This is a genomic window from Niabella aquatica (assembly GCF_054779315.1).
In genome coordinates this window covers 1-57,671 of record NZ_BAAGYM010000022.1, presented here as the reverse complement: position 1 = coordinate 57,671, position 57,671 = coordinate 1, and the positions used below count along the sequence as shown (strand labels likewise).

The window sequence follows — 57,671 nt, the reverse complement described above, 5'->3', positions numbered from 1 at the left end:
CATTAAAATATATTCACCAGAATTATTCAATCTAAACACACTGGATCCTTCTACACTGGTTTTGGTATCGGCATAAGCATCTAAGTATTTGAGATCTTCTTTCCAGGGGCCGCGCAGGGATTTAGCTGTCGCCTGCCGGATACCATTCTTAAATTCTTTTCCTGCTTCATCTTTCGTATTGCCTTTATAAAAGAAATGGTACAGACCGTCTTTATAAATAATATCCCCGTCAATGCCGCCATATTTAGGACTGAACATTAAAACCGGTTCTTTTTCAAAGCCTGTAAAATCTTTATTGGCATAGGCCGAATAAAAATCGAGTTTATCATTACCATGAAATCGAACGGTAAAATACACTAAATGTTTCTTTGCTTTACTATCATAAAAGGTTTGCGGGGCCCATACCCATTTTACATCACTGAATTTTTTGGGATATAGTTTAGCCAGGTCAATAACGCTATGCTTCCAATCCAGTAAATTATCCGATCTCATCAGGATGATACCGGGATTATTGTCCCAGCCATTTTTCATGGTGAACATATCTGTTGCTACCATATAAAAATTTTTGCTATCAGCACCTCGCAGTATATGCGGGTCGCGGATACCTCCTGTCTGGGATATTCTATCAGAAGGAATAAGGGGCTGGTTCCTGTTCAGCGCAAACCAGTTGATGCCGTTCTCACTTACTGCAAACCGTAACTGTTCCTGTTTGTCTTTTTGTCCCGAACCCTCGAAATAGGCAAAAAGATAACCGGCAAAGCTCTTTTCCGAAGTAGCTATTTGGGCATTGCTTCTAAAAAAAACAATGATCAATAGTATTGTCAACAGATGTTTACTTATTACCACTATTATTATACATTAAAATCTCACAGCTATTGCCTTTCCGTTATATGAAACTGTCATATCAAATACTGTTGTATGGGCATCAGCCATTGGCCTGCCTGCTTTTGCAATAACAATATTAAACTTCCGCTTTATAAGCATACCACTGTATGCGCCTTTACGATTTGCAATGGTCAATGTTTTTGCATTATCGTTCCAATGAAAATTAATTTCAGTATAAGCACCTTTTTCATAGTTGTAATTATCTCCTTCATCTTCATATAACGTAAAATCAGCGTCTGCTCCAGGATAGATCCTTATCTCCAGATTATCCCACTTCTTTTCCATGGCATACTGCACTTTTGGCCCCCAGGGAATAATAGCACCGGCTTTTATATACAGGGGTATTATTTCGTGGGGAGTTTGTTTATTTACCGTTGTGCCTCCATTTAATAAATCATTTGTCCAGAAGTCGTACCAGTTTGCCCCGGCAGGCAAATATACATTTTGTGAAATAGCATTTTTTTCAGTTACCGGCGCTACTAAAAATGATCTTCCAAACAGGTATTCGTCACTAATATTATAAACAGTTGTATCCTGTTTATAATCCATAAACAGCGCACGCATAAAAGAGCCCGAACGAGCGGTTACATCCCATGCTGAAGCGTAGATGTAAGGCAACAAACTGTAACGGAGATTAATATATTTTTCCTGTACATCGAAAGCCCATTCGCCGCGATTGCCAAACTGGTAAATCTCTCGTTTAACATCTGTTCCGTGCGATCGCATCATAGGTGTAAAAGCGGCAAACTGCATCCACCGTGTATAAAGATCCTGAAACTCCGGATTTTTGGCACCGCCGCCACTATTAAAACGGCCTGCAAAAAAGCCTCCAATATCAGCGTTCCAATAGGGAATGCCTGTAAGAGAAAAATTCAATGCAGCCGGGACCTGTTTTTGCAAAACCTCCCAGGTTGAACTCACATCGCCACTCCATATATTAGCACCATAGCGCTGCTGACCTGCAAAAGCAGAGCGGGTTAAAATGCTTACACGCTTTGCACTTGTTGTATTGCGCTGGTGTGTATAAACACCACCTACATGCATTAGCGGGAAAGCATTCACAACGCTCCTGTAAGTACCAAGATAAGTGGGCTGGTCAAAATCTTTATCTTTTATGTTAATATGGTCAGGTTCTGAAGAGTCGAGCCACCAGGCATCGTTTTCTATTGCAGCAAATAACCCTTTGTTCATGTACTCCCAATAAATATTACGCGCTGTCGGATTATACACATCATAAGGGCGTGAACCGCTGCGTGGCGGCCATGTTTCAAAATCTATCAGCATTTTCTTTTCCTTAAATTCCTTATATAATGGAGTATGCGGGCCAACGCCAGGCCATGCCACAATAAATAACCGGGCATTCATTTTATGTATGGAGTCTGCCATTGCCTGGGGACGGGGAAAGGAAGCGGAGTCGAATGACATCGCATTCCAATTGCTGTCTTTTCCCCAATACTGCCAGTCTTGTATAATGCCATCTAAAGGCACTTTCAACTCACGGTATTTTTTTACAACTTCAGTTAACTCAAACTGGGTTTTATACCGCTCACGGCTTTGATTAAATCCAAACACCCATAGTGGCATCAAAGGAGCTTGCCCCGTAAGGGACCTCATCTGAGCCACCATAGCATCACCATCTCTCCCATACATAAAATAATAATCTGCACAATTACCCACTTCTGAATCAAAAGAAGTTTCCTGGCGATTGTCGGTAAAAGTAGTAGCCGAATAATTATCCCAGAATACTGTATACCCTTTTACTGAAATAAAATAAGGAATTGCCACTTTCATATTGTCCTGGCGCAAGAATATTTTCTGGTTCCTCTGGTTTAAGCGGCCATTTTGCTGCTGCCCCAAACCATATACCACTTCATTTTTATCTAACAAAAAAGCCTGACGCACAGTAAATGTTTTATTGCCCGCATCATCAAAGGGCGTAAACTGTGCGCCGTAATCTTTTTCGGTAAACAGCGCATTACCGTTTATATCGAAGAAGGAAACCCGGCCGGTATACGTATTAAAATCCACGCGAATATCCGCGCTTTGAAGAGACAAAATATTCTCCTTTGACGTGCTCACAACCGATATATTTTCAGGCATTTTTATAACTGACAGGCTTTGTTTATCTACTTTTTGCCCTTCAGGAGTTTTAAACACCCTAACAATTCCCGGGCTGTAAAATTGTATTTCTACGTCTATCCCCTGTGCATTAGCTTTTATACTATGCGCTGTTTGGGGAACTATCTGAGCTTTTGTTCCTGTAATTACAAACAATGTAAGAACAAATAAAAAAAAATTCCGGTATGCATTCATTGCTCTTTTTTTTAACGTTATGATATAATGATAGACAAGTCCTGCATTTATTAATTGTCTAAATTACATTTAATAAAATACATCAGCAAGCTTTTTATATTCTTTTTTACCATTAGCAGTTATCGAACCTGAAGGATCGCTTTTAAAAGAGAAATCCCCCCTCTCTGTAAAGGAGAGGAGATGTTTCTCTTCGTTGGGTATAAGACTTAAAGTTTATGATTATGAATGGCTATTTTTAATTATAGCCAGAGTTCTGTTTCAGGTTCGAATTTTTATCAATTTCAGTTTTAGGTACAGGGTAAAGTGCGCGGTAATCTCCGTTTGGAGCATGAGATAACCATGACTTCCTGGTAAAAACGCCAAAGCGGATCATATCAGTTCTTCTCCTTGCTTCCTGGTTAAATTCCCAGGCCAGTTCATCAAGAAAGCGCCCATATTGAATATCTGCACCTCCCTCCTGTGTTGAAGTAAGATGGTTTCTCAACCCGTAATCGTAAACGCTTCCCTGCTGCAACTGCGCGCCGGTTACAACCGCTTTACCCGGGTTCAGTCTGAATGCTCTCTGACGAACCTGGGTTACCAATGCCGCCGCACCATTCGCATCACCTGTACGCAATAAGCACTCCGCTTTCATCATCAGAATATCAGCATATCTGAACAGCGGCCAGTCGTTACTCAATCGGTTTGTGGCGCCCATTGCAATTTCAAATTTGCCAAGGCGGTAACCATCTACTTCCTCTGACAGATCTACGCCAGGCACATAATTTCGATACGCCAGCGGTTTCCCTACATAGGCGCCCATGGTACCAAAAATACTGTCGCCGGATGCAGTAAACTGCTGCCCATAGATAAAGTTTTCTGTCAGCCTGCTGTCTTCAGGATCAAAAGAGCTTATAAATTGAGGGATGGCGCAAACACCGCCCCACGGCGAAGACTGCAGATTGTAGGTTTGTTGGTTCTCTGGTTGCAATGTTTGCATGTGTATGTCAAACGAATTCCATTCGTTCACATACTTGGAATCAAAAGGTAACGCAAAGATGATTTCCTTAGAATTTTCGTTCTCCGTAACGAAAACACTTTTTTGGCTGGGCTCTAAAATAAATTTACCTGAACTTATTGCAAAGTTCATGATGGTATCACATACAACTTTACACTTTTCCCATTCAGGAATACCGCTATAAACCTGTGCATTCAAATACATTTTTGCAAGAAGCACAAGCCCTGCCCATTTATTAAATTTACCATACGTTTGTTTACTTACTTCATCCGTTACTTTGGGAATATTTACAAGAAGATCATTCACAATAAAATCATAGACTTCCTTTCTTGTACTCTGTTTTGGCAGGTAACCTGCCGGAACATCAAACCGGTCAACGATAGGAATATTGCCATATATATCGCACAGCATCCAGTAATAAGAAGCGCGCAACAATTTTAGCTCGGCAACTAATGAAGTAGTATCTTTTGCCGCTACAGGAATAGCACCTGATTGTACCTGGTAAATAATGCGGTTGCAATTGGTGATGCCCTGGTAGGCCCTTGTCCACACATTTACAACCACATCATCTTCTGTAGTCCATTTGTGCTCATGAATTCTCCGGTAAACGCCGCCGTCAACCCACCCATTCGGGCGCGCAGGCGTTAGCATTTGGTCGCCCGAAACCTCCTGTGCCCTGTAAACAGTATTCCACTGTAAAAGTAAACCACGCCAATCTACATAAGCAGCACCTGCCAACGCGCTGATATCTGAGCCCGTAGGTGTGAATCCTCCTGAAACGATCTGACTGTACGAAGTATCTTTTAGTTTTGTGCAGGCTGAAAAAAGCACAGGAAAAGAAACAGCAACGGCCATCCAAAATTTTATATAACACTTTATTTTTTTCATTTCTGTAATTATTACGGTTAGAAATTCACATTTAAGCCAATACTGAATGTTCTTGTAGTTGGATATTTGTATGGTGAATCAATACCCGGGTCAAGACCAGATGTAGGTACCTGTAATACTCCCGATTGTGCCGTTGAGGTTCCGTTACGTAAACTCACTTCGGGATCGATACCTTTATAACCCGTAATGATAAACGTGTTGAGCGCGGCAATATATATTCTTGCTGACTTAATGTATTTGATATGTTCGGTTTTTAAACTATATCCAACGGTTATATTGTCAATTTTCCAGAAATCACCCTTTTCTATATAATAGCTGTTAAATTCGACCGGTGATTTTAAAACAGTTTTTCCATACACGGGGTCGTAGGCATTTTTCAACAGGTTATACTGCGCCTGCGTGGGATTTTCAAACATCATTCTCTGCAAATTTGCCACCTGGAATTTGAAAGCGCCTCTTTGCGTAATCCCCAGGTCCCAATTTTTATATTGAAAACTGTTGTTCCAGGAAAGATAATATCTGGGCAGGCCATTCCCAATAACCTTTTTGTCCTCAAATGCATGTCCAAAGTCCGAATACTTTACAGGATGGCCATCCTGCCCTTCATAAACCCATTGTCCATAGTTAGCTACATCGGATGGATCATTGCCTATATCAACTACCTTATAGCCGTAGAAATCTCCTACAGAACCGCCTACTCTCAGCAAATGTGAAAAAGTTTGAATAGGCGGGAAAATAGCGCCTACACGTAGATAGTCTGTTGAAGTTTGATATAAGTCGTTGGACAGGCTCTTCAGCTTGTTGGAATTGGTTGAAAAATTAACCATAGCATTCCATTGAAAATTTTTACCTGTTACCGGTATAAAGTTCAACATTACTTCCAGTCCTTTATTTTCGAGCGTGCCTACATTTGCCAGTGTACGATTATAAAGATTGGGAGGGCTTGGCACTTCGAATAAATAAAGCAGGTTATGTATCTGACGGTTATACAGGTCAATGCTGCCCGACACTTTTCCTTGTAACATGCTAAAGTCGAGCCCAATATTTGTTTCCCGCTTTTCCTCCCATTTTAAATCGGGATTTGCATTTTGAGTAGGAATAAGTGTCTGTACCCAGTTCCCGTCTGAGTAAACAAAACCGCTATAGCCAAGCAATGCAACTCCTCTAAACAAGTCGGATGGCTGTGAGCCGGTAACGCCATATCCTGCCCTTAATTTCAAATCGTTGAAAAGTTGCTGGGTCTGCATAAAAGATTCCTGGCTGATCTTCCAGCCTGCTGAAACTGCCGGAAATGCCCCCCATGGATTATTCGTTCCCCACAGCTGGCTGGCTTTTTCCCGTCTCAGGCTGGCCATTAAAAGGTAACGTTGATCATAGTTGTAGGTAAGCCTTCCGAAAAAACCGACTAAATTTGTCTCTGCTTTATAATTACGGATAAGGCCTACATAATTGCCGCTACTGATTGCCCTGCCCAAGCCTATATTATGCCAGCTAAAAATATCAGTTGGGAAATCCCAGTTCTCCATAAAATGGTCGGTGTAATCATTTTCCTGGTAACTATAGCCACCCAGAATTGTAAAATTATTTTTAGCAATGGACCTCGAATATTCAGCTGTTAATTCTGTCAACCGATCGATGGACTCAGCACCTCCTTCCCTTGCATACCCATTACGTCCATCTCTTAATGTTGAGGCATGTTGCTTCGTTTCGGCATAACCGTATTTCTGCATCCATTTTGAATAAGAAAATAATGATGAAAATTTTAGTCCTTTAACCGGCATAAAAGAAAGTGTTCCGTTGTATCTTGATAATAACTCATTCGTTAATCCATCGCTTTCCATTACATCCGACACGGGACTTTGATAATCAAACTTGGTTAACTCCTGGAACCAGGTAACATCGCTATTTTTGACTGGCGCTGTTGGATTTTGCATTAATGCCTGCCGGTAGTTGTTTGAATTAAAGCCATTCAGTTTTCTTGAAGAACTAAATGCATTCACATTCAACTTCAGCTTGTTGTTGAACATACTATGATTGACATCAAATCTTCCGGAAAAAACCTGGTTGAATGACTTTAGGAATAAGCCCTCTGCGTTATCATAGTTCAAGCTTGCCAAATAGTTTGTTGTGGAATTACCGCCACGAATAGTGAGGTTATGATCCTGCGTTATGGGGGTACGCGTAATTTCTTTTAACCAATCTGTGCTTGCTCCCTGGTCGATTAACTCATTGTTCCGGAGCTTTGATTCAATTTGTGCTCTCATGTCCTGGGCTGTTGACATATTAAGTTTACGTGCAATTTTCTGCATACCTGCATAAGTGCTGTATTCAACAGAAGTGCGGTTACCCGCTCCTGCCCGTTTTGTAGTAATAAAAATAACGCCATTGGTTCCACGGGTTCCGTAAATAGCGGCTGCCGATCCATCTTTCAGCACATCAAAAGATTCAATATCCTGCGGTGTTATCATCCTGAGATCACCGGGTACGCCATCAATCAGCACTAACGGGTTCTGATTAACACCCATTAGGGTTGATTGTCCTCGTAAAATCATCTGGGTAGCACCTGTAGGATCTCCGCTGGGATTAATAACCGTTAAGCCGGCTACCTTGCCCTGGATGAGCTGCCCGGCATCTTTTACAGCTCCTTTTATAAAATTTTCAGCTTTTACCGAAGCAACAGAACTGGTAATATCGCCTTTTCGCTGAGTACCATAACCTATTACTACCACTTCATTTAATAACCTGCCCATTTCTTTTAACTTAACAGATATAGTAAAACTGGCGTTGGCTTTGAGCTGGTAGTTGGCCAATTCTTGCGGTTCATAGCCCACAAAAGATATAGAAAAACTATACCCATCGCCAGACGGCAATTGCGAAAAACCAAAAATACCGGCGCTATCGGTTTGCGTTGCCGCCGTGAAATTGTTACCAACATTTTTAATAATGACATTAACTCCAGCCAGCGGCTCACCACTTTCTGAACGAACCACTCCCCGAACGTCAGTGCGGCTATCCTGGGCATGAAGCAGCAGGGGCTTTAAATAAAGGATAAATAAGAGGCATAAAGAAAGTAGCCTCAACAACAAATTTGATTTCATGTGCAGCTTTTCGTTTAAGATGATATAATAAAAGACCAGCCATTGTGTATTACACAATGATTCAACCTGTACGTTGCAAAATTTTAAATGATACGTATTACTTTTTTAGCAGAAAATAAACGCCGTTTTTCTTCGTTACGATCAAGTCGTTCAGCAGTGCTATATCATTAAGTATATTTTCCAGGGAATCTCTTTTTTCAATTCGAACCGTAAAGTATTTATCCCGGATATCATCGGAAATATAGCGGATGTCAACATCATAATATACTTTTAGTTGTTCAATTACTTTATCAAGCGGCATTCCATCAAATTTATACCAATCAGGCCTTTCCACTATCGCCTTTTCTTTTTGTGGAGGTATAGCATGCGTTATCCTGTTATTCATTTTTCCACTGCTTCGTACACTGGCTGTTACCAGGCTCTTGTTATATATCAGCTGATCACCCGGCAACAGGAAAAAATCTTTTTTTAGCTTCCTGGCAATTGATTCAACAGACCTTACTACCACTTTTCCTTCGTGCAATAAAACCATTATTATATTATTTCCAGGAAACGCTTTAACAGAAAATGATGTTCCCAGTGCTGTTGTAACCAAATCATCTGAAAAAACACTAAAAGGTCTGTTCTTATCTTTTGCCACGTTAAATAAAGCCTGCCCTTCTAAATAAACAATTCTCTTTTTTTCTGCACTAAAAAGCCTATAATACCTTATTTTACTTCCCGGCTCTAATGCAACATCCGATCCATCTTCTAATAAAACATGCATCACTTGATCAGTGGTATTTACTTTTTGAACCAGGCCTGAAACCGGCACAGAAGCTGTTTCCAAAGCCACCATCCCATACCTATTGTCCTGCTGCCTCATCAATAGCCAGGTTCCCAGTATCGTTACTATAAGCGATGCGGCAATGCTCAATCTTTTGAATGTGCGGGCAGTCCTCTTTTTTCCGAACGTGCTCCTGCTTATATCTGAGAATATTTTCTTTGAAAGAGCAGGCTGCATTTCCTCCTGAGCGTTAAAATGGTGCCATTCATGCTCGTCTATATAATCGCTTAGCGCTTCGGGGTTCGACTCGAAATATTCCAAAACCAGCTTACGCTCTTCACCTGTACACTTATGTTTGAAAAACCTTTCAATTAATTCCTGCGTTACCATTTTAATTGCGTATCATTTCAAAAATTACATTTCAGAAAATCATTTTCAAAATGATATTTGATGTTAACAATAATACTACGTTTGAAATTAAGCAAACACGTAGTGTGAATGGATTTTTTTTCTAAAAAAATAAAATAATAAAAAGAGGAAGAAATAAATGAGATAGCTGTTTGAGCGCCATCGAGATATGGCATTCGACCGTTCTCACTGACAAAGAAAGCATTTGAGCAATCTCTTTATTTGACCTGGATTCGAAGCGGCTAAGTGTAAATACCCGCCTTCTTACAGGGGGCATTTGCTCTACTACAGAAGTCAGGACTACCTGTAATTCCTTGGCCTGCAAGCTTTCCAGAACATCATTCTTATATTTTTTCTTACCATTCGATGCTAATAAATGCCTTTCTCTGTTCAGCTCTTTTCGCAAAAGATCGATACAGGTAGTCTTAGCAATCCGAAATATCTGGATTGGCAACGACAAAGATTCGTCAAGAGAATTTCGGTAATCCCATAGTTTTATGAACGTGAGTTGTGTTGTTTCTTCAGCGATATATGCTGAATTAGTTTTTGACAAAACATAGTAATACACCCTTTGATGGTATGCATAAAATACCTCAGAAAACACAATCGTATCAGCCTGTTTTAATGCAGCAATCGTATTAAAGAAATCCATTAATCAATATTTTGCATTTTACTAAATAGACTTCATATCAATTTTTGGTTTATATAAATACCTACCAAGAGCTATATTCTCTATCAGAGGCGCTTATATCTTATAGCAATAGAAAGACAAGTTATAACAAAAATAACTCAAAAAACTAATTTTTGTATATTTTACAATTAATCACTTCTTTTTTTCAATACATCGCCAGGCATTATGCCTGTTTATTGTTCGTCACGGTCTTCATAACTGGCAAAGCAATAACCCTTAAAGTTTCGATCTGCTGGCATTGGATATGCTGGAATCGCTGAGCCGTATGGAATCTAAAGGAATATCTTCCCTGAACCACGGCCCCTTGTTTTTGGAAAAACCGGGAACGGGCTTACTACAATCAACAAGAATACAGCATATTTCATCATTATCTATCCGACTTTTTTAATATAAATTATAACAGCCCTTACTTTACAACCACTCCAGGATGCGCTTAGATTGAGATTTCTTCGCTATGCAGCGAAGCGACGATAAATTTAATTTTACATTTAAAACTTCATATCCAGCTTCCAGTTATCTGCTAAACGCTGCGCTTCTTTTTTAGTAAGATGGATCACAGCGCCATGCTTTTGAACAGAAAAATTAGTCCGTCGCATCATTCCTTCATCAAAGTGTCCCAGGTTTGTGAACGTTTTAAAATCGCTGGTTTCTGCAAACCCGAAATTATGCGGTTTGATACTGAAAATGTCGTACATCAGCACCCATTTATTTTCACCGATACGTTTAAAAACATTAGGCGCTTCACAGGATCCTTTTTCAAAATCCACCTGGTTCGGCAGGTACTGGTACCCGCTGTTGACCTGATTGGAAAAAGCCATTTTGATACCGCCGGGATTTTCCTGGGCCACATACATCATACAATAGCGTCCATCAGGTAAACATGTAATATCAGCATCAAGGATCTGTCTGGCAGTGTCTGGATATTCAAATAATATTCTGGGCCGGGAACTTAGCTCGGTAAACCCTTTATTGAGATAAGCATAATAAAGTTTTGTTTTACCATGGCCCATTCGCATGGTAAAGTAGATCATGATCTTTTTCGCTTTCTGATCATATATCAGCTCGGGTGCCCATGCGCACCCAACATTCAATCCGGGAAATGCTTTATGAATGTCAAGCACTGCATGCGACCAGTTGATCAGGTCTTTCGATTTCATCAGCACAAAGCCACGGTTATTGCCCCAGTCATACAACTCCTGCGGACGCTCCCACACAGTTTGCCTGTAGCCTTTTTCTTTACCGAAAATATGCAGGTCGGTCATAGCCATATAAAAGTACCCGTCATCTCCCCGCATAATATAAGGGTCGCGGATGCCTTTTTGCTCAGCAATGGTATCTCCGGCAATAAGCGGTTGGCCATTATTTACATCTGTAAACGAGTAGCCGTCTTTACTCAATGCAAAGTACAGGCTGTGAGTATCATCTTTAAAATAAACCAGCAGGTAGGCTGCCATATCCTTTTCTGATGGTGTTATCTTTTGCTTCTGCGCAACAGATAGCAGTACGCAACCAATCAATAACAGGAAAACAAATATTCTTCTTATCACCATATTTTTTTACTTGAAAAGTTTCAAAGGCCTATACGATCTGTTATTACAAAACCGCCTTCCGGCTGTATCAGCAGATCTACGATGCCTTTTTTACTGATATTGACCGGCTTAGACACCGGCTCTTTTTCCTTGCCGTCAGTAATCAGCCTTACATTTTTCCCAGCGAATACAGAAATATCCAGCTTTAGCTTTACTGTTTGCTTTTGCGCATTGATGCCTGCGATATACCAGGTATTTCCATTACGGCGGGCCAGTACCACATATTTACCCGGATAACCGTCTATATATCGCGTCTCATCCCAGGTAGTAGGCACCTGCTTCATAAAACCGAGGGTTACCGGCGAAGCATCGGTAAGATTATTGGGCGCTAATGCAAAAAACTGGAGCGGGTTTTGAAACAATATAGCAACAGCCAGCTGGAAAGCATCGGTAGTGCGCCTGACAGAACCTCCGTTATTGTTCTTATTGAGCCGTTTGTTCAGGAAAGTTCCTCCAAATTCCATAGAGGCAACAGTATTTCGGATAAACGGATGCAACGTGGCATTGAAGGCTTCCTGGTCACAGGCTGCCTGCGCAAACACCATATTTTCTGAGGCCAGCACGGCTTCGCTTCCTACAAAATTAGGATACATACGTTCCCAGCCGCGGGGTAAGGTAGCGCCATGAAATATTACCATCAGCCCGTGATCATCCGCATCACTGAGAATGGATTCGTACAGCCTTATGGTTTCCTGCTTATCGCCTCCAAAAAAATCTACTTTAATGCCTTTTACGCCCAGGCTTTGCAGCCATTTCATTTCGCGCTTGCGGAGGATAGGATTATCCATTTTGTTGACAGGGCCCTGCTCAATATCGTTCCAATATCCGCTGGAGCTGTACCAGAGAAAAACGTTCACATTTTTGCTTTGAGCGTATTTTATTAAAGATGCCATTTGGTCATAGCCGATGTTTTTATCCCACCAGTTGTCGATTAGTACATACTCATAACCCATAGCAGCGGCCAGGTTGATGTACTTTACCTGGTCTTCGTAGTTGATACTATTATCCTGCCAAAGGATCCAGCTCCAGGTACCCCGGCCAAATTTATAAGTATGGCTGGTTTCATATAAAGGTTTTACCACATCCCAGGGAACAGTAGTTTCCACAATGGGCTTTAAAGTTTCTCCTATGGTTAATGTGCGCCAGGGAGTACGACCAGGAAGCGCAAATGCCGGTGCAACTGTTCCGTTCCCATCATTTTCCTCTGCCATTGGAAAAGCTATACGGTACAATCCGTTTGACTGATATTCGCTTAGGCGGGAGGCACAATAGCGGCTGTCCACACCGGTCTCACTTACCAAAACCCATCCTTCTGTTCCTACCCGGAACAAGCAGGGAAATGTATAGCCTTTACCATATTGCGAAGGCGTATCCATGGCTGCATCTGCCTTGTAAGGCTCTTCATAGCTGGGCTTGGTACGTTTCCAGCCGATCATGGCATCGCTTTGAGGAGTTAAAAAAGTGGTTGTTTGGAAAGGGAATCTAAAACCTGTAACTTCCTGTGAAACAGCCACACTGGTACGCCCGCTTTGCAAAGGCAGAGCATAACAAAAGGCCACATCCTGATCGCTTACACGGAATATAACATCCATATACTGCTTTTTTGCGTTGGTAAAAGTAGCTACCAGCTCATTGGCTTCATAATGCACCTGCGATCGTTTGGAGCGGTTCAGCGTATAATCTTCCGATAGCTTCGTTGTTATATGCGCGGCAAGCACCAGGTCATGTGTAAAATCTGCCATAGTAGTTTTTAGGCCTAGCGGTGAATTTTCCAGGAAAATCTTTCCGTTATATTGCACTGTATAAGCGGGGCTACCCTTATCGGTAAAAACCGTTACCTGCAGTTTGCCATCGGGGCCGGTTAGTTTTACATCCTGCGCCGTTAATACATTCGTAATACTTAAGCTAAGCAGGCAGAACAAAAGTTTTGTCATAATCTACAATTTATTTTCTCTTTTATAAAGTTCCGTTGGGTCACTTTATCCATGCAATCGTTTAATAAACCCTCCTAAACAGCAAATGCTTTTTTCATCCTTATCGTAAGTGCAAAAGACAATAGAACAGGGGGTATAACGAATGACTCCTTCATACAGCAGCCCACTTTTTTAAACCTCAGTTTCTGAAACGAATATAAGAATAATAAATTATTTGTCAATAATACATTTATTAAAATCTGCAGCCGTAACACTTTATTGGTGGATATATCCATTCTTCCTGGGCGTAAGTCAATAAATGGCTTCCTTAGCAACACCCAGAACAGTGATGCCGTCTCTGTTAATCTGATAACAATGTGAAGAGATATTTATCAATATAGGCTGCCTTTTCCTTGGATTTGTATTGCTGAATATACCGCGGATGTTCCAGGCATACCAGCTCACCGAAAAGTCTTTCCTCTTTATTGAGCTTTTCCAGAAACAACAGGTTTTTTTTCCCCAATACATACGCTTTATCCGTTTGCATACCTATTTGTATATGCTGCCTGAGGCTTTTTATCATAAAAGGTTTTACAGCGTCAAACAAAGCCCTGTCGTCATAATAGTTCGCGTTAAGCCAATTATTATTATCAGTACGCCGCAAAATGGCTAAAGGAAAAGGAGAATTGATATAAATATCATTATAAAAATTTTGAACACCTCCATAAGCTTGAATTACTTCGTATAAAAAAACCGAGGAGGGCTCGTGAGAATAAGCGCTCTTCATTTTTATACCGCAAACGGTGTCGAGCCTCTTGGTATCGGTAAAGGGAACGCCTGTAAGTCCTGCACCATGGCGGCTGGGATTGATACCCATGAGAAATTTTCGTTTCTTGTTATCGCTATAAAATTTATAATAAAATTGTGTCATTACCTCCATCGTTTCAGGATTCTCCCTGAAAGGGTTCATTACCCCGAATCCCGATGGCAATGGGCCTGTATAATGTAGCTGCCGGTTAAATGCAATGATCTTATCTGCTGCTGTTTTCAACTCTTTTTACTTTTGATAGTGGTTAATGCAGCGCCCTTGTGAGCTGCAATATGATCGGTTTTATGGCTTTTTATTTCATATTGCGGATCTTCGGGCGTAGCATGGTGCGTATAACCCTTATAGTCAAAATCACTGGTATGAACTTTAATAATAGTGCCCGAAACCCTTCCTGCTTCTGAGTTCCAGCTTACATTATCACCTACATTAAACTTTTTCATTTTTGTTCTTTTCGAGTTGGCTAATGCAATTCCTGATGTACCCCTTTTAAGTAAACGGTTGTGAATAAACGCTTATAATAAAATTAACAGTTGCTGATGAAAATTACAGACCGTTTTGCCTTTTCATGCAAATAGGTTTATGGCTGTCAACATTCTGTATAATTATCCCTGAATCTTCCGTTTACTGCTATAATGCTTTCCATAAAAATCTGCTGCCCGTCCTGAAGGATCACATATGGGTTTTTACATTCTAAATTCAGCTCCCTGATGATCCCCTCGATCCGCATCAGCCCGTTGTTATCATACAATAATCTTACACGCTCATGATTATTCAGCGTTTCCTGTAGTAATACATCAAAACTTTCACCTGGCTTTAAAGTATCTCTTTGATCCATGATCATGGCTTTTAACTGTGTATAAAAACTATTTACCCAATTGCTCGCGGCCTTCAGAAGTGAGCATTTCAAAGCTCCAGGGTGGATCGAATGTCAGTTCAATATCTGCTTCCTTACCAGGAAATTCCTTTTCCAGCGCGTTCTTCACCCCGTTTGTAATAGCCTCCCCCATCGGGCAATGGGGCGTGGAAAGCGTCATTGTAACTTTGATCTTTTCGTTACTGAAGTCTATATCATAAATAAGGCCAAGATCCATCACATTCACAAAAAGCTCAGGGTCTATTACATCGTATAAAGCATTCCGGGCTTTTATCTTATCATCATAATAAATATCAGTCAGAGAAAACTCCATTTTATTTTTTATAAAGATACGTTGCTTTAAAAAAGTGAGAGGTACGATTTTACGTCACTGGATACAGGTTGTTGGCTCCGGCTAATAGTTCATGGTTCATAGTTCATGGACAAACCCTATCAACTTTTTAAACCTTAAAACTTTTCAACTTTCCTCCGTCATCTGTCCACTTTTATGCAGCAATATTTTTGCCACATTATAACCATACAACGCTGATACAATCACCCATGATCCCAAAGCAATGCGTATCAATAAAAGATTTTGTAATACAATCGCAATTGCCAGCAACACAAGTGCCCCATTAAAAAACCAGAACTGCCATATGATCAGCCCTTCATCATATAAATGCTTGGGGAGCGGTACCTTTACCTTCCCGGACAAATGTTTGTAATGCCCGTTCCAAACAATAAACGGCAGCGTTTTAAACGTTTTGCCCACAATAATACCCGTTATCCAGCCCATAAAAAGAAAAGTGCCATATAATATGGTCCATTGCGTTCCTTTTATATACCAGATAACAGGAATCAATAATACAGATGCCGCAAGACAGAGAAAAGAAATAAAAGTATGTTTCATCAGCAGCTCTATTTTTTTTCTTACCCTGCTTTTAAAAGCATCGTACAAATACAACAGCCAACAAATAATGCCTGTTAAAACAAGCAAAGCATATACTAAAAACCTGGAGCTGCTCCCGATAAAATAGCCATCAGCCAAGAACAATATTAATCCCAGATTTTGAAAGATGAAAGCATATTTCAGGAGGTGCTCTCTTTTTGATTTTCCTAAGAGGAACATAGGCACCAGCCTGGCGCTTACGCCCGTAATGAGCTGCAGGAACCATCCGGCCAAACCCGCATGTGCGTGGAGCTTGAGTATATCAAGATGATTTTTTTCGAAAAAGGGGAAGGCCAGGTTAACAGCCAGCAGCAGTCCTGCCACTACCGTGAACAGCAACCATAATGCGGAAGCTGCAATAAATAATTTTTGAACAGAATATCGAAAACAGACCCTGCTTGTTAAAACAACGTTTAAGAAATAAAAGATGGCTGAAATCACTACCAGGGAGCCACCACTGATCATCAGCCACCCCACCCTGAAATCCCAGAATGAAAATGTGAGCAACGCCACTCCTGCCGTCAAGGTGTACCAGCTCAAAGATGCCAGCAGCGGGCTGTATAACGCTCTTTCGCAAATTACGGGCAGCAATTGATAGGCCGCTCCAAAGATGATCATGCTTCCCCACCCTAACGCAGCAATATGCACAATGGTCAACAAATGCGGGCTGAAATAGTGGCGTGTAAAACTTTCTGCACTAATAAGCATTAAAACACATAATACAGAAAACGCAACGGCCCCTCCCGCATAAAACGGAAGCACTGCACTGTTAGGAGGTGCTTTTCCTATATTAATATCTGCCATGTCGCTATAACCGGTCTTTTAATCTTTTACTGATCTTTAAAAATAAGCATCTTCACATCACCCTCATCAATATTATGAATGTGTACCGAAAAATCTTTGGCAGCCAGCTCTTCCAATAAAAAAACAGGCACTCTTTTGTGATGCACATACAAGCCATGACCCGCCGGAAGTGTTTCCAGCTCTGCCAGGATCGTTTGCATGGGCAAAGGCATTTCGAGGTCTCTTACATCTATTGTTGTTCTGTTTTCACCTAAAAAAAGAGTGCTTACCTTCTCAAAGGAAGCTGCATCGTGCATTACCACTTTTTCTGAAGGCCCGGATGTGGCTGAATTTTTTTTCTGCTTTTTTAAAAAATAGGTATGAAATTCTTTATCGCTGATGGTATCGACAAAACTCGATTCGGCCTTATCCTTTTCCAGCAGATGGATCAAAGGTGTTGGTACAAATGTGTTAATAATACAAAGTATTTTTCCGCCAGGTACTTCGTTAAACTTCCGCATAATTTCTTTAAGCGGATCGGTACCGCGCTCAATAACCGGGCGAACATCAAACCTTATCAGGTCCTCTCCGGGAGCAGCCTTCAACCAATCCGGCTTTTCCTTACCTTCAGCATTTGGCGGAACAGCAGCAGGGGCAGCCTGCTGTTCATTTCCGGAAAAACGGTATCCTAAAGGTTTCAGCACCCGTTCAAAATCTTCCACTTTGCAGCCGCCCATTTTTGCCGCTTCAGCTACCGTAACTCTTGATGCCATTACTTTTCGCAGGATGGGGTTTTTTAACCGCTTCAGCGGAGGAGCGATGGAAGCTATGGCATCAATACTGGATTTATTGTACCGGATGATGTCGGAAATTTTTGTATGAATATTAAAGTCCATTATGTTCATTTATTATACTACAAAATTATTATGCTGATGATAGAACAAATCGTCATTTCGGCTTATTATTATGGTATAAAATCCATCGAATCGCTTACGGCTCTTTCTTATGACCTTTAAAATATTTTTCCCACAATTCCAATAAGCAGTGCTGCTAAAGCTATCAGCAGAAATACTATCAATAAAGTTGGCGTAGGGAACATACTTCAATTTACATTTAATATATTAAGACCTTTTTATCTTAATTTATAATAAAAAAAACTATCCTCTTTTTAAAAGCAAGGGAGCGCTTTCCTCCCAGGTTTTAAACTGCTCTAAAGTGGCAGATCTATAAATATTGTAAAGAGCAGCCCGGGCCTCTTTATACTGGTGGTGTATGGGACAGGGATTTTTCTCTGAACAATAATCCAGCCCTACACCGCAGCCTTTGAACACTTTATCTCCATCTATTGCAATTACAATATCTGCCAAAGAACGTTTGGCATCCTTCGCCTCCATATAAAAGCCACCATAGCGGCCCTTGGATGATTGAAGGAAGCCCTGCCTGCTTAGGCCCTGTAAGATCTTTCCTATAAATAGTTCGGGGGAGCCAATATTTTCCGAGATCTCTTTGATATTTATCATCTGCCTGTTTCCGGAATGCTGAGCGATATAGATCATCGCCCTTAAAGCATATTCGCATGTTTTAGACAACATAAATAATACAGTCTTGCTGTGATCTTTTTATTACTCCCTTTAAACCAGAATAATTTCATGCAGGTTTCCGCGAAAGTAAATCGTTTTTTAAATTCAGACAAATTTATCTTAATTAAGAAAGGAAATCCAACTGTCATCCATCCGTTTTTATATCGTACAATTTGCTGGATTCCGGATGCTGGATTCCGGCTAATAGTTCATGATCAAACCCTGTCAACTTTTAAACCTTTAAACTTTTCATCTGTCATCTGTCCTCTTTCATCCCGTACATCGTACACCATACATTGTACATTAGCTGGATACTGGATGCTGGTTACAAGTTGCTGGTTGCCGGATACGGGTCGTTTTTCAAGCCTTCTACTTCCAGCAGCTAGTATAGAAAATCTATATCACCTGATTGATAAACCTTTTTGTTCCTTCTTATTAATCTTTAGATCACTTCCAACCACTATTAAACTATCTTCAAGGACCTATCAACCTTTAAACATTTCAACCTTCCTCCTGTCAACTGTCATCTGCCAACTATCATCTCTACTTCTATGGGAATATACCCAGCTCTGCATAAGAAGTAGCTACTTTATTAATAGCTACCACATAAGCAGCAGTGCGCATATCAGGGATATTTATATTGCCTTTCCATTCTTCCATAATTTCCCGGGTAGCGCCAATCATGGTTTCTTCAAGACCGCTGTAAACAAGATCTACTTCATCTGCCCCATGTTTGATAAACGACCGGTTTTTTTCGTCTACCCGCTTGCCGGTCAGTTCTTCCATTTCCTCCAATATGCGTGCATTCATATTCTCGTTAAAGCGTTTCTCCATCCTTCCATAACGAACATGGCTCAGGTTTTTCAACCATTCAAAATAAGATACGGTAACCCCTCCTGCATTCAGGTACATATCCGGCACTACCAATACGCCTTTTTGAATAAATATCTCATCAGCTTCGGGAGTTAAAGGCCCGTTTGCCGCTTCTCCTATAATTTTAGCTTTTATGCGCGGGGCATTTTCTCCATCGATCACGTTTTCCAATGCAGCGGGGATCAGGATATCGCAATCCAGTTCCAGCCCGGCTTTACTGCTTTCCAGGTTGATTGCTCCCGGAAAGTTCAGGACAGAACCGGTTCTTTTCCTGTGTGCCACCAGCTCGTGTACATTAATACCGTCGGGCTTTGAGATCGCTCCTTCATACTCTGCAATACCAACAATAACAGCCCCGTTCTCCATAAAATATTTGGCGGTATGAAAACCCACATTTCCCAATCCCTGAACTACAATACGTTTTCCTTCCACACCTGTAGCAAGCCCCCGTTTCAGCATCTCCTCCTCCATAGAGCAAACTTCTTTCAGGCCATAAAAAACGCCTAAACCTGTAGCTTCCCTTCGACCACGAACTCCTCCCTGCGAAACAGGCTTTCCTGTTACGCAACCGGCGGCATCAATATCCTGCGGGTGCATGGCAGCATAGGTATCCAGTATCCACGCCATTTCTCTTTCACCTGTACCATAATCAGGAGCAGGCACATCAACTGCAGGGCCTATAAAACTTTTTTTGATCAGCTCAGAGGTATAGCGTCTTGTAATTTTTTCAAGTTCATAAGGCGTATACTTTTTCGGGTCTATCTTTATGCCACCCTTTCCTCCGCCAAAAGGCACATTCACAATAGCACACTTGTAAGTCATTAAAGCGGCCAGCGCCATTACCTCGTCCATATTCACCGACATTGAAAAGCGAATACCGCCCTTACACGGCGTTTTGTGATGCGAGTGCTGGGCGCGATACGCTTCAATAACCTCAATAGAGCCATCCTCTTTTTTAATGGGAAAGCGCATACGGTAAACGGAGTTACAGGCACTGATCTGTTCCAGCAGCCCTTTATCCCATTTGGTGAATTCGGCTGCCTTGTGGAAGCTTTTTTTAACAGCTCCAAAAAAACTGTAATTATTATCAGACATAGTTCGGATTTTTTGAATATTGGACAAAGTTGAAATAAATCGTTATTAAAAAAGGTTAATAAATATTTATATTATATCAACGGCAAGCAGGTAGCAGAAGGAATGGCGTATAAAAGCAAAGCAATCCTATTTCATCGATCAAAAGCTAAGCCTTTGTTTCGGCGTCTTCCAGCTTTTTTACTTTTCTTTCAATCCTTATTAAATAAAGGATCAATCCCAGCAAGATGATCAGCATTACTGCTACCACCACATAAATTCTCCCGCTGCTGTACATCAGGCTTTCTTTAGCCTGGGCAAAAGCCATGACCGGAAGAAACAGTAAGAAAACGAACAAAAATCTCATTGCGCTTTTATTTAATAAAATGTTTCTCTTTGATATAATTCAATCTTATTTTGACCGTTGCAATCCAAACGCCCAGCAAGGCCCACCCGATGAAGGCAGGATATTGAATCATACGCATAGCAGGACTGGAATCTTTAAAGTTCAGGGCCGGGTTACCCTCTTGTCCGGGGTGCAGACTGGGCAAAAGCCGGGGAACTACCATAATAGTAGGAAACAGCATGGCAAAGGCAAAAATGTTATAAACAGCGCTGATGCGTGCTTTTTGATCTATGTCCTGTATAGAGCTTCTCAGAATAAAATAGGCGAAATAAATAAGGAGCGCAACAGCCGTTCCTATCAGTTTAGGTTCCCTGGCTACGGCGCTGAATGAGTCAAAAGCAGGGTTATTGGGATCAGCCCAGGTATAACTGGCCCATACCGCGCCGGTAGCGTATCCCAACAAACCAAAAACGATCCCTACCGAAGCATAGTTGCTGGCAGCAATATCGTTCTTTAAATGGCTCTTGCTTAAATAACGGATAGAATGTACCAAAGAACAGGTAAATAACACAAACATGGCAGCCCACATACCTACATGATAAAAAACATTCCGGATCGTTTCCCCGAGTACAGGAAGATTAGGTATTTTAACCAGCAAGCCGCCTACAATGGCATATACCAATAAGATCACACAGAGAATTTTCCACCATGCCTTCTTCATACTAAAAACATCAGTTTAAGTTGATAAACACAAAAGTAAGCGGAAAGTTCATAGTTTATGGGATAGGTTCATAAAACTTTTCGCAGCATTGCTGGATACTGGATAGTGGATACTGGATATTGGATATTAGATATTAGATACTGGATACTGGTTTCGATTAATGGTTCATAGCAAAATCCTGTCAACTTTTCAACCTTTAAACTTTTTTCCTCCGTCATCAGACCTCCGACTTCGGTTTTTCTGACTTCCGGACGTTCCGACTTTCATTAATCCTTCCAAAGAAAAGGGAAAAGGATGACAGAGAGCAGTCCTACCAGCAAATCAAGCGCTACCAGTAATAATATATCGCTCCACTGAAAGTTTTGACCAACAGAAAAAGCCGTGTTAGACAGCTTCATGAGCAGCATTAATTGCGGAACAATTAAAGGAAAACCCAGCACGGCCATAATCGCTGCATTTTGCCTGGCTTTGGCGGCAATGGCCGCTAAAAAAGTAAACACCATGCTTAAGCTGAAGCCACCTAAAAGCGCCAGCCCGGTAAAAGGCAGGAGCTGTTCGGCAGGATTGCCTATAAATGCTAAAAACAACAAAAGACTGATAAAGGTCATCAGCAGCATCAACAAACTGTTGAACAGCAGCTTTGCGATCATAAAATGAACCGGAGAGGTAATGGTATAAAAATATAGCATGCGGGCGCGGCTTTCCTGCATAAAACTTTTAGCTACTGCATTAATGCAGATAAATAATTGTATTACCCAGAACAAGCCGTTCCATATTTCCTTTTCCGGCTCCTGTATGGCCAGGAACAGCACAAAAATGGTAGCTCCCATATAAAGTAGGATACCATAGAAACTGTACTGCTGGCGCACTTCCAGCAATAGATCTTTTTTTAATAAGGTAATAACAGGTTTCAAAATAAATCAGAATGGGAATACGGTTAGGTTATATACTTTTCAATTATTTTTCTACTGCGTTCGCTAATACCTTCAAAGTTAACTAAAGTTTTGGTAACGGCTTCTCGTTATAGCATTTCCTGCATCTTGGTTCATACGCGTCCATTGCACCTAACATTACCTGGTCCTCATCAGGAATTTTCCGGTAAGAGTAATTAGCTATATTACCGCATTTTACGCATATAGCGTGTAATTTAGTCACATAGTCTGCTTTAGCCAGTATAGAAGGCATTTGTCCAAATGGCTGACCGGTAAAGTCCATATCAAGCCCTGCTACAATAACCCTTATACCCTGGTAAGCCAGCTCATCGCACACCTCCGGTAGGCCATCATCAAAAAACTGGGCCTCATCGATACCGATCACATCGGCTCCCTGGGCCATCAGCAATATTTTCCGCGAATTATCTACCGGGGTTGAATGTATAATATTGGTATCATGCGATACAATGTTCAGCTCATCATATCGGGTATCAATAGCCGGTTTAAAAATCTCTACTTTTAAATTGGCAAACTTCACCCTCTTAAGACGGCGTATGAGCTCCTCGGTTTTACCGCTGAACATAGAGCCGCAAATTACTTCTATCCAACCCCGCTTTTCCCCGCTTAAATTAGGTTCAATAAACATTATTACACCTGGTTTGTAGGAATAAAATTTTCCAAAATTAAGGCGTATTCACTATCAATAAAGGTATTTTATCATTGTTGCCTAAAACCTGATATCTGGCGCATACCGTTAATAACGGCTTGCCCCTTTTCTTTGAATCATTCACAAACATATTATTCCTCTCAAATTCTTCTTAATAGTTGTCCATGTGGTTATCTTTAGCAGCTATTAAATTTATTTAGCCTGACACCTGTACTGAATATTGTTTTAAACCATTTAACCTGTATGTTCAAAAAAGTTTAGCAATCTTTTTGCAGATTTAATAGTTTCAGCCTGAAAGCTTTAATCTTTGATGTGTATAGTCTGCTGCAAATTATAACATTTGGATAAGGCGTATAGGTATTGTTTTTGCGCAATGAACAGATACAAAACAGATAATATCCTGTTTACTGCTGTATTTATAAAAAAAAATAATGGACAGAATAAAGAGTTTGATTGAAAAGCTGAATATGCAGTCTGAACAAAATGCCGCTCTCGGCCAGTTATTAACCACCGTTCAAATGCTTCAAAACGAAATTGCCGGTACTATCAAAGAGGTTGAAGTGTTAGGAACAAGCAGGATTTCGGTAATAGTGCCTAACGCTCAACCCATTCCAGGAAAGAGCACCTCAAATGAAAATATAGCGCCCGATGAGGAGGAAAAAGAATACTTTGAGCTGGTGGTTGATGTCATGGATGAAGAAGATCAGGAGATCAGTACAACAAGCGATATTCCCAGTTATGAAGAGCTCATGAAACTGAAAAATGAACAGGATCAACAACAGGCCACACTTAATTTTGAACAAGCTGATGATCTTCCCACTCTTTCAAGGCAAAATAAGCCCGTAGTCAAAGCTGTCAAGCAGTCCGCATCACCGCGGGCAGGCAAAAATGCAGTTAAAGACTTAAAAAAAGCGATCAATGCGCAGGACAAGATAGCGTATGTTAAAGAACTTTTCAGAGGAGATGAGGTAATGTTTGAGCGAAGCATCAGCACCATTAATAACTTCAGTACTTTGAATGAAGCCGAATACTGGATACAGCGTGAGCTGAAAACAAAAAACGGCTGGCTCATAGGCCACCCGGTAGTGCAGCAGTTTGAACAATTGATCAAAAGGAGATTTGCTTAAGCCAGCCCAGGATTTTGTGAGTAGCGCCGGTATTTTCTGCTACAAACTTTCCTGCATTGGAACTGTACTCCTGTAAGACATTTTCATTATTTAATAGTTTACAAAAAACATCAATTAATTCATTACTAGTATTATATGTAAAACCACCTTCATTTTTTATTAATCCAACAGCTTCTGCAAATTTTTTATAATTAGGACCGAAAATCACCGGTTTATTGTACACTGCCGCTTCCAAAGTATTATGTATCCCGGATTTATTGAAGCCACCCCCTATATAGCTGATTGTGCTATAGTTATACAACCTGGACAACATGCCGACATTATCAATGATCAATACATTGCCTCCCGGTAACATTTCGTTTTCCAATGATTTTCCAGCTATTTCAGAATAAAAAGCAGCAGCAGGGAAAATACTGCTTAAAAATTTAAGATGACCATCTTTAATTTCATGAGGAGCAATAATTAATAAAATTTCATTTATACTATTAATTAATTTTTGCAGGTTCATTTCATCCTCTGGCCAGGTACTTCCTGCCACTACAACTTTTTTACCTGCTGCAAATTTTTCAATAGCCGGTATAGGTTCAAAAGCTGTAGCAATGGCAGTCACTCTGTCGAACCGCGTATCGCCTGCCAGGGTAACTACATGGGCAGGAAGAATGGATTGAAGACGTTCCAGGCTTTCCTCATTTTGTACAAAAAGGTGGCTGAAAAAGTGCAGCATCTTCCGGTGCAGGCTGCCGTACCATTTAAAGAAAACAGCATCTTTTCTGAAGATAGCGGATATCAGGATAACCGGCATCTTTTTTTTGTAGAGCTGTGAAAGATAATTGTACCAATATTCATATTTTACAAAAAGAACCAACGCAGGATTTACGATCTCCAGGAACCTTTTTACGTTAGCTTTTGTATCCAGCGGCAGGTAAAAAATCCAGTCGGCACCGGAATAATTTTTTCTTATTTCATATCCTGAAGGAGAAAAAAAAGTCAACAATATTTTATGAGCAGGATATTCTTCTTTCAGCTTTTCCAGAACCGGCCGGCCCTGCTCAAATTCTCCGAGAGAAGCGCAATGCATCCAGATAACCGGCTCACCGTTATTGCCCATAGCACTTTCGAGCCGGGTTAAAATATTCTTCCTGCCACGAACCCACAGCTGCGCTTTCTTATTAAATAACGATGCCAGGTGTATGGCGCCGGCATAAACTCTTAAAAATATATTATAGATAATAACATCCACGGTAAAATGGTTTTGGCAAAAGTAAAGCGTATTGCTTTTTATTTTATTACTTTTGTTCACTTCAAAATACAAAGAAATATCCATGCACCCTATACAAATGGTTGATACCCATACCCAATATCTGAATATTAAGGAAGAAATCGATAAAGCAGTGCTGGATGTAATGGACAGCAGCGCTTTTATTAACGGGCCTGCTGTAAAGGAATTTTCCCAAAACCTTTCGGCTTACCTCGGCGCAACGCATGTAATACCCTGTGCTAACGGAACCGATGCCCTTCAGATCGCCCTGATGGCACTAGGACTTCAGCCGGGAGATGAGGTGATCACTCCTTCATTCACTTATATTGCTACCACCGAAGTTGTGGCTTTGCTGAAACTGAAACCGGTTTTTGTGGAAGTAGACAAAGCTACTTTCTGTATAGATGTGCAGGACCTGGAAAAGAAGATCACTCCCAAAACAAAAGCGATCGTGCCGGTGCATCTTTACGGACAGGCCGCTGATATGGAAGCTATCATGTCTGTAGCCCATAAACACCATTTATTAGTAATAGAAGATAATGCCCAGGCCATTGGCGCTTCCTTCACATTTTCTGACGGAACAGTAAAAAAAACCGGTACGATAGGGCATATTGGCTGCACCTCTTTTTATCCAAGCAAAAACCTGGGAGCATTTGGAGATGGTGGTGCTATTTGTACCAATGACCCTGAGCTGGCTGCAAAAATGCAGATGATCGCTAACCACGGCCAAAGCAAAAGATATTACCACGATGTGGTGGGTTGTAACAGCAGGCTCGACAGTATACAGGCTGCGATTCTCAACGTCAAACTCAAACACCTGGATGAGTATAATGCGGCAAGGCAGGATGTAGCGGCCTTTTATAATCAGGCATTCATTAACAATGAAAAGATCATAACCCCAACAATAGCTTCAAATGCTACGCACGTGTATCACCAATACACACTTATTCTAAATGATGTAGACAGGGACGGTCTGTCTGCCTTCCTGGCAGAAAAAAAGATCCCGTCTATGATCTATTACCCTGTTCCGGGCCACAGGCAAAAAATGTTCGGGCAGTTTGATACAGAAGCGCAGGAATTGCCGGTAACCGACTGGTTAACCGAAAGGGTTATTTCTTTGCCTGTTCATACCGAAATGACCCGGGAGCAATTGGAGTACATCACTACTTCCGTTTTAGCCTTTGTAAACCGATAATTGCGGATGTTTACCCGGTTAGTAGAAAAAAAGACCAAGATGGCCGTTATCGGCCTGGGTTATGTAGGGCTGCCGGTAGCTTTGGCTTTTGCTAAAAAGGTACCGGTAATTGGCTTTGACATTAATGAAGAACGTATAGCCATGATGCGCAAAGGCATAGATCCGGGTAAAGAGCTTGAAGCCGCAGCCTTTGAAAACTGCGATATTGTTTTTACCAGTTCCCTGGAGGTTTTGAAAGAGGCCGGCTTTTATATTGTAGCCGTTCCTACACCGGTTGACAGCAAGAATATACCTGATCTGGGCCCCGTTTTAAAAGCCTCGCAAACCATAGGTAAAGTGATCAAAAAGGGAGACTATGTCGTTTTTGAGTCAACCGTTTACCCCGGCTGTACCGAAGAAAATTGTTTACCGGTGATCGAAAGCGTATCAGGCCTGAAAAACAAGCGCGATTTTAAATTGGGTTATTCCCCGGAACGTATCAACCCCGGCGACAAAGTACACACCATTACCAATATTGTAAAGGTGGTATCGGGCTGTGATGCAGAGGCGCTTGAAAATATAGCGCAGGTGTACGAGCTGATTGTGGCGGCAGGAGTGCATAAAGCAGCATCTATCAAAATTGCAGAAGCCGCTAAAATTGTAGAGAATACCCAACGCGACCTGAACATTGCGTTTATGAACGAACTGTCCATGATATTTGATAAAATGGAGATCAACACTTTTGAAGTACTGGAAGCTGCCGGTACCAAGTGGAATTTCCTGCAATTCAGGCCCGGACTGGTAGGAGGACACTGTACCGGCGTAGACCCCTATTATCTTTCCTATAAAGCAGAACGATCAGGGCATAAAGCACAACTGATTCTGGCCGGGAGAAATATCAATGATTCGATGTCTGGGTACGTGGCTGAAAAGGTGGTAACGCATATCGTCAGGTCCGGGACCCACGCAAAACAGGCCAAGGTATTGATAATGGGCGCCACATTTAAAGAAAACGTCAGCGATATCAGGAACAGCAAAGTCGCTGATATTGTAAAAGCCCTGCAGGATTTGTCAGTAAATGTGGAGGTGAATGATCCGTATGCCGGGTCAGATGAGCTTAGGAAAGAATATGGAATCGATCTGGTAAAAAATATTGCATCGGATTATGATGCGGTCATTATAGCTGTAGCTCACAAAGATTATTTATCGCTCGATGATCCTTATTTTTGCTCCATTACAAAAGAAAGAGCGCTTATTGCAGACCTGAAAGGTATTTATCGGAATAAAATTATCAACAGAAAATATTATAGTTTATAGTATGCCATTTACATCCACCGGAATAGAAGGTTTGCTGATTTTTGAGCCAAGGGTGTTTGAAGACAGCCGCGGATATTTCTTCGAAGCTTATAACAAATCGGTTTTTGAGGCTGAAGGATTAACTTACGGTTTCGTTCAGGACAACCAGTCCTTTTCACAATACGGGACCATACGGGGCCTGCATTACCAGCAAGCCCCGTACGCCCAGTGCAAATTAGTAAGGGTTTTGCAGGGAAAGATCCTGGATATAGCAGTGGATATCAGGAAAGCTTCTCCAACTTATGGTAAGGTCTTTAGTATTGAGCTGACCTCTGAAAATAAAAAGCAGCTATTGATACCGGCAGGTTTCGCTCATGGATTTTCTGTTTTAAGCGAAACAGCTATGGTCATGTATAAATGTGATGCGCTCTATAATAAAGAAAGCGAAGGGGGTATCATTTATAATGACCCCGATTTAGCTATTGACTGGCAGTTACCGGATGAAGCAGCTATAGTATCAGATAAAGACCTGCTGCTGCCTACATTAGCGGCTTGCAAAAATAATTTTTAGGATAATGATGGCACCCCAAAAAATAGTAGTTACCGGGAGTAACGGGCAGCTGGGCTCTGAAATAAGGGAATTAGCAAACAGCTACCCGGGATATATGTTCCTGTTCACAGATAAAGAAGAGCTTTCGATTATAGATGAGAAAGCAGTGAATACATTTTTCGACGAGCATCAACCTGCATTTTGCATCAACTGTGCGGCATATACCGCTGTTGATAAAGCAGAAGATACTGCCGAGCGGCCCCTCGTGGAAGCACTAAATGCAGATGCAGCAGGTTACCTGGCCAAAGCCTGTGCCCGGCATCATACAAAATTCATACACGTTTCTACCGACTATGTTTTTGATGGTAATTATACAATTCCCTATAAAGAAACTGATGTTACAGAACCTGTTAGTGTGTACGGAATCACAAAGCTCAGGGGAGAGCAGCTGGTAATGGCCCACACAGATGCTATCATTGTACGTACAGCCTGGGTATACTCTTCCTATGGGAAAAATTTTGTAAAAACGATGCTGCAGCTTATGCAGAGCAAGCCCCGCATAAGTGTGGTAAGCGACCAGTATGGCACACCAACCTATGCCGCTGACCTGGCTGCTGCGATTATGCAGATCATAGCCTCAGGCAAATGGCATCCGGGTATTTACCATTATACCAATGAAGGAAAAATCAGCTGGTACGAATTTGCTTTGGCTATAAAAGAGATTACGGGTGCAGCCAGCGAAGTAAAAGCTATACCAACAAGCGAATATCCCACGCCAGCAAAAAGGCCTGCATGGAGCGTTCTTGACAAATCGAAGATCAGGGAAGTATATTCGATAGTCATTCCCGGCTGGAGAAAAAGCCTCGAAGCCTGTATCAGCAAAATCTCATAGATTCAACAAAGCCAGGGCTTTGTTGTTTTATATTATATCTTTTACGTATAATATTTTCAGATGATATATTCTACAATGAAGCGTTTATTGCTGTCCGTTTTTTTGGTGCCTGCTGCTTTATTTGTGATAGCACAGGATTCTACAGCCATACAATTTTCATTTGATCATAAAAGGATCAACCAAAACGAAGCGACATTAACTATTACGGCACGGGTTATAAAGCCCGGTATCGATTTATTCGCCCTTCAGAAATCGCCGGACGATATCGTATTTTCACAGGTTAGCTTTGACAGCTCGGCAGCACCCTACCTGAAGGGAGCTATTGTTGAAAAAGGTCATGTTCAGATCAAGTCCGATCCTGTACTTTCCCTTAATGTAGCCTATATTAATGATTCCGTTCAATGGATACAGCACCTGGATATTCCTGAAACCGACACTGTTCTAATTAAAGGTAAGGTTGCCTATATGTACCATGCAGGCGAAGAATACCCTTCTGCTGAGGAAGATTTCAGGGTAGTGATTGAGCCTGACAATAACGCGGTAACAGTGACTGAAGGAACGGGTGCAGCTGGTGGAACTGATGGCAAAAGCGAATCTTTATGGTGGATATTCCTCGGCGCATTTGGCGGTGGCTTACTGGCATTGCTTACTCCATGCGTTTATTCCATGATACCTGTTACCGTTAGCTTCTTCACAAAAAGGAGTACCAACAAACAGGAAGGAATTAAGAATGCGCTCGTTTATTCCCTTTCCATCATTATTATATTTACTTTGCTCGGCTTTTTAATTACCCTCATATTTGGCCCTGCGGCTTTAAATAATCTTTCTACAAACTGGATCGCCAACCTCGTGTTCTTTGCCATTTTTGTAATATTCGGCATCTCGTTTCTGGGAGCCTTCGAGATACAGTTGCCCAGCTCATGGTCCACCAAAGCCGATAGCAAAGCCGGTACCGGCAGCTTCTGGGGTATTTTCTTTATGGCGTTAACGCTTGTAATTGTATCTTTTTCCTGCACAGGCCCAATTATAGGGAATCTGCTGGTATTGGCGTCCAGGGGTAGCTATTGGGGACCCTTAATAGGTATGTTTGGCTTTTCGCTGGCGCTTGCCTTACCCTTTGCGCTGTTTGCCTTCTTTCCAAGTAAATTAAATGTTTTAGGAAAAGCTGGTGGCTGGCTGAATACTATTAAAGTTACACTGGGCTTCCTGGAACTGGCTTTAGCCTTAAAGTTCCTGTCCAATGCCGACCTTGTAAAAAACTGGCGCATATTAGACCGGGAAGTGTTCATCGTTCTATGGATCGTGATCTTCTTTTTGTTAGGGCTGTATTTACTAGGAAAGCTGAAATTCAGGCACGATGATGAATTGCCTAAAAATGATTTTGGTATCCCCTACCTGTCTGTTACCCGTTTGTTTTTTGCTATAGCTGCCTTATCAATGGTCGTATATTTAACACCAGGCTTATGGGGCGCCCCTCTTAAAGGGTTAGGGGCCTTTTTACCGCCTATGGGTACACAGGATTTTAATGCAGATGACCTGCCTAAGGGATTTGATATTTCCAGGCTGACTCATAGCAAGGCAGCAAGTGCAGTAGATGACGGGGAAGCGCTGCCGCACCCTGTAAAGTACGCAGATGCCATGAAAAAGAATGAGCCGGATGTAGTAGTGAACAATGGTATGATCACCTATTTTGATTATAATGAGGCATTAGAGGTAGCCCGCAAACTGAAAAAGCCATTAATGCTCGATTTTACAGGGATCAATTGTATCAATTGCAGGAAAATGGAAACGCAGGTATGGAGTGATCCGGAGGTGATGAAGCTCTTAAAAGAGGAGTTTGTAATTGCATCTTTATTTGTAGATGTACATGATGCCAGTGTTGCCTTACCTGTGGGAGAGCAGTTTTACTCAAAAGACTTAGGAAAAGAGGTAGAAACTTTAGGAGATTTGAATACACATTTGCAGGTAAGCCGATACGGCAGCAACTCACAACCCAACTATTTCTTTTTGGATGGGGATGAAGAACGCCTGATACCTACAGGCTATGGTTATAACCCGGCAAAAGGAATTAAAGAATTCAAAGACTGGTTGCAAAAAGCCCTGGATGAATATAAAAAAAGACAGTAATTACTGTTTTATTTCTTTTATCATCGTCAGCAGCATTTTAAATGCGGTAGTCGCATACACGGCATGCGGGATATTAGCGGGCAAAATGATCATTTCCCCGGCATTTACATCATAAGGCGCTCCGGCTATATGGATTTTAGCTATACCATCCAGTACCTGCAGCACAGCATCAAACGGAGCAGAATGCTCGCTAAGCTGCTGCCCTTCGGCAAAAGCAAACAAGGTAATATTACCTGCTTTATTCTTAACAATCTGCTGGCTGACAATACTGTTTTTTACATAACTGATCTCTTCGGCTGGCGCAAATACTGTAGATCTGCCTGTGGGTGTGCTCATTTTATATTCAATTATTTTTTAGTCAACAAATCAGTAAGTAGCAATCAGTTCTCCGTCCCGTACCAGGTCAAGTCCTTTTTTATCCGATGCTTCTACCCTGCCTATTACCTGCGCTTCTATGCCAAAAGATTGGGCTACAGCGATCATAGCCGCTGCATCCGCTTCATGGGTATATATTTCGAGGCGCGTACCCATATTAAATACCTGGTACATTTCTTTATCATCGGCGCCGCTGGCTTCTTTGATAATATCAAAAACCACCGGTGGTGCGAACAGGTTATCTTTAACGATCTTCACATTATCCGGTACATATTTCAGGCACTTGGTCTGGCCGCCGCCGCTACAATGGATCAATCCGTTAATAGCCTCAAAATGCGTTTCCAACAAAGCTTTCATAACAGGAGCAAAAGTTCGGGTAGGACTTAAAACCAGCTTACCTACTGAGGTTTCTGTTCCATCAACAGTAATCCTGTCCGTCATCCTGTATTTACCAATGTACACTACATCATCGCTCAAAGAGGGCTCGTAGGTTTCAGGAAAACTCTCAGCATAATATTTATTGAGCACATCGTGCCTGGCACTCGTTAACCCGTTGCTGGCAAGCCCGCTGTTATAGTCTGTTTCATAACCGGCCTTCCCGAAAGATGCCAGCCCCACGATCACGTTGCCCGGTGCTATTTTTTCGTTAGTAACTACTTTATTTTTAGGCCAGCGGGCTACCATAGTACCATTTACCGCTATGGTGCGCACCACATCGCCTACATCGGCTGTTTCGCCACCCATAAAGGTAATGTTCACCCCGTAATTTTTCATGGTGTCAAAAAACTGCTGGCTCCCATTGATCACTTCGCTCAGCACTTCGGCCGGTATCAGGGTTTTATTCCGGTCAATGGTAGAAGAAAAAGCGAGCTGATCATAAATACCTACGCAAAGCAGATCATCGAGGTTCATTACAATTGCATCCTGGGCAATACCGCGCCACACACTGGCGTCCCCGGTTTCTTTCCAGTACAGGTAAGCCAGGATACTTTTAGTACCCGCCCCATCTGCGTGCATTACATTCACCCAAGCAGCATCACCTACCAGTACATCGGGATAAATTTTGCAAAATGCATTTGCAAATAAGCCCTTATCCAGGTTTTTCACGGCTTCATGCACTTCTTCTTTCTGGGCAGATACGCCCCTTTTGGAGTATAAAGACATTTTGTTTTTTTATGAAATCAACAGTTCAGCAGCCCTCATCTTTCTTGTGTCACACATTGCATGATCCCGTACAAATCCCAGGCTGCAAAAACGACTGCTATTAAACCGCCGCGAAGATAGAACAATTCAACAGACGTATAAGGTTTTTGAAACATTATAGGTCTGCATTACTTTTGCGCCTAATGAAAATTCATTACGATATCAACAATCTGCCTTCCTTCAAAAATGCCGTTATTACCATCGGTACTTTTGATGGTGTTCACGAAGGACATAAAAAAATCATCAGCCAGCTCATCCAAACTGCCCGCGATGCAGGCGGAGAATCGGTCATCATCACTTTTCACCCTCACCCGCGTAAAGTGGTTTCTTCTTCCATTTTAGGCATCCGCCTTATTAATACGTTAAGTGAAAAAACGGAATTACTGGAAAAACTGGGCGTTGATCACCTTGTAGTAACACCTTTTACCGAGGTATTTGCCCACCAGGAGCCGGAAGATTATTTAAAAAATTTTTTAATAGAGAAGTTCCATCCACATACCATTATTATCGGTTATGATCACCGTTTTGGCAAAAACCGCAAAGGTAATTACAAACTACTGGAAGCCTGGCAGGATAAATATCATTATCATTTAAAGGAGATACCCAAACACATTCTAGATCATATAGGCATCAGCTCTACCAAAATCCGGGAAGCGATATTGAACGGGGATGCTGCTACCAGCAATCACCTTTTGGGTTATTGCTTCTTTTTTGAAGGAGAAGTCGTACACGGCGATAAACTGGGCAGGGAGCTGGGCTATCCGACTGCTAATTTAAAAGTACGGAACGAAGAAAAGATCATCCCGGGAGATGGTATATATGCAGTTTACGCATCTTTAAAAAATAAAGATGGCAGTTATGAACCACTGATGAAAGGTATGATGAGTATTGGCTTTCGCCCGACTGTAGACGGTAAAAAAAGAGTGATCGAGGTAAATCTTTTCGACTTTCACAATGAAATTTACGGCAGAACATTGCGGGTATATGTAAAGCAATTTTTACGTGGCGAAAAAAAATTTAATAACCTGGAAGCGCTGGTCAAAAAGATTGATGATGATAAAGTGGAGAGCTTAAGGGTATTATAGTACTACGAATAAAGAAATTAGTTACAAAATAAAAATAGTTTTCATTTTGAAAACTATTTTTATTTTGCAGGTTGACATATTGGAAGTTATTAAAGATAAAATGCAGGAACAGGAGCTTAAAAACAAAGATATAGCACCTATTATCGGCAGCAAAGGGCATGTATCTTCTATTTTGTCGGGGGAGAAGAGAGATAACCTTAAAAATGGCACAACGACTCAGAGATTTTTTCAACATACCAGCCGAATTATTTTTACAAGCCTAATATTAAACGCCCGAACTTAGGTAAATTGATCCGGGCAATTGCGGGAAAATTTATATCGCTGTGTACAGTTCCGGCAATTCAACTATTTTTGACAGATGGAAGTAAATGAAGCATTGGTAAACAGGCTGGCGCATTTGTCCAAGCTTATTTTTACCGAACAGGAAAAAAAGGACATTTCTAAAGACCTTCAAAACATGATTGGTTTTGTAGAAAAGCTTAATGAGCTGGACCTGAAAGATGTAGAACCATTAATGCATATGAGCAGTGAAATAAACGTGCTCCGTGACGATGAAATTAAAGGCTCTGTAAGCCGTGAAGAGGCGCTAAAAAACGCCCCGGAAACCGATGGACAGTTTTTCCTGGTGCCTAAAGTGATCAAAAAATGAATGGTGAATAGTAAGTAGGAAATAGAGGATGGTAAGTGGAGAAGGCATTAAAAAAATTCCGGATCCTGTTTCACATCAATATATTAGCACATTAACAAAATGCCCGGTATTATACATATTAACCAGTTGCGTAAAAGCTACTTTATGGGGCAGCAGGAACTGCCTGTATTGAAAGGTGTTTCATTAGACATCTACCAAAATGAATATGTTTCATTAATGGGTCCCTCGGGTAGCGGCAAAAGCACGCTCATGAATATTTTAGGATGCCTCGACAGCCCTACAGCCGGTACCTATATTTTAAATGGGCATGATGTGAGCGAAATGGAAGATAATGCGCTTGCCGAAGTGCGCAATAAAGAAATTGGCTTTGTGTTTCAGCAGTTCAACCTGTTGCCCCGGCTCTCCGCATTAGAAAATGTAGCTTTACCTTTAATTTACGCAGGCCTACCCAAAAATATCCGCAATGAAAAGGCTATGCACGTATTGGAAAAAGTAAGTCTTACAGACCGCAGTCATCATAAGCCTAATGAGCTAAGCGGTGGCCAGTGCCAACGTGTAGCGATTGCAAGAGCTTTGGTAAATGATCCGTCGATCATTTTAGCAGATGAGCCAACCGGTAACCTTGATACCAAAACCTCTTACGAGATCATGGATATTTTCGGACAGATACATGCAAGTGGCAACACTGTTGTTCTGGTTACTCATGAAGAAGATATTGCCCGCCACTCCCATCGTATTGTAAGACTCAGAGACGGATTAATTGAAACGGATGAAAGAGTGGCGAACCCTACCATTGCACATGCGCGACATTGAGCTGACCGCTCATCGTTTGCATATTGTGCAACTTGTAACCAGTATCCAAAAAACTCAATATCCACATCAAGCATCCTGATAAATGGCTTTCAGAATTTATACAAAAACCGGTGATAAAGGAAAAACCTCCTTAATTGGCGGTACCAAGGTTTCCAAATCCGATCTTCGTATCGAAAGCTACGGCACCGTGGATGAGCTTAACGCTCATATCGGCCTTTGTAAAGATCTCATCAAAGACGAAGTTGCTGTCTCGGCTTTGCAGGAGATACAGGACAGGCTTTTTATTATCGGGGCAGCACTGGCCTGCGATCCTGATAAGCCTGCTAAAGTACCCCTTCCTGACCTGCACGAAACCGACTGCGAGTTGCTGGAAAAAGAAATAGACCGCATGGATGCAGCGCTGGAGCCCATGAAATATTTTATTCTGCCGGGTGGCGATGTAATTATTTCGCAGTTACATATTGCACGATGCGTTTGCCGGCGTGCAGAAAGATGTTGTGTACGGCTGAATGAAGCAGCTACTGTTGCACCCGTAATCATACAATACCTGAACCGTCTCAGCGATTATTTATTTGTACTGGCGCGCTATACAGGGCACTTATTAAAAGTACCGGATATTCCATGGAAACCACGAAATGACTGACAGATAAGAGCGCGAATAACTGCAACAGGTCATTTGTTTGCGTTTTGCCGCACCCTGCACCCATGTACAAGTAAGTGACACACCACTGATGACATACCTGCCTGCGACAGGCAGTATTTTGCTGCTGTATTAGTGATTGGTAATATCTTAAAACAAACGATTGCGCTTTTAACGCAGGGATAGTAAATTGTTTATTATATTAGTGCCTCAAATTTCAACTACAAAAATTTTAATTGCAATGTCATATCCTTTTCAGATCAAATCCATTGAGCAATATCACGAAGATTACAAACGTAGCCTGGAAGACCCTGAAGGTTTCTGGAGCGAGGTAGCCGATAGCTTTGAATGGAGAAAGAAACAGCCCTTCAGTAAAAAAGCACTGGACTGGAATTTTACTGAGCCGAAGATAAAATGGTTTGAAGGAGCTAAGCTGAATATTACAGAAAACTGCCTGGACCGGCACCTGGAAAGCATTGGCGACCGTCCTGCCATTATTTGGGAACCTAACGATCCTAACGAAAAAACAAGAACGCTCTCTTATAAGGTGCTTCATAAAAAAGTATGTGAATTTTCCCAGGTATTACGTAATAACGGGGTTAAAAAAGGAGATCGCGTTTGCATTTATATGGGTATGATACCCGAGCTGGTAATTGCCGTTTTAGCCTGTGCCAGAGTAGGTGCTATACACTCTGTGATTTTCGGAGGGTTCTCTGCACAAAGCATCGCAGACAGGCTGTATGATGCGGAAGCTGAATATATTATTACCTGCGATGGCGCTTACCGCGGAGCCAAAGATATTCCGTTAAAGTCTACTATTGATGATGCCCTCATAGGCAACCGTACTGTAAAAAAAGTTATTGTTTTTACGCGCACCCGTACGCCGGTGAGTATGATAAAAGGACGCGATGTGTGGTGGAGAGACGAAGTAGAAGATGTGATTGAATCCATGCACGAAGATGTTGTTAAGGTTCCTGCAGAGGAAACAGATGCAGAAGATCCGTTGTTTATACTTTACACATCGGGCAGCACCGGCAAGCCTAAAGGAGTAGTACACACCACTGCAGGATATATGTTATGGACTACTTATACATTTGTTAATGTATTTCAATATAACCCTGGTGATATTTTTTTCTGCACCGCAGATATAGGATGGATCACGGGCCACAGCTACATTGTTTACGGTCCTCTTCTGGCCGGTGCTACCTGCCTGATGTTTGAAGGCATCCCCACATGGCCCGATGCCGGCAGGTTCTGGGATATTGTAGATAAGCACAAAGTCAATACTTTATATACGGCGCCTACCGCTATCCGCTCTTTAATGAGCTATGGCCTGGAACCCTTGCAAGGAAAAAATCTTTCTTCCCTGAAAGTACTGGGAACCGTAGGTGAGCCCATTAATGAAGAAGCCTGGCATTGGTATGATGAACATATCGGTAAGAAAAAATGCCCGATTGTAGACACATGGTGGCAAACAGAAACCGGGGGCATATTAATTTCAAACCTGGCGGGGATAACACCGTCAAGGCCAAGCTGGGCAACGCTACCGCTTCCCGGAGTAAAACCGGTACTGGTAGACGAAAAAGGAGAAGAAGTAACAGAGCTTACGGAAATACACTACAGTGGCAACCTGTGCCTTACCATGCCATGGCCGGGAATTTTACGCACTACATGGGGCGATCATGAACGCTGCCGGCAAACTTATTTCAGCGCTTACGAAAACAAATATTTTACAGGCGACGGCGCGTTTAAAGACGAGGAAGGAAACTTCCGTATTACAGGCCGCGTGGATGATGTACTGAACGTCAGCGGACACAGGCTGGGCACAGCAGAAGTAGAAAATGCTGTCAATATGATGGCCGGCGTGGTGGAAAGTGCTGTGGTGGGCTATCCGCACGAGCTGAAAGGACAGGGCATTTATGCCTATGTAGTACTGGACGGGAAGCACCGGCGTGAAGAAGAAGACCACCTCACCAAGCAGGATTTGCTGGCCACGGTTTCGCGTATTATCGGGCCTATTGCCAAACCCGATAAAATACAGTTTGTAAGCGGCCTGCCCAAAACGCGGAGCGGCAAGATCATGCGCCGCATACTACGCAAAGTAGCCGAAGGCGAGCTGGAAAATTTAGGAGATACCTCCACCCTTCTAGATCCGGCTATCGTGCAGGAAATTAAAGAAGGAAGATTGTAATAAGCATATGTGCGGTAAAAAAAAGCGCCTGCTCCTTATAAAAGCAGGCGTTTATTTTAAACCTGCTAAAAATTCTTTTATTCGTTCCATATCCTTAATACCGGGCGCTACCTCAAACCTGCTGTTGACATCCAAAGCAAAAATATCATTGGTTAGCACTAACTGCTTTACCTGTTCTACATCGTCAATACCTATACCTCCACTTAAAAAATAAGGTTTAGTAATCTTTTCTCCTAAAACAGACCAATCAAATTTTTTGCCGGAGCCTCCGTATTCCTGCGTTTTGGTATCGAACAAAAAACAATCAATAGCGCTTTCATAAGGTTTTAAGATCTCAGAAAGATTCTCATTGCCCTTCAGGCCGAAAGCTTTGATGACCGTAACCTTATCTTTTACGCTACTGCAGATATCTGCAGTTTCGTCTCCATGCAGTTGAACGGCATTTAGCCCATACGCATCCACAATTCGAAAAATTTTTTCTATTGATTCATTTACGAACACCCCCACTTTTTGTATCCCGTTGAACATTTTAAGGGCTTCTGCTGACAGCTTATTACCTACAAAGCGCGGTGACTTTTCGTAAAAAATAAAACCTGCATAATCCACACCCATAGCTGCAAGCTGTTCCACCTGCTGCATAACGGTCATACCACATACCTTGATTTTTAACTGCTTCATAACAACGTAAACACAGTGTATAACATTTTTTATTCTATAAAAATATCAACTCCTAAAAGAATAAGACTGGAAAGGCCAGGCTTACGCTCCCATGCTCAGCTTCTGAACAAAGACTTCAAATGCAGCAGGAGTATCCGGCTGCTTCATAAAGTGCTCCCCTATCAGAAATCCCTTAAAACCGTTTTCTTTAAAAAGCAATATATCTTCTATTTTATCAATACCGCTTTCTGCGATTTTTATTTTTTCAGCAGGTAACTTTTCCGCCATACGCAGGCTGCGCTCAATATCTACACTAAAAGTTTTCAGGTCGCGGTTATTGATACCTATAATTTTTGTAGCATCACAGATATGCTCCAGTTCCGATTCTGCATGAAGTTCCAGGATCGTTTGCAGTCCTAGAGACGCTGCAAATTCAGCCAGGCTCTTTACTTCGGCCGGGGTCAGGCAAGCCGCGATCAAAAGGATCACATCCGCGCCAATGGATTTTGCTTCAATAATCTGGTATTCATCTACAATAAAATCTTTACGCAGAATGGGAATATCATTTTTGCGTGCCTGTACCAGGTCTTCATCCGAACCACCAAAAAAATTTATATCTGTCAACACAGACAAGCAAGCCGCGCCAAACTTCGTATAAGCTGCCGTAATTTCATTTACATCGGCATTCTCTTTTATAAATCCTTTTGAAGGCGATTTCCTTTTAAACTCGGCAATAATGCCTGTGCTGCCTTCTTTTAACAATGCTTCCGAAAGCGGACGGACGGGAATAGAAAAAGCGGCCCCTGCTTCCAGGTCTTTTAAAGATGTGTTTGCCTTACGTGCGGCAACTTCTTTTCTTTTATGCTCAATAATGGTATCTAAAATATTCATAGCCGGTTCCTGTCATATTAAGCTTGTCGAAATATGGGCTTCGGCAAGCTCAGCCTGACATACATTTTATTGTAAAAAAATTAATTTCTGCATATAAACCAAAGTTAAACTCTCGTTTACTTTTTTATGCCTGCAAATTTTATATCCTAGCTTTTTATACAACCTGATATTTTTTTCACTTTTGTCACCGGTAAAAAGCTCAAACCGGTCTGCATGACGGAATTTCTGCTCAATGGTATTCATCATTAATTTTCCGAACCCCTTATTCTGAAACTCCGGTTGAACGATGAGCTTGTTAATATATGCTACTCCATTATTTACAACGCCCCGCACAGATGCCACCAACTTTCCATTTATATATCCTGAGAAATAAGTTGTCCCGCCATTAAAATCATCAACTAATTCATCTATGGTTTGCGTTAATGGCTGAATTGTATAATCGTTATATAGTACAGCCTCCGACTGGTAACAAATCTTTTGCAATTCCAATATTTTTCCCAGCTCCTCCATGCCGGCTGTCTGCATTTTTAACTGAAACACCATCAAAACATTCTTTATTGTAAAGAAATCAGTTTTTGCAGGCATGCATTCGCTTTGCCCGATTTCAAACTTTCCTTAGCTGCTTCAAAAGCGTCCTTATAGCTTTTAAATGCCCCCGTAACCTGCAAAGCTACAGCCGCATTCGCCAGCACCACAGCTTCCTGCGCTGCACTTCCTTTTCCTTCAATAATGGTTTTAAAAATCTGTGCGGCTGCTTCAATAGTGCTTCCGCCTGAAATGGATTCCGGCTGTACTTCCATGCCGGCCAGCTGCATGGCGGATAATACTTTTTCTCCTTCCTGCGTAAACAGCTTACTATCTCCCGTCAGCGAAATTTCATCATATCCATCCAATCCATGCACAATGGCAAAGTCTCCTTTCTGCTGCTGTAACAAATAATTGTACAACCGTGCCATTTCCAGATTATAGACGCCAACAATGCTAAACTTAGGAAAAGCAGGATTAACCAGAGGGCCCAGCATATTGAAAAAGGTACGCATACCCAGGTTTTTGCGAATAGGTCCTACATTCTTTAACGCCGGGTGAAACATTGGTGCATGAAGGAAGCAGATATTGGCTTCTTCCAGCTCCTTTCTCAAAGCTCCGTTATCATTTTTAAACCTGTATCCTAACGATTCAATTACATTAGAGGCCCCGCTGATAGCCGAAGCGCCATAATTCCCATGCTTGCTTACTTTATGTCCTGCACCCGCTACAATAAAACATGACAGTGTAGATATATTAAAAGTATTTTTACCATCACCGCCTGTACCCACAATATCTATGGTGTCCAGCCCGCTAAAATCCATAGGCAGGCAAAGCTCCAGCAGCGCATCCTGGAAACCCTGTAGCTCTTGCAGGGTGATACTGCGCATTAAAAAAACCGTCATGAAAGAAGTAACTTCATGCTCATTGTAAACGCCCTTGCCAATATTTACCAGCACTTCTTTTGCCCCGGACCTGTCCAGTGTTTTGTGCTCAAATAAATGGTTCAATATTTTTTTCATTAAACGTTGATTTTGTAATTCAGATGTAGTTCGTCACCACTTTTGCCACGTATGCCCCAATTATGTTTAGGTGTTTCCATAATCATAATTTCCAGATCCATATTTTGAATATCCAGCTCCTTTTCAAACCGCTCAAAAAGTAATCTATAGAACTGCTTTTTTGCCTCAACACTCCGTCCTTCAAACATATTCACTTCAATAATTGTATGCTTTTCGGTTCTGCCGGAAAAATAATAAAAGCTGTCCTCATCTACGTATATAAACCTGTGGGATTTTTTCTCCTCCGGATACTGAAACGCGGCAACATAGCACTCGTGTAAAACTGATGACAATTTTTCACGAATTGGATGCAGCGACTTTTTCAAACCAAAAATTTTTATTTGTCCCATATTTTAAACACCATTTATCTGGCCAATTACTTCATATCAAACCTATTCAGGTTTCTTTTTTATTGTCAGCATTTTATTTCCTCCCTGTTGAAATTCATAAACCACTTCCCGTAGCTGAACATCGAAACCGCCTTCAAAATAATCTATCACCGGCCTCAGCAACACCGACTCTTTGGCGTCCAGATCCAGTACAGGAAATATCCTTGCTTCATTTGCCACCCTTAGCATTTCCTGTATTGACGAAATATGAAACGCCAGCCCCAGTTGGGTGTACAACAATAAAAAATGAGAGCTTAATGCCATTCCAAACACGCCTTCATCAAAATCGGTTTTGGCTGGCAGGGCATGATCAATATACCGTCCTTCTGCTTTTCCTTTCTCAAAGTCATAAATAAAAAAGCTCATGGCTTTTAGACGAATAGCTTCCAGTTCTCCCGGGCTTTTGATTTCCTTCCAGATAAAATTAGCTGCATTTGCCTTTACCTGTTCCATGATCACGCTCTTTGTCTCTTCAACCCGTTGTGCTATTTCTTTAGCGGAAAACCGGTAAACGGGGTCAACAGAAATAACCCGCTTCCCTTTTTGTGTCATTTCAACATTGAAACTGGCCGGGCCATCTCCAAAGCTGATAACCGACTTATCCAGGTCATCATCCGTTAAGTCAAACATCCTTCTGTATTCGTTCATATTACGACCCCAGGGAACCACCTTCTCCAACTCAAAAGCCATAGCAATAAATGAAATTATTGTTTATTCAGCTAACCAGTTTCGAATGATCATCTCTCCCATTGGCGTCAGCACACTTTCAGGATGAAACTGTACCCCGCGCACATCATATGTTTTATGCCTCAAGGCCATAATCATATTTTCTTCATCAACAGCAGTTATTTCCAGATCATCGGGGAATCCCTCTTCTGATATGACCCACGAATGATAACGTCCCACCTCAATGTGCTCCGGTAGGCCCGCAAACAGCTTTGCGTCTTCCCTAATTATTTTGCACGATGTTGCAACGCCGTGATACACTTTCGACAGGTTCGTCAGCTTTCCGCCAAATGCCTCACCTATCGCCTGCTGCCCAAGGCATACACCCAATATGGATTTTGCAGGTGCATATTCTTTTATCAGAGGTAATAGCAAACCGGCTTCTACAGGAATGCCGGGACCAGGGGAAAGAATGATCTTATCGTAGTCCTTCACTTTTTCAAGCGCTATCTGATCATTGCGGTACACATCTACTTTCTGATGTAATATTTTTTCAACCAGATGCACCAGGTTGTAGGTAAAAGAATCGTAGTTATCAAAAACAAGAAGCTTCATGTAGAATGAAAAATATTAAATGTAAAATGATAAATTTTAATTTGAGAATAGCTCATAACCTATCCATAAATATGATCTGCCACTATCAGCTGATTTGCTGCGCCACCTCAACAGCCTTTTTAAGAGCACCGAGCTTGTTATTTACTTCCTGCAGCTCATTTTCGGGCACGCTTGCCGCTACCACACCGGCACCGGCCTGGTAGTATAAAGTATTGCCCCGACTCAGGAAAGTACGTATCATAATGGCCTGATTGCAACTTCCGTTAAAGCCCATAAATCCCACGGCACCACCATAATACCCTCTTGGTGTGGGTTCCAGGCCGTTGATCAGCTGCATAGCCTTGATCTTTGGCGCACCGCTAAGCGTACCTGCGGGGAAGGTTTTAGTTAACAGCTCAAATGAATGGGCGGCATCGTTGAGCTGGCCCGAAACTTCACTTACCAGGTGAATCACATGCGAGTAAAAATGTGTTTCGCGGAAATGCTCCACCTTCACATTATGACAGCCACGGCTTAGATCATTACGCGCCAGGTCAACCAGCATCACATGCTCCGCATTTTCTTTGGAATCGTTCTCCAGTCGTACCGTTTCTGCTGCATCCAGTTTATCATCACCGGTACGCTTTACGGTTCCGGCAATAGGATGTACAATAGCTTTGCCATTATTAATAATTAATTGAGATTCGGGAGAAGATCCCAGGAGCTTGTAATCCCCGTAGTCAAAGAAAAACAGGTAGGGAGAGGGATTGATATTCCTTAATGCCCGGTATACATTAAATTCATCGCCTGTAAAAGGCTGTTGAAACCGGCGGCTTAATACGATCTGGAATACATCGCCCCTGAAACAATGTGCAATACCCTGTTTTACCATAGCACGGTACTCGTCATCTGTCATATTAGAGCCTTCATTACCTCTAATACTGAATGGGTAAACAGGAACATCTTTCCCGCGTATCAGAGATTCCAGCAAATGCTTCTCCCTTTTAAGCCCTTCTATTTCATTTTCGCAAATAAACAGTTCATCCTTAAAATGATTAATCGCGATGACATATTGATATAAGCGGTAACGCATTAAAGGGATCGCATCTTTATCTTTCTTAAATACAGTACCGGGAATCGTTTCGAAAAAGCGTACCGCATCATACGATGTATAACCGTAAAGTCCCTGGGCAAAGGATGCTACTTTATTTTGGGGAGCTTCTACGTCAAAGCGTTGCATAAAGCTGCGCAATACAGATGCTATGCCTGCTTGCGCCAGGGTCTGATATTCGTCATTATTCAAAACCACTTCTTCCGCTGTATGGCCAGGCAGTTTGATTTCTATTTTTTCATCAGAAGATATCTCAATACCTGCGATGGCATTTACCCCGATGAACGACCAGCTGTTTTCAGCCACATGGTTATCTGTGCTTTCCAGCAAAATAGTATCACGAAACCTGTCGCGTAAGCGCAAATAGATACCCACCGGCGTAAATATATCAGCCAGCATTGAGGTAACGGTTGTTTTAATTTTTACGTTTTGCATATGTGTTATCAAACTATAGTCAAAAGATCTTTTTCCTAAAAAGTCAACAAAAAACCCCGGACTTACCGGGGTTCTTGTATATCATTCATCCTTTAGATGCGCGGCACTACAATACCCCAGAAGAGTTTGTATGCCACCACCAAAAAAAAACTGCCTGCTTGCTCATGCCCGCAAATATAAAAGGGAAATAAATGGAATACAAATTTTTTTTGTATCAAAAGTTGAAATTTAAAAATATACGGCTAGCTAATATGAAAAACCGGAGAGGGTTTATAGGTTTTATTGTAAATAAAAAGGCAGGAGCCATCCTTTATGGTCTGGATGATCGGCTTGTTCAATTCTACAGGCACTGCAGGGCAACCATGGCTACGGCCTATATACCCCTGTGCATTAATAAATGATTCGCTTACATAATCAGCACCGTGCATTACAATAGCTCTGTGATAAGCATTATTATTAATTCCCTTTTCAAGTCCCCTTAATTTTAAGGAATAGCCTTTGCTGCCATTATAAGTATCTTCAGTAATATAAAATCCCAGACTGCTCTTATGTGATTCGTTGGTATTGCTGAAGAACCGGGCTATTTCTTTACCAGTATTTTTTCCATGCGCGACTAAAGTATTGAAAAGCACTTTAAAATTCTTTACATCGATCACATATAATCTTTTGCGGTAACTGGGCTGATCAAAATCAATGATCGTCAACACAGAGTCGTTACTCAATACACCTTCCTGGTCGAGCTTTTCAAAACCATGAATTGCATATTCAAAAGCTTCCTGCGATAGACCCTGGTGATCTAATTGAAGGCTGTCATAAACATACTCAATTGACTTAGAATAGGTTTTAGACGATTTATTCCCTTCAGAAATTATTTTACCTTCTTTACGAGATCCAATTCTATCAATCGTCCAGGACATAAAAGCTATGGATAACACACAGATACTGAGCAATCTTAAATAGTTTTTTAACTGCATATCTTCTACAGATTTTTCATTTTTTTTAAACTACAGGAATGTTTTTCTATAAGTGGGTAAGTTCAGGAAAGGCAAATAATAAAAACGCTTTGTAAAGAGAAATATTGCGTGGGCACTTTACAATAGGTAAATTTTAACAATTGATATAACCACCCTCAAAAAATTAAATAATTTATTGATTTTCAATTCATAAAGAATAAAACGCTCTCTGGTTTAAATAAAAAAATTCAACAGGCTCAGCGCCTTTCTTATTATTTGAACCTATGCCATTAGCTAAAAAAAATGCGGAGTAAAAACCCCGCATCCGTAAAACAAATAAAACAAAATATTAATGCATCGCTTCGCTTAAATCAATTACTTCTTTGCTTTTCCGTTTCCGTATAAATAATATAAACGGAATACAAATCAGGAACATGATACCGAGATATAAGAATACATCCATATACGATAATACAGCAGCCTGTCTGGTTATTGAAAAATCCAGGGATTTGTATGCCGAGCCTAACGCAACATCAGGAGTCATTCCTTTAGCTATAAACCCATGTTTTAAGGCAGTTACCCTTTGCTGTACATTGAGATCATTTACATCGAGTTTGGATATAAGGTCATTCCGGTACATCATATTCCGGTTACTGATGAAAGTAGTGATAGCCGCTACACCAAAAGATCCGCCCAGCTGCCGCATCATTCCTGTAAATGCGGCCCCCTGTCCAATTTGCTGGCCTTTTAAAGTAGACAGCGCCATGGTAGTGATGGGTATAAACAGCAGGCTCAACCCCAGGCCCCTAACAATCAGCATCCAGAAAAAATTATCTTTACCGGTATCTGGTGTAATAATTTTATATCCCCACAAACTATATACAAAAAATAATAATAGTCCCACAGCCACCATATACGGCTGGGGTACGCCTTTAGAGATAAGCTTACCTACTATGGGCATCATAAACGCTGTTGCAAGTGTGGCTGGGATCATTAGCATCCCCGATTGAAAAGCGGTCCATCCCAACAGGCTTTGGGTATATAGCGGTATAATGAAGGTAGAACCATACAGGCCAAATCCAAGTATAAAAGACATTACAGTACCGATACGGAGGTTACCGTTCCTTAATACCCGCAATTCAACAATAGGATTTTTATAAGTAAGCTCACGCCATATAAAAAAGAACAGGCCAAATACTGCCAATGCAGTAAAAACTACTATCATTGAGCTTTGGAACCAATCCTCTTCATGTCCGCGTTCCAAAATAAACTGCAGAGATCCTACTGTAAGAGCCAGTAAAAATATACCCAGCCAATCTATTTCGCTTTTGGATTTTTTTTCTGCATACCGGGGACTTTTTATAAACTGCAGCGTGAGCAAAACAGCAATAATGCCCAGAGGAATATTAATGTAAAAAATATAAGGCCAGCTAAAATTATCTACAATATAACCACCCAGCGGCGGGCCTAACGTGGGGCCCACAATTACTCCCAAACCATAAATAGCCTGTGCCATGCCCCGTTTTTCGGCCGGGTAAGACTCGGTAATAATAGTTTGCGAAGTAACCAGCAGGGCACCCCCGCCTACTCCCTGTAAAAACCTGAAAGCAACCAGCTCCCAAATGCCGGTAGCATTTCCACACAGGAAAGAGCACACGGTGAAAAGCGCAATAGAGAAAGCAAAATAATTCCGCCTTCCAAATTGTTGCGATAACCAGCTGGTCATAGGTACTATAATCACATTTCCAATCGCATACGCTGTAATCACCCATCCTACTTCCGAAAGCGTTGCGCCCATGTTTCCCTTCATATCATTCAGCGCCACATTCACAATTGTTGTATCCACAATCTCCAGCAGCGCGCACACGATTGCTGTTAGTGTTACAATAAACCGGCGAAAGCCATATTCAACCAACGAATTTTGATCTTCCATTTTGTATTTTATTAAGCCGGCTTCACTAAAAAACCCGGCGTATTTGCGTCGCACCCTTCGACAGGTATACTCCTATCAGCATAACCACTCATCACTCACTATGCACTAATTCAAATGCACGTCTACTACTACATTCATGCCCGCACGCAATTTTTGGATCAGCGGATCTTTGGGATGCTCAAATTCAATTTTCACAGGAAGGCGCTGTACTACCTTTACAAAATTCCCACTTGCATTATCGGGAGGCAACAGTGCAAAACGGGCACCGGTTGCGGGTGATAGTGAAGCAAGCTTTGCTTCAAATTCCTTACCTGGAAAAGCATCTGCTTTTACAATCACTTTTTGTCCTTCCACCATTTTATTCACCTGGGTTTCTTTAAAATTGGCCACCACCCATTTATCATCATTTAATACAATGCTGAACAATTGCGCACCCGCCTGTATAAACTGCCCTGCCTGTACCGGTACTTTAGATACAATACCGCTTTCAGCAGCCGTTATTACTGTATAGCTTAAATTTAACTTCGCATTCTCAACTTCTACTTCTCTTTGCCTGATACCCGACCTTGCTATATCCGATTGTTCTTTGCTTGCATCTACCTGTCCTTTAACCACGCCTGTCTGTGCCGCAGCCTGGTTACGTTGCGCTATTAAAATCTGTAACTGCTTATCTGCCGACTGTTTAGCAGCCAATACCTGCTCATACTGCTGCTGGGTAACAGAGTGATCTTTTATTAAATTTTCGTATCTTTTTAAATCTTCTGCAGCCCTCCATTGGTTCACTTTAGCTGCTTCAATTTGCGCATTAACGGTTTCAACAGCTGCCGCAGCCGTACCTATATTTTTATGAGTAGCCGAGATATTCGCCTGTGCAGACGCCAGGTTGCTTCGCGCTGTCGAAAGCCCCGCTTCAGCCTGTTCAAGTGCCATAGCAAGATCTCTTTTATCAAGAATAATCAACGTATCCCCTTTTTGCACTACCTGATTATCCTTCACCCTTACTTCACTGATATACCCCGAGATCTTTGAAATCACAGGACTCAGGTTGGCTTCTACCTGTGCATCATCAGTTTCTTCATGCTTCTGACTATGAATGTATCTTGTGATTCCCAAATACAAGCTCCCTATTACCATCACAGCAAGTATGATAAAGAATATCGGACTTCTTTTTTTAGCAGGTACATTCTCTGCTGCCGGTTCATTTGTTTCAGTAATTGTATTATTTGCCATTTTTGTAGAATTAGAATTTATTGATAAAGAACCCCTGTGGTCTCTAGTAGTTTCCGGTAAGCCAGTGCGGCATCGGCCCTGGCATTTAAAACATTTATTTTAGCAGACAATAACGTAACGTTAGCCTCTAACAGGTCGGTAATAGTTACCAGGTTATTGTCAAACTTATTTTTAGTAATCCTGTAATTTTCTGTAGCCTGATCCTGCGCCATCTCGTACACTTCTATTTTTTTCTTCGCAAGAAAAGCGTTTTGGTAATCTTTATTCAGGTTCAGCCTGATATCATCCATTAACATAGCCTGTGAAGCAGACAACTGCATTTCTCTTGCCTTGGACTGTTTGAGAACCGCATTGCTTTTCCACAGATTAGCCAGGTTATATTGCACGCCTATGCCAGCATTAACCGCATTGGTAATGGTTAATACCTTGGGGATATCAGCAGCTACATACCCACCGGTTAAGGCAAATGCGGGCAAATTCTCAGCCTTTGCTGCTTTCGTACTCAATACCGCTGCCTTCTGCTGGAAATCTATTGCCTGCACATCTTTACGGTTCTGCATGGCCAGCTGCTCATAATCTGCATAAGACCGGTCCTCCATCTGTTGCCCTATAAAAGCGGAATCCACTTCCAAAGCCGTGGTTTCGGGTAAGCCCAACAGCAGGTCCATATTTACATTAGCTATATTGAAGGCATTTTCTGCTTCCAGCAGCCGCAGCTCTATATCCGAAGTTTGAAGTTGTGCTTTCAGCCGGTCATTGCGCGCAATGAGGCCGTTATTTTCCTTGTTTAAAAAATCCGCATCTCTTTGCCGGGAGGCCGACAGATTCTCTTTGATCACTGTTACCACCTGTGCAGCTTTGAACAGGTTAGCATAAGCCTGGCTTATATTATAGGCTATGGCGTTCCTGTCCTTGCCCGCATTCAGTTTAGCGGCCTCCAATAAATACCTGGACGATTCAATGCCATATTTGATACGGCCTCCTGCAAACAGGGGCAAAGAAAAATTGGCCATACCATATACGGCCTGGTTTACCTTTGGAGTTTGTGCCGCATGCGATCCGCCTTCTTCTGAAGATTGCCGGGCTGTTTTCAGGTCGATATTGGCATTGGTAAGCCTCAGGTAGCTGCCACTGAGTTTCAGGTCCGGTAATTGCCTGTTTTTGGCTTCCGTAATAGCAGCTTCAGCCTCTGCAATTTTTGCGTCATCGATCTTCAGGTGATTGCTGTGGGCAATACCCAACCCCAATGCTTCATCAAACGTTATTTTTCTTACTTCCTGGGCCGTTACATTGGCACAGGAGCAGAGCGCCGCGGATAAAAACCACAGCGCTTTAGTTTTCAGATTCATACCCTAAAATACTTTTTGTAATAAATTTTAAATGATCCTTTACTTTTTCGAAATAAACATCCTGCAGCCATTCCCTGGTAACTTTAGCTCCATAATGATCAGCATATAAATGCTTGTTTATAAGGGACTGCATTATGGTTCCTGTAATGGTGGTTTGAAACAGAACCGGGTCTACCTTTTTGTTAAACACTCCTGATCTTTTCCCTTCCGTTATGACCTGGTCAAAAAACCTGGCATATGTTTCTTTAGACCTACTTAAAAATCTGATGACACTTTTATTTTTGTTAGTTGCCTGTTCTGCCAGTATCACTTTATAAAACGAACGGTTATTTTTTACCCGGTCTACATAACCTGCAATAGCTTTCTCAATCTTCCCAATCGGACAAAGAGACTCATCTTCCGCTATTTCTTTAACCGAATTCAATCCCACAGACATCTTCATCCTGAATAGCTCTGCCATCAGCTTCTCCTTAGACCCAAAATAGTAGGAGATCATAGCTATATTGATCTTGGCTGCTTTGGATATATCCCGAACAGATGTAGCATCAAATCCCTTCTCCGCAAACAGTTCCTCTGCTTTCTCCAATATGAACTCTTTCTTTGTCATTCAGACGACAAAATTAAACAATTGTTTAAATTAATCAAACATTTGTTTAATTTATTTTTTAATAAAAAGACTGGCGACTCTCTAAATGATATAACAGTTGATTACATATATTATTAACCGATCCCGGCACGGTGATCTCTTTCCTTCAAAAAAATGTGTTGAACAAAGAATAGCCCAGACCTCCCATACAAATTATTTCTAAACATCAATCCAAACAAAGCGTATTTCAAATAAAAAAAGTGCAAACCTCCCGGTATTGCACTTTTCAAATCTTTTAAAAACCTGATTATAAGGATTCTCCCAGTTGGCTTACATCCAAACCTTCAGCCTCTTCTTCTTCACTCACTCTTAACGGAGTAATTAAATCGGTGATCTTTAAAATGATCATAGACATAATGAATACACCTACTAATACACCTATCGCTACTAAAAGATGTGTGGTAAACAGCTTTGTTTCTCCAAAGAACAAACCTTTATCCACTACAACAGAATTGATACCGGGGCTTGCAAAAACGCCTGTAAGTATCATGCCTACCAAACCACCCACACCATGACAAGGGAAAACATCCAGTGTATCATCAATACTTGTTCTTGTTCTCCATTCAACCATCAGATTACTGATAAATGCGGTAACCACGCCAATTACCAAAGCATGAGGAATACTAACAAAACCGGCAGCAGGAGTTATAGCCACCAAACCTACCACAGCGCCAATGCTGGTACCCATAGCCGAAGGCTTTTTACCTCTTAATGCATCAAACATGATCCATGTAAAAGCGGCACCACCAGATGCAACAGCAGTAGTAGCCAAAGCTATTGCAGCAAGATTATTGGCTCCCATTGCAGATCCTCCGTTAAAACCAAACCATCCAAACCAAAGCAAACCGGTACCCAGTAACACATAAGTAATACGTGCGGGTTTCATCTCCTGGTCTGTCCTTTTTCTTAAGTAGATCGCACTCGCCAGGGCGGCTACACCGGCGCTCATATGCACCACGGTTCCACCGGCAAAATCTAAAACGCCCAGTTTTGCCAAAATACCATCAGGATGCCAGGTCATATGGGCCAACGGTGCATAAATAAATACAAAAAACATTAAAATGAACAAAATATACGATGTAAAGCGTACGCGTTCAGAAAAAGCACCCGTAACCAACGCCGGAGTGATGATCGCAAATTTCAGCTGGAAAAATACAAAAACGGCCAGGGGAACAGTAGGGGCGGCAGCCCAGGGCTTACCATCTGCAATACCATTTAAAAGAAAAAAGGTAGATGGATTTCCAATAAACCCGCCAATATCATTGCCAAAAGCCAGGCTGAATCCAAAAACCACCCAAATAATAGAAACAAAGGCCATACAAATAAAACTTTGTAACATTGTGGAAATCACATTTTTCTTTTTAACCATGCCCCCATAGAAAAAAGCAAGGCCGGGTGTCATAATTAAAACCAACGCGGTTGATGTAAGTAACCAGGCGGTATCCCCGGTATCAATAGCAGGGTCAGTCGGACTGCTAACAGGGTTATGCCCCATAAAAAGGCAAAGAAGAGTAACTAACATAAGCAGCAGGAAAGGAAGAATAGCCAGTTTCTTGGTCATGTGCATAATAAATATTTTTAATGTGATTTAAATAAATAATTGAACTAAAAATATCAACATTCAATTATCTAAAACATAAAATTATAAATTTTATTTCAATTTATATATAGTAAATAAAAAATATGTTTATATTTATTTATTTTTAATATGAAAATAGTAAGAGCCGACTTAATCCACGCAAGGCAAATAAGGGAAATTTATGCACCGTTTGTAACTAACGGAGTGGTGAGTTTTGAGACCCGCACACCTGATATTGAAGCATTTAAAAACAGAATCCAAAAGTATTCTCAAAAATTCCCCTGGCTGGTTATGACTGACGGAGATAATGTTGTAGGATATGCATACGCTTCTGCATACAGGGAAAGGGAAGCTTATCAATGGGTAGCTGAATGCTCTGTATATATACGCGCAGATTATAAGAAAAAAGGAATTGCACGGCAATTATACTCCGCTCTTTTTAAGCTGCTGAAGCTACAGGGCATCTATACAGTTTATGCGGTAATAACCGTTCCTAATCCGGAGAGTGTGAAATTTCATGAACAAATGGGCTTCCGGTGGTTTGCGACTTATGAAAATGCAGGTTATAAATTGGACCGCTGGTGTCATGTAGGCTGGTGGCAGCTTGGTCTGAAGGAACCCGGCACAAATATTCCCACTCCAATTGTTTCCTTTCCTGATTTAGATCCGCAGGTAGTAGAAAAAGTTTTACAGGAATCACTATAAAGTGCTTCCCGGGTATACTTTCAACGCCTCCTGCAGGCAATCCATTGCATTATTGATCGACTCTTTATTAATAACATAAGCCATTCGTACTTCATCAGCACCCAGACCGGGTGTTATATAGAAACCTGTACCGGGAGCAAACATAACAGTTTGGTTATTATAAGAAAACTCCTCCAGCATCCACTGGCAGAATTTATCGGAATTATCGATCGGCAGCTTAGCCATAGCATAAAATGCCCCCCCGGGATTGGGGCAATAAACGCCTTTCATCTGGTTTAAACGGCTTACCAGTAAATCTCTCCGGCTTAAATATTCTGCTTTTGATTCATCAAAAAAGTTATCAGGCAGATCAATAGCCGCTTCTCCCAGTATCTGAGCCAGGCCGGGAGGGCTCAACCTTGCCTGTCCGAATTTTAATGCGGCATTATAAATATTCCTGTTCTTTGTAACCAGCGCCCCTATACGTGCGCCACAAGCACTGTAGCGTTTGCTGATGGTATCTAAAAGTATAGCATGCTCTTCAAGGCCGGGTAATTGCATGACGCTGGTATATTCACCATCACTGTAACAAAACTCCCTGTACGCTTCATCACTGAGAAAATAAAGATCATGCTTTTTGCAGATAGCCCCTATTTCCAGCATTTCTTCTTTGCTGTATAAATACCCTGTTGGGTTATTAGGATTGCAAACCAGTATAGCCCTGGTTTTGCGGGTAATCGCTTTTTCAAATTCGCTGACCGGTGGTAGCTTGAATCCTGTTTCAATAGTAGATCTTACGGGAACAACATGAACACCCGCTTCGCAGGCAAAACCAATATAATTAGCATATAAAGGCTCCGAAATAATAATTTCATCTCCCTCATCCAGGCAGGCAAAAAAAGCAAACAATATGGCTTCACTTCCACCAGTGGTGATTAATATCTCATCATAAGTTACTGAAATACCCGTTTTGGCATAATAGGTTGCCAGCTTTCTCCGGTAACTTTCGTTACCGGCGCTATGGCTGTACTCAAGTATAGGAATATCAGCATGCTTCACTGCCGCCATCATAGCCGCCGGCGTTTCAATATCAGGCTGGCCGATATTTAGATGATATACCCGTATATTTTTCTTCTTAGCAGCTTCTGCATAAGGAACCAGTTTCCTGATGGGAGATGCGGGCATCCGCTCTCCCCTCTTCGATATATTAAGCATAAAACAAAATTACAGTCTTCATCGTGCAACACCATAAAAAAATCCCTTCTTAGAGAAGGGATCCGAAATGCTTCGGTATAATGTTTTTATTTTTTGGCAACTACTTCTCCTGTGAAATAAACGATCTTGGGTTCGGTATATCCGGCCAGGTAAATTTCCACATCCCTGTTTACAGGACCGGGGCTTGATGGTTTATAAGATACTTTTACTTTGCCTGTTTTACCGGGCAATACCGGTTCTGTTGGTTTTTCCGGAACCGTACAACCACAGCCAGCCTGTACCGTTTTAACAACCACAGGCTTTTTAGTCTGATTTACAAACTCCATATCAAAAGTAACCGCATCACCAGGCGATACTTTACCAATATCGTATTTCTCTTTCACCATTTTTATAGCAGCATCGGCCGATTGCGCATACATGATATTTACAGACAACATAAATAACAGGGAAAAAACAAAGCTGATCTTCTTCATCATTAAAATTTTCTTAGTTTACAAATGGGATTACAAAAATATTTAAAAAGACGGAATAAGCATGGATAAAGTTGCATTAAAAAAGATACCGGACACATATTATTAAATAATTAAATGGTTGTATGCATGCCTGCTGCATGAACCATTCTTTTTATTGATATAATCATTACACTAAAATGCTTATTAATTCGTTATATTCATATTTAACGCTTCTCACTTATTTTTGTTGCATGGATATGTTACACTCCGAAATTGCAGGGCAAAATGAAATGCTGTCTTTTGATAAATTTAAAGACGGAGTTTTACATGATTATTACATAGCATGCCTGAGCAGGGAAACCAGTCTCCTTTCGCGTAAGGAAGTACTTACAGGCAAGGCCAAATTTGGCATATTTGGAGATGGTAAGGAAGTGGCACAGGTAGCTCTTGCCAAATTTTTTAAACCCGGCGACTGGCGAAGCGGCTACTACCGCGACCAAACCATTATATTTGCCCTGGGCGAATCTACCCCTCTTCAATATTTTGCACAGCTTTATGCAGATCCTCACCCCGAGCGTGAACCTTTTAGCCGGGGCCGGCAAATGAACTGTCATTACACCAGCCGTAATACCCGGGAAGACGGAGAATGGGCCGACCTGGTAAGTATAAAGAATACCTGTACGGACATGTCTTCCACCGCCTCCCAGATGCCAAGGGCTGTAGGCATTGGCCTGGCATCAAAGCTGTTCAGGGAGGTAGAGGAATTAAAACAATTCAAACAACTATCTGACAGCGGTAATGAAGTGTGTTTTTGCACAATTGGCGATGCCTCTACCAGCGAGGGGCATTTCTGGGAGGCGGTGAATGCCGCCGGCGTGCTACAGGTACCTGTTGCTATTTTTGTCTGGGACGATGGTTATGGCATTTCAGTACCAAGAGAATATCAGACAACTAAAGGTTCTGTATCCAGGGCACTAAAAGGATTTGAAAAAGAAGAAGGAACCAACGGATTTTATATAGCCACTTTAAAAGGCTGGGATTATATGGGTATGGTAGAAGTTTTTGACGAAGGCATTCAATTAGCCCGCGAAACCCATACTCCGGTGATTTTTCATGTAGAAGAGCTTACCCAGCCTCAGGGCCATAGTACATCAGGCAGCCATGAAAGGTATAAAAGCCCCGAGAGGCTTGCATGGGAAAAAGAATGGGATTGCTTAAAGAAAATGAAAGCATGGATACTGGAAAATGCCTTGGGCGATGCAGCGACACTTACCAGAATAGAAAATGATGCGCGACAAAATGTAAAAGAAGCAAGAGACCGGGCCTGGAAAGAATACCTTGCCCCTATTAGAGAACAGGTACAAAAAAGCCGCGAAGTAATTGAGGCATTGATACCTGATAATTTAGAGCATGAGGATGAACTAAGAAAAATATCGAAAGATCTGGGCTCGCTCAGGGAGCCTTTACGTAAAAACAGTATGCAAAGCCTGTATAAGGCATTGCTGCTTTGTGGCGATAAAGCTACAACCGAAGCAAAAGACTATTACAAAGAGCTTTGCGAAGAAAACAGGCAGCTCTATAATACTTATTTATATGAAGATGGCCCTAAGGGTGCTTTAAACGTAGAAGTGATTGCACCTGTTTTTACTGATGAATCGCCGCTGCTGAACGGCTACCAGATCATTAACAGGTATTTTGACGGGCTGTTCGCATCTAACCCTAAAGTATTTGCTTTTGGTGAAGACCTCGGAAAGATCGGTGATGTAAACCAGGGATTTGCGGGATTGCAAAAAAAGTATGGCAGTAAAAGAATTTTTGACACCGGTATCAGGGAGCTCTCTATTATCGGAGAAGGCATCGGGCTTGCCTTAAGAGGCTTACGTCCTATTGCTGAGATCCAGTATCTTGATTACTTAATATATGGCCTGCAGCCTTTAACAGATGATGTAGCATCGCTCTATTACAGGAGCGGTGGCAAGCAAAGCTGTCCTATCATAGTAAGAACAAGAGGGCACCGGCTGGAAGGGATATGGCACAGCGGGTCGCCTATGGGCATGATCATTAATGCCCTTCGCGGTATGTATATATGTGTGCCCAGGAACTTTGTGCAGGCAGCAGGTATGTATAATACGCTTTTAAAAAGTAATAATCCCGGGCTTGTGATAGAAAGCCTCAACGGCTACCGCTTAAAAGAAAAGGTTCCAGCTAATTTAAATGATATAACCGTTCCCTTAGGCATTCCTGAAATTTTACAGGAAGGAACAGATATTACTATTGTAAGCTATGGCTCTACCATCAGGATCGTACAGCAGGCCATGAAATTGGTGGAACCACTCCATATCAGCTGCGAGCTGATCGATGTGCAAACCCTGCTTCCCTTTGACAGGAACCACATGATTGTCGAATCACTCAAAAAAACAAACCGTATCGTTTTTGTAGACGAGGACGTTCCGGGCGGGGCGGCCGGCTATATGTTTAACAAAGTAATGGAGGAACAAGGAGGATACCGGTATCTAGATGTAGCGCCCAGAACCATTACGGCTAAAGATCACAGGCCGGCCTATGGCAGCGATGGCGACTATTTCAGCAAGCCTAATGCAGAAGAAATAGCAGCAGTATTAACGGAAATGATGAGCGAATAATGATACCCAAAATATTAACAAGATATAGGGTCTTCCTGAAAATATGTAATGCAGTGTAGGCTTGTATTTTATTAGCAAAAGAATATAAAAAATGCCTCATTTGGAGCAAAAATTGCTTTAAGTGAGG

Annotated in this window: 53 protein-coding genes (1 of these 53 running past the window's edge); 14 read left to right on the top strand and 39 right to left on the bottom strand. The window is 41.6% G+C overall.

The window, feature by feature from the left end; all coding sequences use genetic code 11:
• From ACYVBM_RS16910 to ACYVBM_RS16815, 20 genes are all read right to left on the bottom strand, one after another.
• A protein-coding gene (locus tag ACYVBM_RS16910; RefSeq protein WP_460686875.1) for a family 43 glycosylhydrolase crosses the window boundary here: on the bottom strand, positions 1 to 825 show its 5' portion. It extends 1,197 nt beyond the left edge of the window; the window shows 825 of its 2,022 coding nt (coding positions 1–825); it begins with the start codon at positions 823 to 825; its stop codon lies off the left edge, out of view.
• 33 nt (positions 826 to 858) lie between these two features.
• Positions 859 to 3,198, bottom strand: a complete 2,340-nt coding sequence (locus tag ACYVBM_RS16905) for a glycoside hydrolase family 31 protein (protein ID WP_460686874.1) — start codon at positions 3,196 to 3,198, stop codon at positions 859 to 861.
• A gap of 235 nt (positions 3,199 to 3,433) precedes the next feature.
• Positions 3,434 to 5,083 (bottom strand): RagB/SusD family nutrient uptake outer membrane protein, encoded by a 1,650-nt coding sequence (locus ACYVBM_RS16900; RefSeq protein ID WP_460686873.1) that lies wholly within the window; start codon positions 5,081 to 5,083, stop codon positions 3,434 to 3,436.
• 17 nt (positions 5,084 to 5,100) lie between these two features.
• Entirely contained in the window at positions 5,101 to 8,181 is a 3,081-nt protein-coding gene (locus ACYVBM_RS16895; RefSeq protein WP_460686872.1) for a SusC/RagA family TonB-linked outer membrane protein, read from the bottom strand.
• A gap of 97 nt (positions 8,182 to 8,278) precedes the next feature.
• A complete protein-coding gene (locus tag ACYVBM_RS16890) occupies positions 8,279 to 9,337 on the bottom strand; it encodes a FecR family protein (protein WP_460686871.1) in 1,059 nt (352 codons plus the stop codon).
• Positions 9,338 to 9,458: 121 nt separating this feature from the next.
• Positions 9,459 to 10,007 (bottom strand): sigma-70 family RNA polymerase sigma factor, encoded by a 549-nt coding sequence (locus tag ACYVBM_RS16885; protein ID WP_460686870.1) that lies wholly within the window; start codon positions 10,005 to 10,007, stop codon positions 9,459 to 9,461.
• A 527-nt stretch (positions 10,008 to 10,534) separates the two neighbouring features.
• Positions 10,535 to 11,596, bottom strand: coding sequence for a glycoside hydrolase family 43 protein (locus tag ACYVBM_RS16880; RefSeq protein ID WP_460686869.1), 1,062 nt, complete (start codon positions 11,594 to 11,596; stop codon positions 10,535 to 10,537).
• Positions 11,597 to 11,616: 20 nt separating this feature from the next.
• Positions 11,617 to 13,569, bottom strand: a complete 1,953-nt coding sequence (locus tag ACYVBM_RS16875) for a glycoside hydrolase family 97 protein (RefSeq protein ID WP_460686868.1) — start codon at positions 13,567 to 13,569, stop codon at positions 11,617 to 11,619.
• Between the two features lie 340 nt (positions 13,570 to 13,909).
• Positions 13,910 to 14,599, bottom strand: a complete 690-nt coding sequence (locus tag ACYVBM_RS16870; RefSeq protein WP_460686867.1) for an SMUG2 DNA glycosylase family protein — start codon at positions 14,597 to 14,599, stop codon at positions 13,910 to 13,912.
• Positions 14,596 to 14,817, bottom strand: a complete 222-nt coding sequence (locus ACYVBM_RS16865; protein WP_460686866.1) for a hypervirulence associated TUDOR domain-containing protein — start codon at positions 14,815 to 14,817, stop codon at positions 14,596 to 14,598. Before ACYVBM_RS16865 ends, ACYVBM_RS16870 begins: the two co-directional genes overlap by 4 nt.
• A gap of 146 nt (positions 14,818 to 14,963) precedes the next feature.
• The gene (locus ACYVBM_RS16860) at positions 14,964 to 15,212 is read right to left on the bottom strand and encodes a hypothetical protein (RefSeq protein WP_460686865.1); all 249 of its coding nucleotides are present in this window, start codon (positions 15,210 to 15,212) and stop codon (positions 14,964 to 14,966) included.
• Positions 15,213 to 15,240: 28 nt separating this feature from the next.
• Positions 15,241 to 15,564, bottom strand: a complete 324-nt coding sequence (locus ACYVBM_RS16855; RefSeq protein WP_460686864.1) for a metal-sulfur cluster assembly factor — start codon at positions 15,562 to 15,564, stop codon at positions 15,241 to 15,243.
• 144 nt (positions 15,565 to 15,708) lie between these two features.
• Positions 15,709 to 16,983, bottom strand: a complete 1,275-nt coding sequence (locus ACYVBM_RS16850; RefSeq protein WP_460686863.1) for a hypothetical protein — start codon at positions 16,981 to 16,983, stop codon at positions 15,709 to 15,711.
• 26 nt (positions 16,984 to 17,009) lie between these two features.
• Positions 17,010 to 17,858: a DUF2249 domain-containing protein gene (locus ACYVBM_RS16845; RefSeq protein WP_460686862.1), complete on the bottom strand. Its 849-nt coding sequence runs from the start codon at positions 17,856 to 17,858 to the stop codon at positions 17,010 to 17,012.
• Positions 17,859 to 18,119: 261 nt separating this feature from the next.
• Positions 18,120 to 18,554 (bottom strand): RrF2 family transcriptional regulator, encoded by a 435-nt coding sequence (locus ACYVBM_RS16840; RefSeq protein ID WP_460686861.1) that lies wholly within the window; start codon positions 18,552 to 18,554, stop codon positions 18,120 to 18,122.
• Between the two features lie 537 nt (positions 18,555 to 19,091).
• Positions 19,092 to 20,510 (bottom strand): Glu/Leu/Phe/Val family dehydrogenase, encoded by a 1,419-nt coding sequence (locus ACYVBM_RS16835; protein ID WP_460686860.1) that lies wholly within the window; start codon positions 20,508 to 20,510, stop codon positions 19,092 to 19,094.
• A gap of 145 nt (positions 20,511 to 20,655) precedes the next feature.
• Positions 20,656 to 20,853: a CcmD family protein gene (locus tag ACYVBM_RS16830; protein WP_460686859.1), complete on the bottom strand. Its 198-nt coding sequence runs from the start codon at positions 20,851 to 20,853 to the stop codon at positions 20,656 to 20,658.
• A 7-nt stretch (positions 20,854 to 20,860) separates the two neighbouring features.
• Positions 20,861 to 21,553, bottom strand: a complete 693-nt coding sequence (locus tag ACYVBM_RS16825) for an ABC transporter permease (protein ID WP_460686858.1) — start codon at positions 21,551 to 21,553, stop codon at positions 20,861 to 20,863.
• 266 nt (positions 21,554 to 21,819) lie between these two features.
• Positions 21,820 to 22,467: a heme exporter protein CcmB gene (locus tag ACYVBM_RS16820; protein WP_460686857.1), complete on the bottom strand. Its 648-nt coding sequence runs from the start codon at positions 22,465 to 22,467 to the stop codon at positions 21,820 to 21,822.
• A gap of 82 nt (positions 22,468 to 22,549) precedes the next feature.
• Positions 22,550 to 23,131 (bottom strand): thymidine kinase, encoded by a 582-nt coding sequence (locus ACYVBM_RS16815; RefSeq protein ID WP_460686856.1) that lies wholly within the window; start codon positions 23,129 to 23,131, stop codon positions 22,550 to 22,552.
• 452 nt (positions 23,132 to 23,583) lie between these two features.
• Here ACYVBM_RS16815 and ACYVBM_RS16810 point away from each other — a divergent pair, with 452 nt between their 5' ends.
• Positions 23,584 to 24,279, top strand: coding sequence for a hypothetical protein (locus ACYVBM_RS16810; RefSeq protein ID WP_460686855.1), 696 nt, complete (start codon positions 23,584 to 23,586; stop codon positions 24,277 to 24,279).
• Here ACYVBM_RS16810 and ACYVBM_RS16805 read toward each other — a convergent pair.
• The gene (locus ACYVBM_RS16805) at positions 24,260 to 25,603 is read right to left on the bottom strand and encodes a 3-deoxy-D-manno-octulosonic acid transferase (protein WP_460686854.1); all 1,344 of its coding nucleotides are present in this window, start codon (positions 25,601 to 25,603) and stop codon (positions 24,260 to 24,262) included. The two genes, ACYVBM_RS16810 and ACYVBM_RS16805, sit on opposite strands and share 20 nt — an antisense overlap.
• On the opposite strand from ACYVBM_RS16805, the gene ACYVBM_RS16800 reads away from it, so the two are divergent.
• Genes ACYVBM_RS16800 through ACYVBM_RS16780 form a run of 5 tightly spaced genes read left to right on the top strand, consistent with a single transcriptional unit; the run spans position 25,602 to position 31,576 of the window.
• A complete protein-coding gene (locus ACYVBM_RS16800; protein ID WP_460686853.1) occupies positions 25,602 to 26,732 on the top strand; it encodes a DegT/DnrJ/EryC1/StrS family aminotransferase in 1,131 nt (376 codons plus the stop codon). The genes ACYVBM_RS16805 and ACYVBM_RS16800 overlap by 2 nt on opposite strands.
• 6 nt (positions 26,733 to 26,738) lie before the next feature.
• Complete coding sequence (locus tag ACYVBM_RS16795; protein ID WP_460686852.1) at positions 26,739 to 28,028, top strand: nucleotide sugar dehydrogenase; 1,290 nt, start codon at positions 26,739 to 26,741, stop codon at positions 28,026 to 28,028.
• Between the two features lies 1 nt (position 28,029).
• Positions 28,030 to 28,578: a dTDP-4-dehydrorhamnose 3,5-epimerase gene (rfbC, locus tag ACYVBM_RS16790; RefSeq protein ID WP_460686851.1), complete on the top strand. Its 549-nt coding sequence runs from the start codon at positions 28,030 to 28,032 to the stop codon at positions 28,576 to 28,578.
• A gap of 4 nt (positions 28,579 to 28,582) precedes the next feature.
• Positions 28,583 to 29,449: a dTDP-4-dehydrorhamnose reductase gene (gene rfbD, locus ACYVBM_RS16785; protein WP_460686850.1), complete on the top strand. Its 867-nt coding sequence runs from the start codon at positions 28,583 to 28,585 to the stop codon at positions 29,447 to 29,449.
• Between the two features lie 60 nt (positions 29,450 to 29,509).
• Positions 29,510 to 31,576, top strand: a complete 2,067-nt coding sequence (locus ACYVBM_RS16780) for a protein-disulfide reductase DsbD family protein (RefSeq protein ID WP_460686849.1) — start codon at positions 29,510 to 29,512, stop codon at positions 31,574 to 31,576.
• Here the strand turns inward: ACYVBM_RS16780 and ACYVBM_RS16775 are convergent, their stop codons facing one another.
• Complete coding sequence (locus ACYVBM_RS16775) at positions 31,577 to 31,912, bottom strand: cupin domain-containing protein (protein WP_460686848.1); 336 nt, start codon at positions 31,910 to 31,912, stop codon at positions 31,577 to 31,579.
• Positions 31,913 to 31,942: 30 nt separating this feature from the next.
• Positions 31,943 to 33,115 (bottom strand): AIR synthase related protein, encoded by a 1,173-nt coding sequence (locus ACYVBM_RS16770; RefSeq protein ID WP_460686847.1) that lies wholly within the window; start codon positions 33,113 to 33,115, stop codon positions 31,943 to 31,945.
• A gap of 182 nt (positions 33,116 to 33,297) precedes the next feature.
• Between ACYVBM_RS16770 and ACYVBM_RS16765 the strand changes: the two genes are divergently transcribed.
• The 6 genes from ACYVBM_RS16765 (at position 33,298) to acs (ending at position 38,532) form a co-directional block, all read left to right on the top strand.
• Positions 33,298 to 34,239, top strand: coding sequence for a bifunctional riboflavin kinase/FAD synthetase (locus ACYVBM_RS16765; protein WP_460686846.1), 942 nt, complete (start codon positions 33,298 to 33,300; stop codon positions 34,237 to 34,239).
• A 46-nt stretch (positions 34,240 to 34,285) separates the two neighbouring features.
• Positions 34,286 to 34,522 carry a hypothetical protein gene (locus ACYVBM_RS16760; protein ID WP_460686845.1) on the top strand — a complete coding sequence of 79 codons (237 nt, stop codon included), beginning with the start codon at positions 34,286 to 34,288 and terminating at the stop codon, positions 34,520 to 34,522.
• A 75-nt stretch (positions 34,523 to 34,597) separates the two neighbouring features.
• Entirely contained in the window at positions 34,598 to 34,888 is a 291-nt protein-coding gene (gatC, locus tag ACYVBM_RS16755) for an Asp-tRNA(Asn)/Glu-tRNA(Gln) amidotransferase subunit GatC (RefSeq protein ID WP_460686844.1), read from the top strand.
• A 99-nt stretch (positions 34,889 to 34,987) separates the two neighbouring features.
• Positions 34,988 to 35,701, top strand: coding sequence for an ABC transporter ATP-binding protein (locus tag ACYVBM_RS16750; RefSeq protein ID WP_460686843.1), 714 nt, complete (start codon positions 34,988 to 34,990; stop codon positions 35,699 to 35,701).
• Between the two features lie 82 nt (positions 35,702 to 35,783).
• Positions 35,784 to 36,344 (top strand): cob(I)yrinic acid a,c-diamide adenosyltransferase, encoded by a 561-nt coding sequence (locus ACYVBM_RS16745; protein WP_460686842.1) that lies wholly within the window; start codon positions 35,784 to 35,786, stop codon positions 36,342 to 36,344.
• A 238-nt stretch (positions 36,345 to 36,582) separates the two neighbouring features.
• Positions 36,583 to 38,532 (top strand): acetate--CoA ligase, encoded by a 1,950-nt coding sequence (gene acs / locus ACYVBM_RS16740; RefSeq protein ID WP_460686841.1) that lies wholly within the window; start codon positions 36,583 to 36,585, stop codon positions 38,530 to 38,532.
• A 51-nt stretch (positions 38,533 to 38,583) separates the two neighbouring features.
• Here acs and ACYVBM_RS16735 read toward each other — a convergent pair whose 3' ends face one another.
• From ACYVBM_RS16735 to ACYVBM_RS16670, 14 genes are all read right to left on the bottom strand, one after another.
• Positions 38,584 to 39,210, bottom strand: a complete 627-nt coding sequence (locus tag ACYVBM_RS16735) for a phosphoribosylanthranilate isomerase (protein ID WP_460686840.1) — start codon at positions 39,208 to 39,210, stop codon at positions 38,584 to 38,586.
• 81 nt (positions 39,211 to 39,291) lie between these two features.
• Entirely contained in the window at positions 39,292 to 40,080 is a 789-nt protein-coding gene (trpC, locus tag ACYVBM_RS16730) for an indole-3-glycerol phosphate synthase TrpC (RefSeq protein ID WP_460686839.1), read from the bottom strand.
• Positions 40,081 to 40,146: 66 nt separating this feature from the next.
• Positions 40,147 to 40,623, bottom strand: a complete 477-nt coding sequence (locus tag ACYVBM_RS16725) for a GNAT family N-acetyltransferase (protein ID WP_460686838.1) — start codon at positions 40,621 to 40,623, stop codon at positions 40,147 to 40,149.
• Between the two features lie 11 nt (positions 40,624 to 40,634).
• Complete coding sequence (gene trpD, locus ACYVBM_RS16720; protein WP_460686837.1) at positions 40,635 to 41,627, bottom strand: anthranilate phosphoribosyltransferase; 993 nt, start codon at positions 41,625 to 41,627, stop codon at positions 40,635 to 40,637.
• A complete protein-coding gene (locus ACYVBM_RS16715; RefSeq protein WP_460686836.1) occupies positions 41,627 to 42,016 on the bottom strand; it encodes a tautomerase family protein in 390 nt (129 codons plus the stop codon). The genes trpD and ACYVBM_RS16715 overlap by 1 nt, the downstream gene beginning before the upstream one ends.
• Before the next feature lie 42 nt (positions 42,017 to 42,058).
• Positions 42,059 to 42,745, bottom strand: a complete 687-nt coding sequence (locus ACYVBM_RS16710; protein ID WP_460686835.1) for a hypothetical protein — start codon at positions 42,743 to 42,745, stop codon at positions 42,059 to 42,061.
• A gap of 21 nt (positions 42,746 to 42,766) precedes the next feature.
• On the bottom strand, positions 42,767 to 43,336 hold the full coding sequence (locus tag ACYVBM_RS16705; protein WP_460686834.1) for an anthranilate synthase component II: 570 nt from the start codon (positions 43,334 to 43,336) through the stop codon (positions 42,767 to 42,769).
• Between the two features lie 85 nt (positions 43,337 to 43,421).
• Positions 43,422 to 44,861: an anthranilate synthase component I family protein gene (locus tag ACYVBM_RS16700; protein WP_460686833.1), complete on the bottom strand. Its 1,440-nt coding sequence runs from the start codon at positions 44,859 to 44,861 to the stop codon at positions 43,422 to 43,424.
• A 242-nt stretch (positions 44,862 to 45,103) separates the two neighbouring features.
• Positions 45,104 to 45,835: a murein L,D-transpeptidase catalytic domain family protein gene (locus ACYVBM_RS16695; protein ID WP_460686832.1), complete on the bottom strand. Its 732-nt coding sequence runs from the start codon at positions 45,833 to 45,835 to the stop codon at positions 45,104 to 45,106.
• 328 nt (positions 45,836 to 46,163) lie between these two features.
• Positions 46,164 to 47,747, bottom strand: coding sequence for a DHA2 family efflux MFS transporter permease subunit (locus ACYVBM_RS16690; protein ID WP_460686831.1), 1,584 nt, complete (start codon positions 47,745 to 47,747; stop codon positions 46,164 to 46,166).
• A 105-nt stretch (positions 47,748 to 47,852) separates the two neighbouring features.
• The gene (locus ACYVBM_RS16685) at positions 47,853 to 48,977 is read right to left on the bottom strand and encodes an HlyD family secretion protein (protein WP_460686830.1); all 1,125 of its coding nucleotides are present in this window, start codon (positions 48,975 to 48,977) and stop codon (positions 47,853 to 47,855) included.
• 17 nt (positions 48,978 to 48,994) lie between these two features.
• Positions 48,995 to 50,326, bottom strand: coding sequence for a TolC family protein (locus ACYVBM_RS16680; RefSeq protein ID WP_460686829.1), 1,332 nt, complete (start codon positions 50,324 to 50,326; stop codon positions 48,995 to 48,997).
• Complete coding sequence (locus ACYVBM_RS16675) at positions 50,310 to 50,933, bottom strand: TetR/AcrR family transcriptional regulator (protein WP_460686828.1); 624 nt, start codon at positions 50,931 to 50,933, stop codon at positions 50,310 to 50,312. Before ACYVBM_RS16675 ends, ACYVBM_RS16680 begins: the two co-directional genes overlap by 17 nt.
• Positions 50,934 to 51,219: 286 nt before the next feature.
• On the bottom strand, positions 51,220 to 52,533 hold the full coding sequence (locus tag ACYVBM_RS16670; RefSeq protein ID WP_460686827.1) for an ammonium transporter: 1,314 nt from the start codon (positions 52,531 to 52,533) through the stop codon (positions 51,220 to 51,222).
• A 147-nt stretch (positions 52,534 to 52,680) separates the two neighbouring features.
• Here ACYVBM_RS16670 and ACYVBM_RS16665 point away from each other — a divergent pair, with 147 nt between their 5' ends.
• On the top strand, positions 52,681 to 53,256 hold the full coding sequence (locus ACYVBM_RS16665; protein WP_460686826.1) for a GNAT family N-acetyltransferase: 576 nt from the start codon (positions 52,681 to 52,683) through the stop codon (positions 53,254 to 53,256).
• Here ACYVBM_RS16665 and ACYVBM_RS16660 read toward each other — a convergent pair.
• The gene (locus ACYVBM_RS16660) at positions 53,251 to 54,450 is read right to left on the bottom strand and encodes a pyridoxal phosphate-dependent aminotransferase (RefSeq protein WP_460686825.1); all 1,200 of its coding nucleotides are present in this window, start codon (positions 54,448 to 54,450) and stop codon (positions 53,251 to 53,253) included. The two genes, ACYVBM_RS16665 and ACYVBM_RS16660, sit on opposite strands and share 6 nt — an antisense overlap.
• 86 nt (positions 54,451 to 54,536) lie before the next feature.
• Complete coding sequence (locus ACYVBM_RS16655) at positions 54,537 to 54,926, bottom strand: DUF1573 domain-containing protein (RefSeq protein WP_460686824.1); 390 nt, start codon at positions 54,924 to 54,926, stop codon at positions 54,537 to 54,539.
• Positions 54,927 to 55,153: 227 nt separating this feature from the next.
• Here ACYVBM_RS16655 and ACYVBM_RS16650 point away from each other — a divergent pair, with 227 nt between their 5' ends.
• Positions 55,154 to 57,544 (top strand): alpha-ketoacid dehydrogenase subunit alpha/beta, encoded by a 2,391-nt coding sequence (locus ACYVBM_RS16650; protein ID WP_460686823.1) that lies wholly within the window; start codon positions 55,154 to 55,156, stop codon positions 57,542 to 57,544.
• Positions 57,545 to 57,671 lie beyond the last annotated feature (127 nt).

Bases quoted from the DNA above. Each gene is read 5' to 3' on its own strand.
- ACYVBM_RS16905 (WP_460686874.1), bottom strand. From the start codon at position 3,198: ATGAATGCATACCGGAATTTTTTTTTATTTGTTCTTACATTGTTTGTA.
- ACYVBM_RS16900 (WP_460686873.1), bottom strand. From the start codon at position 5,083: ATGAAAAAAATAAAGTGTTATATAAAATTTTGGATGGCCGTTGCTGTT.
- ACYVBM_RS16895 (WP_460686872.1), bottom strand. From the start codon at position 8,181: ATGAAATCAAATTTGTTGTTGAGGCTACTTTCTTTATGCCTCTTATTT.
- ACYVBM_RS16890 (WP_460686871.1), bottom strand. From the start codon at position 9,337: ATGGTAACGCAGGAATTAATTGAAAGGTTTTTCAAACATAAGTGTACA.
- ACYVBM_RS16885 (WP_460686870.1), bottom strand. From the start codon at position 10,007: ATGGATTTCTTTAATACGATTGCTGCATTAAAACAGGCTGATACGATT.
- ACYVBM_RS16880 (WP_460686869.1), bottom strand. From the start codon at position 11,596: ATGGTGATAAGAAGAATATTTGTTTTCCTGTTATTGATTGGTTGCGTA.
- ACYVBM_RS16875 (WP_460686868.1), bottom strand. From the start codon at position 13,569: ATGACAAAACTTTTGTTCTGCCTGCTTAGCTTAAGTATTACGAATGTA.
- ACYVBM_RS16865 (WP_460686866.1), bottom strand. From the start codon at position 14,817: ATGAAAAAGTTTAATGTAGGTGATAATGTAAGCTGGAACTCAGAAGCA.
- ACYVBM_RS16860 (WP_460686865.1), bottom strand. From the start codon at position 15,212: ATGGATCAAAGAGATACTTTAAAGCCAGGTGAAAGTTTTGATGTATTA.
- ACYVBM_RS16855 (WP_460686864.1), bottom strand. From the start codon at position 15,564: ATGGAGTTTTCTCTGACTGATATTTATTATGATGATAAGATAAAAGCC.
- ACYVBM_RS16850 (WP_460686863.1), bottom strand. From the start codon at position 16,983: ATGGCAGATATTAATATAGGAAAAGCACCTCCTAACAGTGCAGTGCTT.
- ACYVBM_RS16845 (WP_460686862.1), bottom strand. From the start codon at position 17,858: ATGGACTTTAATATTCATACAAAAATTTCCGACATCATCCGGTACAAT.
- ACYVBM_RS16840 (WP_460686861.1), bottom strand. From the start codon at position 18,554: ATGTTGTCTAAAACATGCGAATATGCTTTAAGGGCGATGATCTATATC.
- ACYVBM_RS16835 (WP_460686860.1), bottom strand. From the start codon at position 20,510: ATGTCTGATAATAATTACAGTTTTTTTGGAGCTGTTAAAAAAAGCTTC.
- ACYVBM_RS16830 (WP_460686859.1), bottom strand. From the start codon at position 20,853: ATGAGATTTTTGTTCGTTTTCTTACTGTTTCTTCCGGTCATGGCTTTT.
- ACYVBM_RS16825 (WP_460686858.1), bottom strand. From the start codon at position 21,553: ATGAAGAAGGCATGGTGGAAAATTCTCTGTGTGATCTTATTGGTATAT.
- ACYVBM_RS16815 (WP_460686856.1), bottom strand. From the start codon at position 23,131: ATGTTTATTGAACCTAATTTAAGCGGGGAAAAGCGGGGTTGGATAGAA.
- ACYVBM_RS16810 (WP_460686855.1), top strand. From the start codon at position 23,584: ATGGACAGAATAAAGAGTTTGATTGAAAAGCTGAATATGCAGTCTGAA.
- ACYVBM_RS16800 (WP_460686853.1), top strand. From the start codon at position 25,602: ATGCACCCTATACAAATGGTTGATACCCATACCCAATATCTGAATATT.
- ACYVBM_RS16805 (WP_460686854.1), bottom strand. From the start codon at position 25,603: ATGGATATTTCTTTGTATTTTGAAGTGAACAAAAGTAATAAAATAAAA.
- ACYVBM_RS16795 (WP_460686852.1), top strand. From the start codon at position 26,739: ATGTTTACCCGGTTAGTAGAAAAAAAGACCAAGATGGCCGTTATCGGC.
- rfbC (WP_460686851.1), top strand. From the start codon at position 28,030: ATGCCATTTACATCCACCGGAATAGAAGGTTTGCTGATTTTTGAGCCA.
- rfbD (WP_460686850.1), top strand. From the start codon at position 28,583: ATGATGGCACCCCAAAAAATAGTAGTTACCGGGAGTAACGGGCAGCTG.
- ACYVBM_RS16780 (WP_460686849.1), top strand. From the start codon at position 29,510: ATGATATATTCTACAATGAAGCGTTTATTGCTGTCCGTTTTTTTGGTG.
- ACYVBM_RS16775 (WP_460686848.1), bottom strand. From the start codon at position 31,912: ATGAGCACACCCACAGGCAGATCTACAGTATTTGCGCCAGCCGAAGAG.
- ACYVBM_RS16770 (WP_460686847.1), bottom strand. From the start codon at position 33,115: ATGTCTTTATACTCCAAAAGGGGCGTATCTGCCCAGAAAGAAGAAGTG.
- ACYVBM_RS16765 (WP_460686846.1), top strand. From the start codon at position 33,298: ATGAAAATTCATTACGATATCAACAATCTGCCTTCCTTCAAAAATGCC.
- gatC (WP_460686844.1), top strand. From the start codon at position 34,598: ATGGAAGTAAATGAAGCATTGGTAAACAGGCTGGCGCATTTGTCCAAG.
- ACYVBM_RS16750 (WP_460686843.1), top strand. From the start codon at position 34,988: ATGCCCGGTATTATACATATTAACCAGTTGCGTAAAAGCTACTTTATG.
- ACYVBM_RS16745 (WP_460686842.1), top strand. From the start codon at position 35,784: ATGGCTTTCAGAATTTATACAAAAACCGGTGATAAAGGAAAAACCTCC.
- acs (WP_460686841.1), top strand. From the start codon at position 36,583: ATGTCATATCCTTTTCAGATCAAATCCATTGAGCAATATCACGAAGAT.
- ACYVBM_RS16735 (WP_460686840.1), bottom strand. From the start codon at position 39,210: ATGAAGCAGTTAAAAATCAAGGTATGTGGTATGACCGTTATGCAGCAG.
- trpC (WP_460686839.1), bottom strand. From the start codon at position 40,080: ATGAATATTTTAGATACCATTATTGAGCATAAAAGAAAAGAAGTTGCC.
- ACYVBM_RS16725 (WP_460686838.1), bottom strand. From the start codon at position 40,623: ATGGTGTTTCAGTTAAAAATGCAGACAGCCGGCATGGAGGAGCTGGGA.
- trpD (WP_460686837.1), bottom strand. From the start codon at position 41,627: ATGAAAAAAATATTGAACCATTTATTTGAGCACAAAACACTGGACAGG.
- ACYVBM_RS16715 (WP_460686836.1), bottom strand. From the start codon at position 42,016: ATGGGACAAATAAAAATTTTTGGTTTGAAAAAGTCGCTGCATCCAATT.
- ACYVBM_RS16710 (WP_460686835.1), bottom strand. From the start codon at position 42,745: ATGGCTTTTGAGTTGGAGAAGGTGGTTCCCTGGGGTCGTAATATGAAC.
- ACYVBM_RS16705 (WP_460686834.1), bottom strand. From the start codon at position 43,336: ATGAAGCTTCTTGTTTTTGATAACTACGATTCTTTTACCTACAACCTG.
- ACYVBM_RS16700 (WP_460686833.1), bottom strand. From the start codon at position 44,861: ATGCAAAACGTAAAAATTAAAACAACCGTTACCTCAATGCTGGCTGAT.
- ACYVBM_RS16695 (WP_460686832.1), bottom strand. From the start codon at position 45,835: ATGCAGTTAAAAAACTATTTAAGATTGCTCAGTATCTGTGTGTTATCC.
- ACYVBM_RS16690 (WP_460686831.1), bottom strand. From the start codon at position 47,747: ATGGAAGATCAAAATTCGTTGGTTGAATATGGCTTTCGCCGGTTTATT.
- ACYVBM_RS16685 (WP_460686830.1), bottom strand. From the start codon at position 48,977: ATGGCAAATAATACAATTACTGAAACAAATGAACCGGCAGCAGAGAAT.
- ACYVBM_RS16680 (WP_460686829.1), bottom strand. From the start codon at position 50,326: ATGAATCTGAAAACTAAAGCGCTGTGGTTTTTATCCGCGGCGCTCTGC.
- ACYVBM_RS16675 (WP_460686828.1), bottom strand. From the start codon at position 50,933: ATGACAAAGAAAGAGTTCATATTGGAGAAAGCAGAGGAACTGTTTGCG.
- ACYVBM_RS16670 (WP_460686827.1), bottom strand. From the start codon at position 52,533: ATGACCAAGAAACTGGCTATTCTTCCTTTCCTGCTGCTTATGTTAGTT.
- ACYVBM_RS16665 (WP_460686826.1), top strand. From the start codon at position 52,681: ATGAAAATAGTAAGAGCCGACTTAATCCACGCAAGGCAAATAAGGGAA.
- ACYVBM_RS16660 (WP_460686825.1), bottom strand. From the start codon at position 54,450: ATGCTTAATATATCGAAGAGGGGAGAGCGGATGCCCGCATCTCCCATC.
- ACYVBM_RS16655 (WP_460686824.1), bottom strand. From the start codon at position 54,926: ATGATGAAGAAGATCAGCTTTGTTTTTTCCCTGTTATTTATGTTGTCT.
- ACYVBM_RS16650 (WP_460686823.1), top strand. From the start codon at position 55,154: ATGGATATGTTACACTCCGAAATTGCAGGGCAAAATGAAATGCTGTCT.